Here is a 53,998-nt window from a genome sequence, read left to right as displayed (position 1 = left end):
ATAGTCGGCCGTCGCATCGACGACATTCTGGATCACCCGCGCGGTCTGCAGAGCGCCGTCGAAGCTGCCGCGACGGCGGATCGTGCCGCGACGAAGGCGCGTCCAGCCGGCGAGGAAAAAGAAGATGACGAGTACGGCGAAAAAGAGCTGAATCGCCGCTGCTGGCGCAGCCGATATGAAATAGTCGATGACCGATGACGGCGCCTGTGCGGCAACAGCCTGGGCCGTTGCCTCGGTACCGGTCGCGACCGAGGTCAGGGTGCGATCGACAAATTTCTGCAAACTCGAGTAAAAATCGATGAGCGGGGCAAGGTTGCTCTGGATCCGCGGGATCGATTCGGGGATTCTTGCAAACCAGCCGGTTGCAGGAAGCACGATGATCGCCAGCGCCGCGTTGACGATCGCAACGAAACCCGCAAGCGATAGGAACGCCGCAAGCCCCGAAGGCACGCGCCGCCGTTCGAGCCATTCAAGCGGCGGCACCAGAGCGATGGAGATGACGATCGCCGCGGTCAGCGGCAGGAAGAACTCGGCCCCCGCCTTCAACGCGAAGGGTAGCGCAAGGCAGAAACTCGCCCCGACGATGAGCGAAAGCGCCGCCAGCAACCGGTCGCGCCGAAAATCATCGATTTCGATCTGGCGCAGGGGATCGACGGGCGCCTGATGTGCGTCCTTTCTTCCCCTGTCTTCGGCCACGTGGCGTCCCTCCCCGGTTAACCTCTTCGTCTTACGCGACCTTTACCTGTCGCGCCAGCCCGCGGGATTTGCGGCGAACCGAGCGAGGGACATGTCTCCATTTGGAGCAAAACCCCGTTTTCAATCGGTATTTTAACCAGAAATTACCCTTTTTCTCCGATGACGGCGGCAACAGACCAGCATTTGGAGTCAAAAACATGATGAAAGCGCCTGTGGGGGGCGCGAAGCATCATAAGCTTCTATTTCCCTCTGCCATTGCCCTTGCGCTCGCCACGACGCTCACGTCGCCAACGCCGGCCTTTGCCGCCGGTACCCGCGCAGGCACCACGATCAGCAACACCGCCACCGCGAGCTTCGACAATGGTTCGGGCACGCAGACCATCGATTCGAACCGCGTCGACCTGCGGGTGGACGAGCGGCTTGACGTCACGGTGGCGTCCGGCAACCCGTCCGACGTGCCGACCGTACCGGGCGCAACGGGCCAGGTGCTGACCTTTTCGGTGACCAATACCGGAAACGGGCAGGAAGCGTTCGGCCTCAGCACGATCGCCAATGTCGGCGGCGACAACTACGATCCCGTCGTCACGCAGATCTATATCGACAACGGCGACGGCATTTTCGATTCCAGCACCGACACGCTGTATGCACCGGGCACGAACGATCCGGTGCTGAATCCCGACCAAAGCGTCCGCGTCTTCGTGATCGCAACGACCCCGGGCGCCGTCGTCGACGGCAATCGCGGTATCGTGACCCTGGTCGCGGCCGCGAAAACAGGCACCGGGGCACCGGGAACGAGCTTTGCCGGCCAGGGCGAAGGCGGCGGCGATGCGATCGTCGGCTCGACCGGCGCCGACGGCCAGGACAATGGCGCATTCCGCGTCGCGGCCGCGACCGTGACGCTCGTCAAGTCGGCAACCGTCGTCGATCCGTTCGGCGGCAGCGAGCCGCTTCCCGGCGCAACGATCACCTACACCATCACCGCGACAGTCGCCGGATCGGGTTCGGTGAACGGGCTCGCGATCACCGACAATATCCCGGCGAACACCGCTTACGTCGCCGGGTCCATCACACTGGGCGGCAGCGGCCTGACCGACGCCGCCGACACCGATGCCGGTGATTACAATGGCACGCGCATCCGTGTCGGCCTTGGCACCGTTGCCGGTGGCCAAACCCGCGCCGTCACCTTCCAGACGAGGATAAACTGATGAATATCAAGGCATTCCTGATATTTCTGGCCGCCGTTGTTCCCGCCCCGGCCTATGCCGCCAACCAGGTCGCGCTCGACAACAGCGTGTTCGTGGAGCGCGTGACCACCGATGCCGCCGGCAAGGAGCGGGTTCTGCTCGAAGAGCCGAAGATCGTCGTTCCCGGCGACCGGCTCGTCTTCGTACTCAATTATCGCAACGCGGGTGCACAGCCTGCCGACCGGTTCGTGATCACGAACCCGATGCCGTCGGCCGTACGCTTTGCTGGCGCCGGCAATAACAGCCCGCTCGTCTCGGTCGATGGCGGCAAGGCGTGGGGTACGCTCGAAACGCTGAGCGTCATGCAGCCCGACGGAACCCGACGCGCGGCACAGCCGGCCGATGTCACGCACATCCGCTGGGCCTTTCAAAAGCCGATCCCGGCGGGCGCGACCGGCAAACTGATGTTTCGGGGGGTTGTCAAATAAGTGTTTGAATAAAGCCGCTTAACGGTTGCCAGCGGTGGGGATCAGGCAGCCGACCCAAGCCTAGGAGATCAGCTATGACCAGCAAGCTGACTTACTGGGGCTCCATCGGTCTGGCAGCGGCGTCCGTCGTCGTTGCCAACCCGGCATTCGCAGCCGGGACGACCGCAGGCGCCTCGATTACAAATACCGCCACCGTCACCTATCAGGTCGGTGGCGTCGCGCAGGGTTCGCAGACGGCGTCCGATACCTTTACGGTCGACCGCAAGATCAACCTGCTTGTCGAAGAAGTGGGTACGGTCACGACCAATGTCGTGCCGGGACAGACCAACGCCGTCACGACGTTCCAGCTCACCAACAGCTCGAACGAAGTGCTCGACTTTGAACTTGCCGCGACCCAGATCGCCGGCGGAACCGCCGCGCATGGGGGTACCGACACGTTCAATGTCGGCAGCGTCCGGATTTATCGCGACAATACCTCGTCCGGCACTGTCGGAAGCTGGGATACGGGCGATACGCTCGTGACCTATATCGACGAACTGGCGGTCGATACGCCGATCCGCCTGTTCATCGTCGCCGATATTCCGGCCGGCCTTGCCAACAACGCCGTCGCCGGGGTCCAGTTGCGTGCTACTGCCCGCGAAGGCGGCACGGTGGGTAGCCAGGGCGCCGCGATCACCGAAACGACCAGCGCCAACACCGCCGGCAAGGATACGGTATTCGCCGATACCATCGCCGGGGTGAACGACGCGGTGCGCGATGCCGCGCACAGCGCGGCGGACGACTATACGGTGCAGACGGCAACGCTGGCGGTCGCCAAGAGCAGCCGCGTCATTTCGGACCCGATCAACGGAACGACGAATCCAAAGCTGATCCCGGGTGCGGTCGTCGAATATTGCATCGCAGTGTCCAACAGCGGCAGCGTGCCGGCTACATCGGTGCTGATCACCGACCCGGTCCCGAGCCAGCTCACCTTCGTGACAAGCTCGATCCTGCTCGGCGGCACCCTGACCGGCACCACCTGCAACTTCAATGGGAGTGCAGGCGGCAGTTACACCGCGCCGAACGTGTCGGGCACGATCGCATCGGTCGCGGCCGGCGCGGCGAGCACGCTCGTTTTCCGCGCGACGGTCAACTGACCTGACGGAAGGACGGGACAGCGGGAGTGGCGCCGGAAAGCGCGCTCCCGCTGCCCTCTTCGGGACCAGCGATGACATTCCACCGGAAATATCTGTCCTTCGTGACCGCGCTGATCGCGGCAGCTTCGCTGCCCGTGACGCCGGCTGCGTATGCCCAGGTCATTTCCAACACCGCGTCGGCGCAGTGGACCGACAATAGCCAGATTGGCGGCCAGCCCGGCCAGACGCTGTCGAACCGCGTCGATGTGACGGTGACGTCGCGTCCGCCCGACCAGCCCGTCATCAAGACGTACCGCATCCTGAACGAAGGTGGGAACAAGTCAGTTCCGCTTCGCCCGACCCTGTGCGGCGGATCGATCATCGCCGCGCAAAGCCTTGCCGCATCGAATGGCGGCGGCGAATTGATTCAACTGACCGGCGTCTACGCGGGCATGTCGACCTCACCCGCTTCCCTTCAGAGCAGCGATGCGTTTCGCGCCGGAGAAGTGCTGGTGGTCGGCGTCACGCTTGCCTCGGCGAACGTCAACCCGAACGCGATCGATACGCTCCCGGTCATTCTCGATCTTGCCAATGGCGACAGCGAACGAATCACGCTCACCGAAACCGCCGCGAACAGCGGCGAGTTTGTCGGATTTATCAATACGATCGGCGTTCCGCCCGCGGTCGTTCCGGGCGATTGCCGCCTGTCGGTCAATCCGGGAACGCCGATCCAACTGCGCGTCACCGACCAGGCGAATGCCAGTCTTGTCGCGATCGCGACGATCGACTTCCTCGTCGATCCCTTCGGCATCGTTTTCGACAGCGGCGACGGCGCGGCCGTTCCGGGCAGCCGTGTCACGCTGATCAACACCGCGACCGGCCAGCCCGCGCAGGTATTCGGCGATGATGGCGTCAGCGCCTATCCCTCGACGGTCATCACGGGGCAGAATGTCACCGATGCAGGCGGAAAGGTCTATACCTTTCCCCCCGGCGACTATCGCTTCCCCTTCGTCGCGCCCGGCTCCTACCGATTGGTGGTCGAGCCGCCCGCGCCTTATACCGCGCCCTCGAAGTCGAGCGCTGCGGATCTTGCGGGTCTCCGCCGACCCGATGACGGCCTGCCGTTCACCATTACCGACGCAAGCTATGCGCTGGAATTCACGCTCGACAGCCCGGCGCCCGTCCGCGTCGATATCCCTGTCGATCAGCCCGGCCTGCCGCTGACGCTGCGCAAGACAACGTCGACACAGACAGCCGTCCCGGGCGATGTCGTGCAATACCGCATCGAGGTAGCAAACCGCGACGCGCGACGCTCGACGGGCTCGGTGACGGTCAGCGATACCCTGCCCGCCGGGATGCGCCTTCGCGCCGATACCGTGCGCGCGAACGGCTTGCGCATCGACGCCAATGTCGATGCCAACGGCCGCGACTTCACCGTCCTTCTGCCTCCGGTTGCGCCGTCAGGCACCGTGCTGCTGACCTATGTCGCCGAAGTCATCGTCTCGGCACAGCCGGGCAATGCCCTGAACCGCGCGTCGGCGGCCGACAATCGCGGGACCGAAAGCAATATCGCCGAAGCGACGATCTCGATCAAACGCGACCAGCTTGGCGACCGCATGACGATCATCGGCCGTGTGACCGACGGCGGCTGCGCCGTCGACCCGGGCAAGGCACCCGGTATCGCGGGTGTGCGCGTCATGTTGCAGGACGGCAGCTATACCGTCACCGACGAAGACGGCCGCTATCATTTCGAAGGCGTCCGTCCCGGCCTCCATGTCGTCCAGATCGACCCGTCAACGATGCCGCTCGATCGGGAGCCGATCGACTGCGCCCGCTCCACCGCGAGCGCGGGCAGCCCCATCTCGCGCTTTGTCGAGGGGCGCGGCGGCTCGCTGAAGCGCGCCGACTTCCGGGCCGCCGTCGCCGCCCCGCGCGCGGCGCCGAACAGCCACAGCTTCATGGCACCCACGCCGATCAGCGATCCCGATGCCGCCGGCGCGAACCGCGACTGGCTCGCCGGGCAAACGCCGGGCATCGGCTGGCTCTTCCCGGAAATCGACCATAACCCGCGCACCAAGGCGATCCGCGCCGCGATCAAGCATGCGCCCAGCCAGAAGGTCGCGCTGACGGTCAACGGCAAGCCTGCCGACGACCTGACGTTTGAAGGAACCACGAAGTCGGGCGATGGTCTCCTCGCGGTCAGCCTGTGGCGCGGCCTCGAAATCCGCGAAGGCGAAAACAGGCTCGTTGCTGTGGTGAAGGACGAAAATGGCGGCGTGATCGAAACGATCGAGCGCAGCGTCCATTATTCGATCACCCCGATGCGCGCGACGCTGATCCGCGAAAAGTCGGTGTTGATCGCCGACGGCGTGACGCGGCCGGTGATCGCGGTTCGCCTGACCGATCGCGACGGCAAGCCGATCCGTGCCGGCCTCACCGGTGATTTCAGCGTTCCCGCGCCTTATTATCCCGCTGTGGAGGCCGACGCGCAGCAGGCCCTCCAGCTTGCCGGGCTCGAACGCGCGCAACCGGTATGGCGCATCGATGGCGACGACGGCATCGCCTATATCGAACTGGAACCGACGACCGCATCCGGCACGCTGTCGATGGATTTCAACTTCCGCGACGACAAGATCGAACGCCGACAGACGATCGAAACCTGGCTCGATCCGGGCGATCGTCCGTGGACCGTGGTCGGTTTCGCGGCCGGAACGCTCGGCTACAACACCCTCGACGACCGCATGGAGCCGGTCGCCGACACGCTCGACGATCTGAACGCCGATGCACGCCTCGCCCTCTATGCGAAGGGCCGCGTACAGGGCAAATGGCTGATGACGCTGGCGTACGACAGCGACAAGGACAAGGACGACGCCCGTTTCGGCGGCGTGATCGATCCGCGCGCCTATTACACCATCTATGCCGACCGCAACGAAACGCGCTATGACGCCGCTTCGGTCCGCAAGCTCTATCTCCGCCTCGAGCGGCCGCAATTCTATGCGATGTTCGGCGATATCGAGACGGGAATCTCGGAACCGCAGCTTGCTCGCTATCAGCGTGCGCTGAACGGCGGCAAGGCCGAGTATCGTGGCCGCAATCTTGCCGCGACGGCTTTCGTCGCCGACACGCCATATCGGTTCCGTCGCGACGAGATCCAGGGGAACGGCCTGACCGGTCCGTACCAGCTTGGCGCGCGCGACATTCTGCCGAACAGCGAACGGATCGTCATCGAAACGCGCGACCGGCTGCATAGCGAGCGGATCGTCGAAAGCGTCAGCCTGACGCGGAACATCGACTATGACATCGACTATCTGGCAGGCACGATCCGCTTCCGCTCGCCCGTTCTCAGCCGCTCGTCCAGTCTCGATCCGCAGTTCATCGTCGCCGAATATGAGGTCGACGGGATCGGCGAGCGCGTGCTGAACGCCGGCGGCCGCGTCAGCTACCAGTCGAACGACGAAAAGCTTCGCGTCGGTGCGACTTTTATTCACGACGAGGACAACGACGCGAAAACCAATCTTGGCGGTGTCGACGCCCGCTATCGGCCCAGCATCGATACCGAAGTGCGCGCCGAATATGCGGTCAGCGATGCCAAGGCCAGGAATGGCGGTGTTGCCGCTGGCACCGCCAAAGCGTGGCTGGTCGAGGCGGAGCATCACAGCAGCAACGCCGATTTCCTGGCCTATGTCCGCGAACGCGAGGCGGGCTTCGGCACCGGTCAGCTCAATCGCGGCGAGGACGGCACGCGCAAGTTCGGGTTCGATGCCCGCCTGAAGGCAAGCCGGGCGTTGTCGATCACCGGCAGCGCCTGGCAGGAGGATTATCTCGATATCGACGCCCGCCGCCGCGCCGCCCGTGCACTGGTCGAATATGACAACGGAACGACGGTGTTCCGCGCGGGCTTGACGCATGCCGACGACCGGCTGTCCGACAGCTCGCGCAACACGTCGAACATCGTTCAGCTTGGCGCGACGCAGCGGATGTTCGACAAGAAACTCGAACTCGACGCCCAGACCGAATTCGCGCTCGGCGGCAAGGATGGCAGCGTCGATTTCCCGACCCGTCACCGCATCGGCGCGCGTTATGCCGTGACCCGCGATGTCAATCTGGTCGGCAGCTATGAAATCGCGGACGGCGATACGGTCCGCGCGCGCACAGCGCGGATCGGCTTCGACCTCGCCCCGTGGGCGGGCGCACGCCTTCTCGCCACCGCGAACCAACAGGACATTGGCGAATATGGCCCCCGCGCCTTCGCCGCCTACGGCCTGTCGCAGTCGCTGAAGCTCGACGAGCATTGGTCGATCGACCTGTCGCTCGACGGCAACCGCACACTCGGCGGCATCCGCGCCCAGGACGTCCTCAATGTTGATCAACCGGTCGCATCGGGTGGCTTCCTGGGCAGCAACGGCACGTTGACCGAAGATTTCACCGCGATCAGCGCCGGCGCGACCTATCGCAGCGACCGGTGGACGCTGACCGGGCGCGCCGAATATCGTGATGGCGAACTCGCCAATCGCTATGGTCTGACGCTCGGCGGCCTCCGCCAGCTTGGCGAGGGACAGGCGGTTGGCGCACTATTCACTTATGCAAAGGCAAGCGGCGCCGGTGCGACGCCGACGACCGAAGTCATCACCTTCGAGGCAAGCTGGGCGCACCGTCCCGCCGACTCACGGGTCGCCTGGCTCAACAAGAGCGAGTTCCGTTCGGACAAGGTTCGCGACGCCATCGCGGGTCAAGCCGGTCCCGTTGGCGACATAGCGCTGACGATCGATGGTGACGCAACAAGCCGCCGCCTGCTCAATAGCCTGTCGATCAACTGGACGCCGCTCGGCGACCGCGGGATCGGCGGGGGCGACAATTGGTACGAACGCGCCGAGATCGGCTTTTTCTGGGGCACCCGGTACAATTTCGATCGCTTTGGCGCGGATGATGTGAAGGGCTGGTCGAACCTGCTCGGCGCCGACTTCCGCTTCAACCTGAGCGAAAATGTCGATGTCGGCGCCTCGGGCACCGCGCGGATCGGCACCGGCGGCGATACGGTTGCGTGGGCCGGCGGCCCGACCGTGACGCTGGCGCCGATGAAGAACGCCAACATCACGTTCGGCTATAATTTCGCGGGCTTCCACGACCGCGACTTCGAGGACGCGCGCTTCTCGCGGTCGGGTGCCTACGTCACCTTCAAGCTGAAGTTCGACCAGACGAGCTTCGCGGGGTTGGGGCTGTAAGCCAATCCGTCATTGCGAGCGAAGCGAAGCGATCTCCAGCTAGCGTCCAGACAGACCGCCCTCTGGAGATTGCTTCGTCGCTTCGCTCCTCGCAACGACGAGGTCAGTCAGTCCGCGAACAGCAGGACCGGCGTTTCGATCAGCTTCTTGAGCGCCTGCACATAGCTTGCGGCATCCCATCCGTCGACGACACGGTGATCGCAACTGATCGACAGGTTCATCAGCTTCGCACGGCGGATATCATCCCCATCGAAGACAGGACGTTCGACAATCTTGTTCGGACCGATGATCGCAACCTCAGGCCGGTTGATCACCGGTGTCGTCGCAATGCCGCCGAGCGGGCCGAGCGATGTTACGGTCAGCGTACCGCCCGTCAGTTCCTCGACCTTGGCCTTTCCGGTGCGCGCAGCCTCCGCCAAACGGCTGATTTCACTCGCGAGTTGCCAGACATTCATGTCCTGTGCATCGCGGATGACGGGAACCATAAGGCCCGCGTCGGTCTGCGTCGCCATGCCCAGGTGCACGGCTCCATGGCGCGTCACAACTCCGCCCTCGTCATCATAGCGCGCATTGATCATTGGAAATTGCGGGATGGTCCGGCAGATCGCCACAATCAGAAAGGGCAACATCGTCAGCTTGGGACGACTGCCGCGATTGGCATTGAGGTCGGCACGCATGTCTTCAAGCGCGGTGACGTCCATTTCCTCGACATAGGTGAAATGCGGGATTGCGCGCTTCGACGCCGCCATATTCTCGGCGATCTTGCGGCGCATGCCGATGACCTTGATCGGCTCGTCGGCTCGCGCACGGGACGCACCGGGCGCGTGATAGCCCTGCCCGCCGCTATAGCGCAGGAATGCATCGAGGTCCGAATGGCGAACGCGATCGCCCTCGGCATGAACCTGACCGAGATCGACGCCAAGATCCTTGGCGCGGGCGCGGACGGCGGGTGAGGCAAGAACGGCGCGGCTGTGCGCGGCGGATGCCACTGGCGCCGGAACGGGCTCGGGCGCTGCGGCAGGTGCCGGCACCGGAGCGGGTTCGGCAACCGAAATTTCCTCGACACCTGGCGTTTCCGCGACAATTTCCTGTTCGACCGGCGTATCGACGGGCGGTGCGTCGCCGGTCTCCTCGCCTTCAGTCTCGATCACCGCGAGGGTTGCACCGATCGAAACCATGTCGCCGACATCGCCGGCCAGTTCGACAACGACGCCCGTCACCGGCGACTCCATTTCCACGGTCGCCTTGTCGGTCATCATATCGGCAAGCTGCGCATCTTCCTCGATGCGATCGCCGATCTTCACATGCCAGGCGACGATCTCGGCCTCGGCGATACCTTCGCCGATGTCGGGCAGGCGGAACGAATAGCGAGCCATGGCGATCAGTCCTTCAAGATCTTTTCGAGCGCGGTCGTGATGCGCACCGGTCCAGGAAAATAGGCCCATTCGAGGCTGTGCGGATAGGGCGTGTCAAAGCCTGTTACGCGCTCTACGGGCGCCTCGAGGTGATAGAAACAGCGTTCCTGCACGAGCGCGGCCAGTTCGGCACCGAAGCCCGAAGTGCGGGTCGCTTCGTGGATGATCAGGCATCGGCCGGTCTTCTTCACCGACGTTTCGATCGCATCGATATCGAGCGGCAGGAGCGTCCGCAGATCGAGGATTTCGGCGTCGATCCCGCGTTCCTCGACGATCGTCTTCGCGACATGAACCATCGTGCCGTAGGCAAGCACCGTCACCGCTTCGCCCTCGCGAACTCTTGCCGCCTTACCGAGATCGATGCGATAATAACCTTCGGGAACCGCGCTTGCGTCATGCTTCGACCAGGGTTCGACCGGTCGGTCATAATAGCCGCTGAACGGGCCATTGTAGATGCGCTTGGGTTCGAGGAAGACGACCGGGTCATTATCCTCAATCGCCGCGATCAAAAGACCCTTTGCATCATAGGGGTTCGACGGAATCACCGTCTTCACGCCGCAAATGTGCGTCATGATACTTTCGGGCGACTGGCTGTGCGTTTGCCCGCCGAAGATCCCCCCGCCGAAGGGCGTGCGCACCGTCATCGGGCAGATGAAATCATTTGCCGAGCGATAGCGCAGGCGCGCCGCCTCGCTGACGAGCTGATCGAGGCCCGGGTAAATATAGTCGGCGAACTGGATTTCGGGGACCGGGCGAAGGCCATAAGCCCCCATGCCGACCGCGACGCCGATGATGCCGCATTCGTTGATCGGTGTGTCGAAGACGCGCGTCTTGCCATGCTTTTTCTGCAGGCCGGCGGTGGCGCGAAAGACCCCGCCGAAATAGCCGACGTCCTCGCCCATCACGACAGTGTTCGGATCGCGGCCGAGCATGATGTCCATGGCGCTGTTGATCGCCTCGATCATGTTCATGGTTTTCGTGTCGGCGCTAGGAGATTCGGGCATTATTCGGGCTTCCAGTTCGGGCCGAACTTCGCTTCCTGTTCGGCAAGCATCTGATCGCATTGTTCCTTGAGATGCCAGGGCATCTCCTCAAACACGTCCTGAAACATGGTTTCGAACGGCTGGTGCATGCCGTGGCCCAAGATACCCAGCTTTTCCGATTGTTTCTGGGTCGTCTTGATCAATTCTTCGAGCTCGATCGCCTGCGCGTCATGGCGATCGGCATCCCATTCGCCGAGCGTTTCGAGGTGCTGGCGAAGCCGCGCGATCGGGTCGCCGAACGGCCAGGCGGTCGCTTCATCGGCGGGGCGATAGGCGCTGGGATCGTCGGACGTGCTGTGTCCCTCGCTGCGATAGGTGAAATGCTCGATCAGCGTCGGGCCATTGTTCGTCCGGGCGCGGTCCGCCGCCCACTGCGTCGCTGCATAGACCGCAAGCGGGTCGTTGCCATCGACGCGAAGCCCCGCGATCCCGTAACCGACCGCCCGCGCCGCAAAGGTCGTACGTTCGCCACCGGCAAATCCCGAGAAGCTGGAAATCGCCCACTGGTTGTTGACGACGTTGAAGATGACCGGCGCGTTATAGACGGTCGCAAAGGTAAGCGCCGAATGGAAGTCGCCCTCGGCCGACGACCCTTCCCCGCACCACACCGTCGCGATGCGGCTATCGCCCTTCGAAGCCGAAGCCATGGCCCAGCCCACCGCCTGCGGGTATTGCGTCGCCAGATTGCCCGAAACGCTGAAAAAACCATGCTCCGGCGCCGAATACATGATCGGCAACTGGCGGCCGAGCAGATGATCGCCGCGGTTCGAATAGATCTGGTTCATCATCTGAATCAGCGGATAGTCGCGCGTGATCAGGATGCCCTGCTGGCGATAGCTCGGGAAGCACATGTCGCCACGATCGAGCGCCATCGTCGAGGCGACCGAAGTCGCTTCCTCGCCGGTGCACTTCATGTAGAAACTCGTCTTGCCCTGTCGCTGGGCGCGGAACATTCGGCCGTCGAACGCGCGCACGAGCATCATGTAGCGCAGCATCGCACGCAGCCGCTCGGCCGAAAGTTTCGGATCCCAAGGCCCCTTCGCGATGCCGTCGAAGTCCAGCACACGAACCAGTCCATAGCACAGGTCGCGCATTGCATCGGGCTTGGTCGCTTCGCTTGGGCGGGGGGTCGCATCAACCGCCGGCACCGCGACGTCGCCGAAATCGGGCGTGTCGCCGGGGCGGTAGCGGGGTTCGGGAATATGGAGCGACAACGGCGGCAAATTGCTCGCCGGTCGCCGATGCGACTCAGGCATATCTTCTTCCCTTCGAGCGCGAATCAGCGCCTAGTTATATTTCAACTTGGCGACATATTATTACGGACGCCATGAGAATGCAACGGCAGCGATCACACCGCGACCGGGGCGGAAATATGCGCTTGCGGCGCATAGGCCTCGACCGCGAAATCATCGAACCGATAGTCGAAAATGCTTGAGGGCCGGCGAAGGATGCGAAGTTTCGGAGCTCCTTCGGGAATGCGCCGCATCTGCTGTTCGACGAGTTCGGCGTGGTTCAGATACAAATGAACGTCTCCGCCGGTCCAGACGACTTCATGCGCGTGCAGGCCGCATTGATCGGCGATCATTCGCGTCAGCAGCGCCGCCTCGAAAATGTTGAAGGCAAAGCCCAAACCCAGATCGCACGAACGCTGGAAGAGCAGACAGGACAGACCGCCATCACTGCGCACATGGAATTGATAGGTCATGTGGCAAGGCGGAAGCGCCATGCGATCGATGTCGGCGACATTCCATCCGGTGAAGATATGTCGCCGCGACCCCGGATTGTTACGCAGCGAGTCGATCAGCGTCGCGATCTGGTTGTGTCCCTGCTCCGCTCGGCGAAAAAGCCCGTCACCCGCCTGTTCGTAGCGCGGCCAGTTCACCCATTGATGGCCGTAAACCGGGCCAAGGTCGCCCCACTGTGCTGCGAAATCATCATCGGCGACGATGCGCGCCTCGAAATCCGATGCGCTGATCTGATCGCCCGTCGCGCGACGATATTTGTCGAGCGGCCAGTCGGTCCAGATCTTCACGCCCTGGGCGACGAGCGTCCGGATGTTGGTGTCGCCCGTCAGGAACCATAAAAGCTCGCGCAAGGCGGTCTTCCAATAGACGCGCTTTGTCGTCAGCAACGGAATGGCATCGTCCTTCAGCGAAAACCGCATCGTCTCGCCGAACAGCGAGCGCGTTCCGACGCCGGTACGATCGATACGCTCATCGCCCTCGACCCAGATACGGCGCATCAGGTCAAGATATTGCAGTTCATAATGGATGGAATCGGACAAGACTCGCTCCTGGCTGGGACACTCTTTGCTAGGCTTCGCGCCGCGGCGCGACAAGAGGTGCGGCTGCATAGGCAGATGGCACCGGGCGGCAATCGTCCGATATGGGTCGGTCCCCGCTTTTGCCCGCGCCTCAATGGGCGCATCATCGATGCGATGACTGTCTTCGAGCCCATCGACACGCTGCCCTCTCTTGCCGCGAGCGCCGGTTTCGTGCCGCGCGAAGCCGAAGATTCGATCGCGCAGCATTTGCTGCGACCGCTGCTTTTCGACGACCACGAAATCATGCTGCTGGCCGGGTTCGACGCCTATTCGCGGCTTGTCGGCCTCGAATGCGCAGAGGGTGATGCGGCGGGGCGTTCGATCATCACGCCGCAGTGCTGGAACCGCCTGCTCGGGCGCCGCGTCGCAACCGTGATTATGGCGCACAACCATCCCTCGGGAATCGCGCGCGCCAGCGACGCCGACATCTCTTGCACCCGCGACGCCGGTCAGTTCCTGCGGCTGGTCGGCATCGATTTGTCGGATCATCTGATTTTCGTCGAAAGTGGGCATTTCAGCTTTCGCAATGCAGGCCTGATCTAGTCGGGACAATCGTCTCCGCTATGCCGATTGGCGCTTGATGTTCGCAAATTGCCCGTCTAGAGGACCGCCCTGCCTACGCACCGGTCCGCCGGTGCTGGATCGGTCGGGGAGTAGCTCAGCCTGGTAGAGCACTGTCTTCGGGAGGCAGGGGCCGGAGGTTCGAATCCTCTCTCCCCGACCATTTTATCAATGACTTAGCTTTCATAGAGACATTTCCCCTAGGTTCTCATTGAACCTCATCCCTTGCTTCTTGCTCGATACTCGGCCCGCGTTGGCGCTTCGGCAGGCAAGCCGCGACTAGTTCGCCATCGTTTCCAATACTCGGTTTTAGATGCGCTGATCTTCGCGCGTGCGCGCTTGTCGCCCTCTTCCGACAAATTGTTACGCTGCGTCTTGGCATCGGCCCAGCGGCAGTTGCCAGGTTCGTAATTTCCGGTCGGATCGATGCGGTCCAACGTAAGGCCCTTGGGGCGCTCGCCCATGTCCGCCAAGAAGTTTTGGAAGTTTGCGCGCCATCTTTCGCAGACGGAAATTCCGACCGCACCATAGCGAGCGAACGAACTGTTTTTGTTGTCATGGCATCGGAGAATCATTTGCTGCCAAGTAGGATAGAGTTCGTGCTTCGAATGAAGATGAGCTTTCGAATCCCATCCGCGCCCCGCATCGATTCGCCCATGACGAAGCAGACGCTGATAGTGGGTGGGGCACAGCCCCTTCGTCAGCTTGGCGATTTTATCGCAGTCCGGAGCGGAGCATTTAGCCGCTGGCATAGGCTTTCCCCTCGATAGCGTCGGCTACCTTTTTAAGGTATCCGGGGCTGTATCTTGCATAAAATTGCTGCGTCGTGCGGTCGTCGTCATGGCCCAGCATTTGGGCCAATTCGGGCATCGGGACGCCAGCCTCGGCCGCCCAGACGGCGCCGGTGTGGCGCAGCGTATAGGGCGTCGCATGGACATTGCTCCTTTCACTGGCCGCCTGGAACGCTTTCTTGATATTTCCGACCTGCTTGCCGGCGCGCTCGACCACGAACACCGACGTGCGGGCGGCGTATGCGTCTTGCATCGCTTCCATGAGCCGGTTGCCGATCGGCACGACTGGCCGGCGCTTAGATGTCTGGGCCCGGCCTGCGGGATTGAGGTCGAGTTGCCCGCGCATGAAATCGACGCGGTCCCACGTCAAATCGAGAATCGCGCCAGGTCGCGCGCAGGTATAGAGGCCGATCAGCGCATACAGCCGCGCGTGCGGCGCGACCATGCCGGCGAGGAAGCGGTCGAACTCGGGCCGGGTCAGGTGCCGGGTTTTGCGCTCGCCTTTCGCCGGCAGCCAGACATTGCCGCGGACGGTGATCTTCGTCGCCTTCATCGCCCAATTCAGCGCGGTCGACAGTTTCATCAGCTCGAGGCGGGCGGTCGCATCTTCGACCTTTCGTGTCGCGCGATACGAGCGGCACATCGTCTCATCGATCGCCGCAGGGTCGATCGACCGCCAGAATGTCTTCATCGCCTTCCAAGCGTCCTGCGTTCGGCCGTGCGAAGGCTTGTGCGCGATCGACGCCATATAGGCTGTCATGACCCGTTCCACGGTCCACGGACTATCGTCTCCGCTTTCCCAGCGTTTGCGGGCTTCCGCCTCGGCGCTCGCCCGATCTTTCGCGGAGAGCTGTGTACGATGGCGCTTCGGCTTGTCGTCCCCTTCCTCTTGGACCCAATGGACGATGGCGAATCCGCCTCGGAATCGCTGGACTGTATAGGGACCGGGTTCACTGGACATTTCTCATACCTCTCCACTTCGGCTGCACTGACGCGAATAAGCGCACCGATGCGAAATGTTTGCAACTGGCCCTGATTGATCAGCTTGCGGATCATGCTGTCGCTGCAACCCCAGCGGTCGGCAAGCTGAGCGATGGAATAGGGCCGGACGTCATGCTCGGGCAGAATGTGGCTGTGAAACGTCATCCCCGCCCCCCGTCCCGCTCACCGGGCGCGTCATCAGCTTTGTCCTCTTCGTGAAGCTGTGCCCGGATACTGCTCGCCAGGATCTCGTATTGGCGAGCGGCCCATCGCGACACCGGCCTGATCTTCTCCGCCCGCGCATCGAGCCACGCCGGGAGGTTGAGCAGCGCCGCGATCCGGCTTGCCCAAGCGTTCGAGACGACATCGGCAACGTGCTCGGTCGTTTCTCCGTTGCAGCGGAGGATTTGCTTGCCGTTGGCGTGGAAGGTGCTCATGAGCGCCACCCCCGCCAGATGGCGATCAGGTTGCCCGCCAGAAACAGCGCACTCCCGATGGCGAAAAGGATCGGGACCAAGTTTTCTTTCAGGTTCGCGATCATGCGGCCCTCCACAGGATCGGTTCAGCGAGCGGGTCGATGCGATGCTTGCCGCGCGCCATCGGATGCGTCGGCGCACCGCTCTTCGTCTTTCCCCAGCACCAAATGTCCGGATAAGGCGCTTCGCCCGACTGGATTTCCTCGACGACGTGATCGACCCAATCCCAATCGGTGGCGATGTTGCCCCAGCAAGCGAATAGCTGATGCGCGCCCTTCGCCTCCTTGACCAAGATCGGGAGGTTCACGAACAGGAGGGAGTCGCGCGCGCTCCAATCGTTGGTGGCGACCCAATCGGCCTTCCGGCGGCACTCGACAGGGCTGGAGGTGACGAACGGATAGAGGTTGAGCGCGCGGAAACCGCCGAAGCCGTAATGCTGAAACCAGCGGATCCACCATTTGACGGTCGGATCATCCTTCTCTGCATCGCCCACTGAGGGGTTGTGGCCGACAACGATCGCTATGGGACCGTCCGACCAGCGACGTGAAAGGACGATGCGCTCGTCGGGGGACGCGAAATGGGCGCTCCGCTGCATTACCGGCTGGCCAAGAAGATCGAGCGCTTCGGTCACTGCCCCTCCTCCGCCAGCGCAATCAGGCGATCGACATTGAGGCTGGCCCACATGGCGACCGCGAGTGCGCTGACCTGAACGTCCTTGCCTTCAATGCGGTCGATCAGGCGCTTCCAGTCCATCTTGAGGACCGCGATTTCAGCCTTCCTGCTCATGCCGCCCTCGCCAGCGTATCGTCGTACCGCGCGGCAGGCTCGACGTCTGGCAACGCAGCCTCGATCTCCGCAATCCGCCCCAGCACGCGCAAAATCGCCTCGCGCTGCTGGATCATCCCTTCCGCCGGGTTCGCGTGGAAGTCAGCGACCAGTTTCTTCCCGATGTCTTTCAGGGCGGCATCGAGGGCCTGCCGTTCGGTCGCGAAAAGCTGGCCGGCGTGCTCGTAGGCTTCGACTTTCTTGATGCACATCGCTCAGCCCTCCCCTTCCTCGGCGACCTGGGCTTCCGGCTCGGCGCCATAGTCCTCGACCTTCACCCCATCGGCTACCAGCTTGGCGACCTCGCGGGGCTTCGGGATCGTCACGGCGAACTCGTCACCGGCGACATGGCGAAGGGCTGCGGAATTGGTCGGCGCATCGACGAGACGGATCTTGTCGGTCGTCTTATTGCGGACTGCATAGAGTGCCATCAGATCGAGACCTTTCCGTAATTGTCGGGCAGTGCCGGAATTGCTTCCGGGCTGTCGAAGCCGAAGAATGGGAGGAAGTAGAACGGCTTTCCTTGCTCGCGCAGAAGGTGGGCGCCTTGGATCTCGGAGCAGGCATATTCTGCTGCCGACCGTGCTGCCGACCCTGCTGCCGACCGTGCTGCCGACACTGCTGCCGACCGTGCTGCCGACCCTGCTGCCGACCGTGCTGCCGACCGTGCTGCCGACACTGCTGCCGACCGTGCTGCCGACCCTGCTGCCGACCGTGCTGCCGACACTGCTGCCGACCGTGCTGCCGACCCTGCTGCCGACACTGCTGCCGACCGTGCTGCCGACACTGCTGCCGACCGTGCTGCCGACACTGCTGCCGACCGTGCTGCCGACCGTGCTGCCGACCATTCTTCATCGGTCATACGGTCCATGTGCAGCCAGAAGGCCAGAACGATCTTCGCTTGATCGCCGAGAACCTTTTCTGGGTTGGTCAGGACGATCGACGGCGCACCATCAATGCTGTCGTTGATGTTGCGGAGCAGGATGGCGTGGCCGACGCTGATATTGAGAAGTTTGGCCACCTCGCGATCAGCCCTGTCCTGTTCGACACGGAGCTGCTTTGGTGTCCATCCGCCGATGAGGTGCAGCACCTGACCCTGTGCGCACATGCACCCCATATCTTCGGGCGGCTCCGATCCGTCGCCGTCATAGGCGTCCCAATCTATCAGCGATCCCTTGTACGGTTTGCCGTCGCCGGAATCCCAGCGGGCGAGAAGGTCTTCGAGGGTCGCGGTCACTTTCCCACCCCCTTCTTCGCCGTCACCTTCGCCTTCGTTGCGGTCGGCAAAGCGGGTTTCTTGCCTTCCTTCTTTGCGGCCTGCTGTTCCCGGTCGCGCTTTCGCTTGGCGCGCATGGCTTCGGCGTCGGGCTTGAGGGCGGCGATCACCTGTTCCGCCGCTTCGAGTTGGGCGCGGAGACCGGAAATGGTCCGGTCTCGCTGTTCGACATCTGCTTCGAGGGCGAAGATCGTCTTGCCCTTCTCGATATTTTCAACGTCGGCCGCGTTCAACTGATCGGTCGCCGCCCGCAGCTTGAGGTTGAGCTTCGCATGCTCTTCGGCCGACACGAGGCCTATCATCCGTAAAAATCCCATGTTCATGCTCCTTCAGGCGGCAAAATGCCGAGTTCGATGCTTTCGAGTTGGAGGCGGGAGGCCTCGGCAGGGGTGTCCTTCCCGTTGCGCTCGCACCAGGTCGCCTCGCAGCCGATGCCGTGGATGCCATTCGGCCCACGGTGGCAGTCGGCGCAGACGGGGACTTGGAAGCGGTGATCGCGGCGCCAGCGCTTGCCGGGTGCGCCAAGCAGAATGTGATGCGATTCCGACCGGCCCCGCTTGCCGCATCCGTAGCAGGGCAGCGTCCGGATGCGGTCACGGTGCCGGCGCTCGCCCGCGTTCGGGATGGGATTATACTTCGGCTTGATGCGGCCGTGGCGGATCGGGAAGCCCATCAGAGACGCGCCCGCCGTTCGGCCATCATAGCGTCGGCCAGCTTGTAAGCATGCCCGGCGACGTTCATCGCCCAAGTGTCGCCAAAGCCGTTGAGTTTCAGGTAGCGCTCGGCAATGGCGGGGAGCACGACGGCGGCATAGTGATCGCGCAGCGGCAGATTTGCCGTCGTGGTCGACAGATGCCGGGTGTCGATCACCGGCGGCTCACCGATGCGAGGATGCGAGGGGGCGGAAACACTCATATCAGCCCGCCCCTGCCGTCGAGAACTTCATCAGACGATTGTGCTCGGCGTCATCGACCTCTTGGCGAAGGTGATCCGGCAGCGCTTCCTTGTTCGCCGAGAAGTCGCTGATCGCGAGGTCGACATCAGCCTTGAGTTCGGCGTTCATGATGCGCTTCAGGTGGGCGTCGACTGCGGCTTGGGCGGGATGCGGCTCGTCGTTGTGATCCTCGCCCCGATCTAAGTCGGACAGGCCTTCTGCGGCGGTCGGGTTGTCATCCGTCACCGTATCGACGCGCTTCTGCGCTTCCGCGATCTTCTTGAGGTCGCTGGTAACATCGTCGGTGCCCGGCTTCGGGAAGGCTTCGTCGGCCGTCGTCTCCCCCTGCCGGATCGACTGATAGGTGATCTGTAGGTTCGCCAGCTCGACCGGCGTCCAGCGACTGTTCGGCCCATGCTTGGCCTCGATGCGATCAAGACTGATGCCGATCTTCGAGAAGCGCTCGATTGCCGTCGCGATGCGTGCGGGAAGCGGCTGGTCGCCCTCGCCCTTTTCCAGCACCTCGCGGCACCGCTGCGCTGCCGCCACCTTGAGATAGGGCGGCAGAACCCGGAAGATGCATTCGCGGAGGCGGCGCGCGCCATTGTTCGCGTTGTTCTCGTAAATGTCGCGCATGTCGGTCAGCGGCTTTTTGCCCTGCCGGGTGTCGCGCACGTGGGGGACGATAAAGGTCTGGCGCGACTTCGCGTTCGTTTCGAGATCCCATGCGAAAGCGAGCATCTCGGTGTGGCCGGCGACATCATCGCGCGCCAATTCCATGATGCCGTAGTCGATGTTGCCCCAGCATCGCGCGAGTTCGGTTGCGAGGTGGATCGATTCGCCGTTCACGCTCGATCCGCCGCGCGAGAAGCTGAAGAACGCCCTGTCAGCAACCGCTCGCTGGCCGCAGGACGACATAGCCTGCGACATCGCCCGCGCTTCGTCGCGCGGTGCGCGCTGGGCGACAAGCACCATTGCCTGAACTTCGGCGATCGCGCGTGACTGTTCGATATTGGTAGCCTGGCTGGCGCCGGGTACCCGGTTCGCCTGCTGGCGAATCTGGTCGGGGGTGACGACGTCGTTCACGCGGCTGCCTCCGCCTTGAACATCGGGACGCCCTTTTCACGGACGAGATGCCAGAAGATGCGCATCGAGGCTTCGACGTCGGCTACGGCATCGTGCGCGCCGTCGAATCCCTCACCGAAGAAATGCTGATGCGCTTCCATCAGGCTCGGCACCTTGAAGCCGAAGCGGCCTGACGCGCGCATCGCCTCGGTCGCCGGGATGCGAGTGAAGCCGGTAGACTTGTACATGGTGCAGAAGGTCGGTGCGGGCTTATCCCACTTGAACCCGAGGTGCCTCGCGGCGTGAATGCGCTTGATGCGAACGTCGAACGAGACATTGTGGCCGACGATCAGCGTTGCCTGTCGCGCCATCTCGATGAAGTCGCGGGCGACCTGCACCGGATCGGCACCTTCGGCATGCGCGCGTTCGAGGGTGATCCCGTGTGCTTCCAGGGCCTTCGGATGAATGACGCAACCTTCACCGGGCTTGACGATCGTCGAGAGGCGGTGAACCTCCCGCCCCGCAAGGTCGTAGAGGGCGGCTGCGATCTGCAGCAAGTGAGGCTGCCCCGGATCATCCGAAGGCTCGTGAAAATTCGGCAAGCCGCTGGTTTCGGTGTCAAAGCCGAGGATCATGTCAATTCTCCCAAGAAAGCTCGCCGGAATCGACGCGCTGGTTGATCTGAGCGTGTTTCCAGCGGCTCATGTGAAGGTGAAGGACGGGGTTTTCGGGCCGCGAATAGGCAGGCCAGACGCCGGATTTCAGGCACTCGGCGAAGGTGTTGAGCGCCCGACGGTTGAGCATCCGCCCCATCTGGATCGCCTCGTCGTCGAGCTGGTAAATCTGGACCAGATGCGGCGGCTCTTTCTCGACCGCGATCAGGACAAACCGGCGCTTCTTTGCGGGCTCGCCGAAAACGAGGTCGACGCAATCGATGTAATGGGCGGCCGACATGAAATAGCCGAGGTTCGTTGCCTGCTTCTCGAAGGCCATCGGATGCGCCGACAGCGTGGTCTTGATGTCAGGCAGAATATCCATCGTCTCGGGCAGCACGTCGGGCCGCGCGCGCATGAAAACGCCGGTCGCCGGGTCTTTCGCGATCACGGTCATTTCGGGCGTGCCGCTGATAAGCAGCGCCTTTGCCAGTTCGTTCTTCTCGACCTGTTCGGCCATCGCCTCGACCATGCGATATTGCGGGAAGGTCAGGACGGGGACGCCACTGGCTTCGGCTTCAGCCTTCTCGTCCTTGGCGTCGGCCCACTTTTTCAGCCGCCCGTCGAAGCCTTCGGGCAGGATGAAATAGTTTTTCGGGAACAGGCCCTGCAGCAGCAGAAGGTCGTGGACCCCCTTGCCGATGTTGAAATGCGGCTTCTGCTCGCGCTGCGGCCGATCCGGGTTGAGCGGCGACTGATACCAGTAGTGGAAGGGCGTTTCGTTCTCGATCGTCTTGAGGCCCGTCGAGCTGATCGACGGCGAAGCACAAATTTCCACGGCGTGATAGAGGTCGCCGTCGATGTCGGGATAGGCGCCTGGTTCGGTGATGAGCGTTTCATCCGCCTTCGGCTTGCTGGCCGGAGCGTCCGATGCGCCCTCGCCGGGCGGCGGGCCGGAATAGCCGACTGAGAAGGGATTAGCGTCCATCGTCAGAACGCGATCGTCACGGCGGGAACCAGTCCGGCCTTGATGGCGAGAACGACCTTCTTCGCGGTCTCCTCATCGACGCCGCACGACATGATGGCAGTTTTTGCCGCGCCCATGACCTTGGCAAGGTGCGCCTGATTGGCCTCGCGCTTCGCCTTTTCTTCGGCCTCGCGAGCTTCCGCATCTTTGCGGGCTTGCTCTTCGGCAGCGACGCGATCGCGCTCGGCCTGAGCGACCCGCTCGGATTCCTCGGCGCGCGCACGTTCGGCGGCCAAGGCTTCTTCATGCTCGCGCTGGACGCGCTGGCGCTCGGCTTCGGCCGCTTCTTCGGCTTCACGGCGTGCGCGATCCTCTGCTTCGCGAGCAGCGGCTTCCACGCGCTCCTTCTCGGCCTGCTCGGCGGCGACGCGGCGCTCTTCGGCCAGACGATCTTCCTCGGCTCGGCGCGCCTCAGCTTCTTCAGCTTCCCGCTTTTCCTGTTCGGCGCGCTCGCGCTCTGCCGCTTCGGCCTTCAAGCGTTCGAGTTCAGCACGGTCGGCTTCACCCTTCTCCGCCGCCTGCAACGCGGTGAAGAGATGTGCTACGGTGTCCTTCTTCTCGCGCTCGGCTTCCTCGAAGCGATCCTGGAACTGCTCGCGCGTGATTTCGACCTCATGCGCCGCGGTGCCGCGAGCGCGGATGGTCTCGGAGATTTCGCCCATCGGGACAAAGCGGGCTGACCGGAGCGCGGTGATGATGCGGTCAACTTCCGCCTCGCGCGCCTTCTCCGCCTCCTCCCATTCGGTCAGAGGCTTGCGAACGTCGATCGCAAGCTGTTCGAGGCGTTCGTTGATGACCTTGCCCGCCTCGTTGGCTTGCTTGGTCATATCCCGCCAGCCGGCAGTCAGGTTGAGCCTCGCCTTGTCGATGGCCGCCTTCTCGCGGCGGACTTCGGCTGCGAACGACCGGAGCTTGTCACGGCCCGCGCCAGTCGACGCATCGACATCGCTCGGCGCCTTGGCCTTCAGCCGCTCGTAGAACTCGTCAAATTTGACGCTGTCGAGCAGCACAAGACCCGGCTGCGCCGAAACCGCTTCGATGATATCCGTCCCCGGCTCCACCAGCATAACTTCACCGTGGATCACTTCGGCAGCGGCGTCAGACATTGATATTCTCCAAGATGGGGGCCAGAAACGAGGGGACGGGCATGCCGGCGTGCACCCACAGGGGATGCGCGCCGACAAGGGCGATGGTCACGACCCAGAGCGCCCAGATGAGGGGATGGCGCGAGGCGGGCGCCGGGCTTTCATCGGCTTGCAGAGTTTCAGCCGGGATGATGATCGGGGGCGTCATCAAAATCCCCCCGTGACAAGACCAGCGGCAATGCCGAACAGGATGGCTGCGGCACCACCGATCGCGAACCAGACAAGGGTGCGCTTCATGCGGCAACCCTCTCGACTGCAACCGCCGCCGCATAATCCCGTGCAAACCGCGCACGCACGACCGCCCTCGCCTCTTCCGGCGTCCTGCCATTGAGCGCTGCGGAAACCTGATAATGCTCGATTGCCGTCATCCATCCGCGTGCACGGATGCGCTCGGCCTCGTTGATTGCCCTCAGCGCATCTTCACGCGCATTGATCGCGCGGACCGTCGGGCTTGGGATTTCCTGCGATGCGAGCTGTTCGAGGCGCTCTTCGCGCTCCCGGTGGCTGCGGTCTTGGGGGAAGTAGGGCATAAAGGCTCCGTCGTGGTGACGGGGCCGCTTGTAGCACGATTGCTAATTCGTGCAACTATAAATTTGCATTAATGCTAATTATCGAGCTTTCGACAGCCGAAGCCCAAAAGCCTTGCCATTGATGTCTCGCAAATAGAGGCAGGATGGTGACAAGGTCAGGGCGTAACTCTCCGTTGTACGGCGCGTCGGAGAATCCATTGTGGGCAGGTCCAAATCGTATCTGCGCTGAAGGAAGGGCTCGGCGATTGATCCAACGATTACCATCTCAGCATTCTGCTTCAGAATGCGGGCGTCATCCGACGAAACGTGCAAATCAACTTTGACACCGTACGAAGGAAGGCCAGGCCATGCTATGACAAACTCGGAGTCGGAGCGCTCTTCGACTTCAATTTCAGCGCCATAGCTGTTTTGCGCCGCATAGCGCCCCGTAACGCGAGACGAACTCTCGATCTCCGTTACCGACAGGCCGCTACGTTTTACGGCGTAGTCTGACCTCGCCATTTCGAGCGTCAGAGTCCCAGCGTCCGCATTATAGGAAATCTTGTAAGGTGACACCTTCACCGCCACGCTCACGGTTGAACCGGGAAACTCGCGATCAGCCTGTTGCCGGATCCTAGCCTGAAATTGAGCGGTAGTTTCGAACTCGTCCTTTTTTTGATCGGACAGTGTGCTCCGCTTCAACTTGGCAGCCAAGGCCGAACCCGGAACGGGTTCGGGCGTGCCTGGACATATCTGAGCATGAGCCATCATAGCCGACTGCCCGAAAGCTGGCGCGACTATCCCGACTGCAGCCCCGCAGAAAACCAGATATCTCATTGCCACTCCCCCGCTTAACAGCGCCTACCAAACCAAACCGGCCTCCCGATTATACGCGTTTCGTCGTGCTGAATTTCCGTGGGAGAATATTTTGGGTTCGAAGAGAACATCCGCACCCGACCGCCCTCGATTCGCTCCACGTTCTTGATGACGTATTCCCCCCATTCTCCATCCCATATTGCGAAAGGTCCTGGCTGCGCCGGCGATCGATCCCGCTTGTCGCACAGAACTTGGTCGCCTTGGAAAAAGTCCGGTTCCATGCTGTCTCCACGGATCGGTACGAGCACAAAATCGCCAGCATGGCCGCGCAACTCCCCCTCGACTAACGCCCGCGAAACGAGCGCAGTTTTCCGGTCATCATCCCCGGTTCCGCCACCGCCGGCGCCAGCGTAAGTTGGAAGGACTTCGACAGCCACGTAAGCCAGCGCGGGTTCGGGATCGGGAATGTCCGCTTCTTGGTTCTTCCATCCTGGAAAGTCTGGAAAACGTGCTTTCAACTTGTTTAGCGTCGGCTTCGAAAGTGCAAAGCTCACATCATGATTGAGCGGCCTCGTGAGGGTCGAGACAGCAAGGCGCGCCTCGACGGCTAGCTTCGAGGCCGACATGCCGCTCCAGTCCACAAGTGCTTGGATCAGCGCCCTGTCTTCGTTTTCATCTGACATAGATTCGGAATTAGCAAAAATACGATTAGCAATCCCGTAGCAAGATTGCTCTTTACGATTAGCAATGATGCTATTATGCATTGCAGCCCATGGAACAAGATGAACTCTTCGCCGACTGGGAGGCTCGCGCAAAGGCGATCGGGCTGACCCTTGCAGACGTTCGTGCCGAGGCTGGCGTCCACGCTCCAAACTTCTCGAATTGGAAGCAGGGAAAGGGTGGCATGACCCTCGCAAGCATCAAAAAGGTGGAAACTGCCGTCCGGGCATTAGAAGCGCGCCTCACCCCTGCCAAGGACGACGCAGCATGAACGCCGTCGCTCACATCGAGCCGGAAGCGACTTTGGAGCGCGTGCCACCGGTCGGCGTGAAATGGCATCCCTATGCTGATGTCTTCCCTTGGATGGAGGGCGAAGCTTATGAGGCGCTGAAAGCGGACATCGCCAAGAACGGCGTGATCGAGCCGATCGTCTTTCACGACGGCTACATCCTTGATGGCCGCAACCGCTATTCCGCCGCGCGCGAACTCGGCATTGAATATCCGCGAGTTGAGTATGAGGGGCATGACCCTCTCGGTTATGTTATCAGCCTCAACCTTCGCAGGCGGCATTTGACCGAAAGCCAGCGGGCGATGGCCGCTTCCAAGCTGGCAAATCAGACCCAAGGCCGCCCATCCGAAAAAGGGGCAAATTTGCCCCTTTTGCCGGAAGCGCCTGATAATCCTCCCGCGATAGTCAGCAATGCCGACGCGGCGAAGATGCTCAACGTCTCTGAGCGCAGTGTCAAAGCGGCGCGGAAGGTACGCGAGATCGCCGTCCCTGCATTGGTCGCCGCTGTCGAAACGGGCGTTGTGTCCGTGTCCGCCGCAGCCGAAGTCGCGAAGCTGCCGGTCGAAGAGGTTCAAGCCCTCGTCGATAAAGGCCCCGTTGCTGTGAAACAGGCCGCCCGCGAAGTCCGGGAGCATGGCGTCACGCCGCGCCCGGTGATCGACCACAAAGACCGAGACCCGCTCGATTTCAACCGCGCCATGCACTTCACCGGCATGCTCCGCGATTACGCCCGCGAACTTGCTGGATGGGACATCGACGACCTCTTGCCTCGACTGATCGACGATGACCGCGCCGTGGTGCGGGAACTGATCTCCAAGCTCGACGCGGCGCACTCTTCCATCCTCGAAAGGCTCTGACCGATGAGCGACATCACGAAACAGGTTCGCAAGGAAATCCACGACACGCTCGATAAAGGGCTGATCGTCGATCAGGACGAAATCGCTGCAGCGATTATCAGTGCGCGCCCCGATATCCGCGGCAACGACGCGGAATTTTATCGCCTCTTCGCATTCGAACATGCCCGCGACGTTGCGCGTTCCTGCATCAAGAAAGCAAAGGTGGCTGACCTCGATCCCGATTTGCAGCTTACGCTTCCCGGTTTCGACCATCTGCAAAAGGCGTATTTCGTCCGTCGCGGCCGACGCAACCTGCTCGTTCCGGTTGACCAGTGTACCGACATCGAATTGCTCGCGCGCGCCAGCGAGTACGAAGAAATGGCCAAGGGCTGTCGCGCTCATGCTCGCGAAATCCGTGAGTATGTCGCCGCCCGCGCCGGACAGGCCGCATGAACCCGCCCAGCACCCCGATCGCGGTCATTCCGTCTCGTCGCTTCTCCGCGAGAGTTCTCGAATCTGCCTTTGGCGCACCCGCTCGGAAACGGATTTCCAAAAATCCTCCTCGTGATGGAGGATGCCTTGAAGGGTGATGTGCAACTCTTCGCGGTGTGTGACGACCGAGCTGGAGTAAATCCGCTCGATGTCTTGAAGCATCTGCTCGCCGATGACGTCTGCCGCCTCAACCGGCGTGTCGGATCGGTCCCAAATGTAGTTGGCCCAGAGATGTTCCAGCACGTGCCGGAGCATGAGGTTTTCCGTCTGCAAGTCGGTGATCGGGTCCATCCCCATTCCTTTCGTGCTTGTCTGAACAACTGCACGAATAAGCCGTCGCCGGGAGCGAGTCTATGACTGGCCCCGGCGGCGCAAATCCCACCCCCCCGCTCGCCTCTGGGTCGCCCAGCGAGCAGCCCTCGTCGGTCGTGCCCCACACGATCGGCGGGGGTGTAGCGGCTTCGATCGCCCGCGCCCTCAACCAGGCCGTCCGTGTCATCCCGATCGACGAAGAAGAAGGCTGCGCGCTGCTCGTCGAGCCGCTGCATTTCCATCGCGTCTACCGCGCTGCCGGTGGCGTGAAGGTCTCTCGTGTCCATGCATCCCTCAATACAGCCGGAGCCAAACATGATCCCGAATGACGAATCCACGATCGTGGAAGTGATCCGCGACCGGCAGAGGGCAATCCGGCGGGAACTCGACCGGCGTCTAATTTCGATGAAGGTCGTCAGCCAAGACAGCAAGATCGGCTATTCGACCTTGCTCACCTATTTCCCGGCAGACGAAGCGAAGACCTCGGCTCAAATACCCGGCTCCGCGGTTTTCGCCCTCGCTGGCGCGATCCCCGACGACCTCATGTCGCTCCTGTTGCCGACCGGATTCCTTGTCGTTCGCGCCCCCGAAGAGGTCGACCACGACGAGATGGCCGACCTTGTGAGCGACTATCTGCAGGCGAAGCATGCTGCCCACCGTGCCGACAGCCCCGGCGGCGTTAAGATTGTTGCCGAAGAGGATGCTCTTCTCGACGAGAAGATTGCCAAGATCCAGTCGGCGGGCCGCTGACGATGTCGGAGGGGTGGCCATTCGGCACACTGATGCCCTTCCGCTATGGTGCGATCTATGCCGATCCGCCGTGGCGGATGAAGATGTACAGCGAGAAGGGCATGGGCCGCTGCCCTGACGGCCCGATGACCCGCGCTCAATCCCGCACAAACAACCCCGCCCGCCATTACGAGACGATGTCGATCGATGACATCCGCGCGCTGCCAGTCAACCATCTGGCCGCCGAAGATTGCGTTCTCTTCATGTGGGCGATCGATCCGCTGCTTCCTGAGGCAATCGAAATCGGCCGCCATTGGGGATTCGAGTACAAGACGGTCGCCTTCTACTGGGCGAAGATGCGTCGCGAGACGTCAAATCGCGCCAAGGACATGGACGATCCGATGCACAAGCTCTTCCCGATGGGGACGGGCTATTGGACGCGGGCCAATCCGGAACTCTGCCTACTCTTCACGCGAGGCAATCCGAAGCGCCTTTCCGCTTCCGTCCGCAAGTTGGTGACGGAACCTCGCCGCGAACACAGCCGCAAGCCTGACCGCATCCGCTCGGACATCGAGGCCCTTTGCGACGGCCCCTATTGCGAACTCTTCGCGCGCTCACCGGCCCCAAGCTGGGAATCGTGGGGCAACGAAACCACGAAATTCGATGCGGAGGCAGCATGACGACGACGGCCTATCTCATGTCGCTATCCGCTCTTTGGTGCGGAGCTGGCGCCGCCGCAGCATGGAAGCTGACCGCCCTCCACTTCCGGTCCCGTCTGAACGAGGCGACAGCATCGGAGGCTCGCTACAGGGCACTGTGGGAACGGGACAGCGGGAAGATGCTGATCGCGCAGGCCCAGCTTGACCTCATCCATCAACAGCACGTCGACGCCGGTCGCAAGTCTCATGAAACATGGTTCGCCGCTCGTGATCGCCGGACCGAACTCCTGCGCGAGGCCAATGCAGCGCGCCAACTGAATACCCTGCCCGCCGCTTTCCCAGAACCGGCGACGGGCTTTCCTGCCGACCTTTCAGCGGGTCGGAAAGAGAGCAGGAGGCGGCAGGTTGCGCCTCATTCCGGACAGGACGCGGGCGCGGGCATCCTCCCCGACGTGACGCCGCGGGCAAGCGACAGGAATGCGCCTGTCGATACCTGCCGCCGAAACCGTGCCGGACATCCTGCTCCCGCTGAAACCACCATGAAAGGAGTATGAGCATGGCAAAAGCTGCCACCAAGCCCGTCTCCCATGAAGTCCCCCAGAAGGATTTCACGGGAGCCGTGCGCGCCTACCGAAATGATGTGAAGCCGGCGATCTCAAAAGTCGGCGAATACAGCCAGGAAGTCTCGACGGCGTACAAACACATCAAAAAGAACTGCCATATCCAGCCGGGCGCCGCGAAGCTCGCGTTCAAGCTGGACGGCATGGAAGAGGCGAAGCGCGACGACTTCCTGCGCTGCTTCAACGGGCTCTGCAAAGAGCTGAACATCGTCATGCCGCGCGACATGGTCGACATCGCGGAAGGCAAGCCGGCGGAATCGATCGTCCCCGAAGCGGAACGCCCGAAGCCGCAGCTCGTCGCGGTCGGCCAGAAGGCGGACCCGGAAGACGAGGATCAGGAAGACGCTGATCCCGATGCTCATCGGGAAGCCGCCGAATAATGGCGATCCTTGGGCTCGATCTGTCCAAGCGGTCAACCGGCTGGGCGCTGTGGGAGAAAAGCTCCGACAGCGCCCGGTTCGGGACTTGGGTGCTCGGTAGCGAGTTCACCTCGCGCGGCCGCACATACAAAAAGCTGCGCCAATGCGTTGCCGACCTCTCGTCACTCGTGACGATCGACTACATTTTCTTCGAAGAGCCACTGCGCCCCGAAGTCCTGCAGGGCCATACGAACATCGAAACGCTCAAGATACTCGCTGGTCTCGCGGCCACCGCTGAATGCCTTGGTGACGAACTGGGGTGCCGAATTGTCCGGGGTGTACCCCCGTCGACGTGGCGCGTCTCCTTTATCGGCAGCCAGAAGCGGGGAACGAAGCGCGAGACGCTGAAAGACCTCACGATGGAACGCTGCCGCCAGCTCGGCATGAAGCCCGGCAACGACGACGAAGCCGACGCGATCGGCCTTCTCACCCATGGCGCGGAATCGATTGGGATGCCGCCGCCGTGGACCGCCAACGAGATCCTCCGCCCTCCTCTTGGAATGCACGCATGACCGACCTCAAACAATGGAAGCGCGACACCGCCGTCCGCCGCTTCCGCGAAATCAAGCAGAACTCCGAACGAGCAGGCGACCGGATGTCCGACCAGCGCATTGCCGCGGCGGTCGGTGGGTACGTCGATGCTCCGGCGGCTGATGTCCTCAAGTGGTGGAAGGGAGCGGGAAATGTCTGATTGGCAGGTTGGGGATCGCGCGATTTGCGTGACGGAATATCTTCCCGGTTTCGGGTCCACGACGCGGGTTTCGGTCGGCCGCATCTATCAGGTCGAAGGCCTCTATATCAGCAGAGCCGAGGGCAAATACAAAGGCGTCCTTGCGCTGGTTCTGGTCGGTGTCCGGGGCGTAAAGTTCGACGGCTTCCATCACGGCCTTTTCCGCAAGATCGACGATCACGTCCCTGACGAGTTCGACCGCGAAGTCATCGAGCAGATGAAGAGTGCTCCCGTCGTGGAGCCTGTCTGATGGCCAGTCCGATACCTCGGCCAGTCCCTGACAACTTCGACCCTTCGCTGCCGCTGCGCGTGATGGTCGATCGCTATCACACGTCCAAGACCACGGCTCACCGCTGGCGACGGGAAGTTGGTTATGCCGGACCCGGTGGCACCGTTAGCGCGTGGAGCGACCGCGACGTCTACATCCTGCGCACCAACTTCAATTCCATGACCTACGGCCAGCTTTGCGAGCTGCTTGGCCGAACGGCTCCGGCCATCAAGGCCAAGGCGAACAGTATGGGCCTCCGCAAGGCTCAGGGAAATTTCGCGCGGGACAGCCGAACATCGTTCCACGGCCAGCGCGCAAAGGGCGTTGCCGACATGGCCGCGCAGCACCTTCGCCGGGATGCGCCGGTCTTTCGCTGCGATGTGAATGGCGCCGCGAACCCCAAGGGCAAGTGCTGGCGGTACGGGAATGCCGTGCTTACCGAGGCCGAACTGATCGCGAAGGCGGAGCGGAAGGGTTGGTCTGCGGATTCGTGGCGGGAACTGGTCGGATGATGTTCCCCCGCTGGTATACGCCGCCCGCACTGACGCGCTACACCGGGCGCGAGATCATCGCCCGCGTGGCGAAGCTGCACGACATTGAACCAGAGGACATCACTGGTTCTTCGCGTGCCCGACTGCACTGCGAGGCCCGCTGGCAGGTAATGCGCGAACTGCGCGCCAAAGGCCTCTCCAACCCGCGCATCGGGCGCCTGCTCAATCGAGATCACTCTTCTGTGATGCACGGACTGCGGAGGGCTGGGTGAGCTTTCGGCTGATGAGCGCAGTCTGGGACATGGAGATTCCGAGCACGGAGAAAATGGTCTTAATGTGCCTGTCGGATCACGCCGACGAGGATGGTAAGTGCTGGCCGTCTGTGTCGCTGATTTGCCGGAAGACGAGCAAGTCCGAGCGCACCGTGCAATCCGCTCTCAAATGGCTGAAAGATAACGAATATTTCGACGATCAACAGCGTCCCGGCACCAGCCCTATCTATACCCTAAACCTCCGCAAGTTCTGCACCCCCGCAGATATTGCCCCCCCGCAGAAATTGCGGGGCCCCCCCGCAGAATCTGCGCCTACCCCCGCAAATCTCGCACCCAAACCTATCAAGAAACAACCAAGAACCGATCAACCCAAAAAAACGCAGGCGCGAGATCACGAACTTCCTCACGGCTGGGTGCCCGCCGAGTTCGGACCCAAGTCTCAATGTCGGAAGATCATCGACGGATGGCCACCCGGAGAACTCGAAATCCAGATCGAGCACTTCACCGCTCACCATCGATCGCGCGGCAACAAATTCAAGGACTGGCAGGATGCTTGGAAAACATGGGTCATCAATGGACGAAAGTTCGGCGGGTCAAATCGGGGCAACGGTTCCGGCAATTATCGCGAACGTGACAACCGAAGCGGATTCGAGCGAGCTATCGACCGCCGACGAGAGGCGCGCATTGCGGATGAGCGACCAGCAGATGACGGAGATGGAGGCGGTCGCCAACTCGTCGCCGCCCAACATTCCTTGCTGTGATGATGACCATTTCGAGAAGTCCATGCGGGCGCTGGCCATTCTGCCGAGCCGAGCCGAGGATGATATCCGGGGCGAGCTTCGCTTCGCCATTTACAGAAAACTGCTTGGGAAATACTCGAAGGCAGCGATCAGCAATCTCGTGGAAACAGCGCTTACGACGCTCGACTGGTTCCCTACGCCGAAGCAGTGCCTCGCCATCCTCGCGGATTGGAGCGAGCGCGATCTTGTCGAGCACAAGCATCGGACGGTGTTTGCCGCCAGCGCTGTCCGGCAGGAGCGACAGGCACGGCTGAACGACATCATGGACGCCCTCGATCGCCGGTTGCTCAACCAAGACGCCATCGACGCCCTGCCCCAGAGGGTCCGCGAGATCGGCGCCGAACGCGGGTTCCTCCGCCTCCACGATGACGGCGCCTATCGCGCCCGCCCCATTCGGGGTGAAGCCGATGCATGACGACGCAAAGGCACTGGCGGCCAAGTACAACGCCAAGCGCGCGGCCGAAGGTAAGACCGGCATGAAATGGATCGTCGACGATGCTGGGAACCTTCGCCCGGTGCGCACCGGACGCAATGAATCTCCCGTGGAGACGAAACAGGAAGGCCTGCCGCTATGAGCCGCAATCACGACCGCCCCGCCGGCTTCCGCTCACCCTTGGAAGCCTATGCGCCGCAGATGCGGGAAGCGGACCCGACCCTCGGCCGACAGGCCTGCCGGGAAGTCTGGCTGGCGCATGGGCTCATCGTCTTCAACCCCGCTCATTTTGGATGGGCGTCGGCCGAGCGGATGAAGCAATTGGCCGAAGAGCATTACGGCAAGCGTCGGGAGGACGAAGCGTGACGAAGATCGTTGGCTTTCGAGAGATTTTCGACGCTGTCGTTGATGATGAACTGACCGGCGAACGGTTCGCTTTGGCGTTCGCGGGTCGTCGGGGTGCATGGGAGTTTTTCGTGAGCTGGCTCGACAACATGATGAGAATAGGCGCGCAAAAAGATGCTCAACAGGCGCGTGTGGACGAGATTATCGCGCGCGACAAAGCGGACCGCATTGCCGAAGCTGATCGCCAGGCCGCTATCCTTGAGATCGATGACCGAACCTACGTCAACGTCGGAGACGCCGTGGTGCCGCCAACGCCTGAATGGTTGTCCAAAGGCGACGTCATCACCGTGACGGTTCAAGCCGATGGTGAGGGGCATCATGTCCGTTCAGTCAGGACCGCACGACGCGTGGTAACTAGCCACGCCAAGCGCGCCTACCGAGCCGGAAAAATCACGGACGAGCAGAAGGTCGCATGCGAATGGTACCGCGACCAGTACGACGCTGCCGGCCTAGAAGGACGAGTTAAGACCGCCAATCTTGCTCAGAGAGTTTCGGGCGGCCTGCCGGGCGGGATCATGTTCACCGAAGATCAGGTCGCTGCTCAGTGGCATTTTCGCAACGCGCGCGAGCGGATGGATGCGAGCATGCTCAAGTTCTTTGATCTGGTGATGATCGACGAGATTCCTGTCGATCGGGCTTGTCGCGTGGCACGCTGTGGGCGTCACCCCTACGTCACCCTTCGGCAATGCGCGGACGCCATCTCAGGCTACATGGACGAAGTGGGCATCGAAAAATGACCCACTTATCCGAAATTCTTGACAACTTGGCGCAGTTTATTCATTACGTCGCCACTCGGGGTCGCGCGCCTGACGCACAAACCTCTTTCCAAAAAGCGAAAATCTGATGGCGCAGCCGATTTCTTATTCGGCGCGCATCCGTGGCCTTGAAGCAGCCAAACTGCGGATCGACGAGCTTCCGCAAGGCACGAAGCTTTCATCGAATCCCATGTCCGATGCCCTGTCGGTCAGGTGGCCGACACTACGCGGATGGTGCGACCTTGAAGAGCTTAGCGGTGCTTTCGTCCGCGGCGACAATGGCATCAAATGGGAATTTGACCCACGGAAAACAGTCGATGCCTTGCTTCGACATTTCCGTGGCTTGGTCGCCAGCGAAGCTGAACGCAACGCGCCGTCCCTGAAGGCCCAAGGGATCGAGACGCCATCGACCAGCCTGGTCGAGGTGGAACGGCTGGTTCGTCTGACAAACACGATGGAAGATTCCCGACTGCGCGCGGGTCGCACCACCGACACCGCACTCGCCATCGACGCGATCGACCGAACCGCAGCCACGGGGCGACGGATTTTCGCAACGTTCATGACCCGCCTTGACCCGACCGGACAGCTTGATCCGGACCTGCGCAGCCGAGCTGACAAGCTCTGCGAAGAGATGCAGTGGGAATGGGCTGAAGCGGTCGAAAAGGTCGCGGAGGAATTGAGTGCGGGTACTAACGCCGGATGAGATCAGAACCCAGTGCGATCTGATCGGTTCGGGGCACTATCGCGCAAATGCAGGCGAAATTCTTCGGTCTCGTATCCATAATTTCTACCCGCCAAAGAATATCTCCACGCTCGATTACAGCGTTAAATATCGCAAAATTCGCCAGAGCGACGGCAGCAAGACTAAGTGGACGCTGTCGCTCACACCGTATCTCGCCCCGATCATGACGGCGATCGACACGGCCGGCATCCACGAGATTGTGGTCCCAAAGCCAGCGCGCTCCGGCGGGACCGTGGTCGCAGAGAATTACGCGCTCAAGACCATGGAGCACGGCCCATCCGGCGACATCATGTGGTACCTCAAGGGCCCGAAGGAAGTTGGCAGCTACGCCAACCGCGTCTTCAAGCCCCTTTTCGAGGACCATGAAGGCGTCGCGTCGAAGATAGGTAAGAGCGCGAGCGACAACACGCTGACCCTGAAACGGATCGGCGGCTTCACGATTGAGTTGCTGGAAATGTCGGCCGCGACCACGACGAACCGGCAAGGCCGCCTGATCGTCTTCGACGAGCCGGACACCTACAATAAGAAGTTCGCGTCCAACTTCTTGGAGCAGGGTCGCCAGCGCCAGCGCATGGTCGGCTCGCTTCGAAAGATTTACGCCTGCGCCCACCCCGATATCGGATGGTCGGGCGGTATCGCGCAGGCTTGGCTTCAGTCGAGCCAAGGCATTTTCATCATGGCGTGCTCGGATTGCGGTGGACATGGCTCCCCCTATCCGACGAAGCACTGGCCGGACGTTCCGCGCTTCCGCCTCCACTACGAAAGGTCGCCTGAGCGCACCCCGATTGGCGCCCGCCTGAAGCGGGCAGAAGGGACAGCGTCCATGCTCTGCCCCCATTGTGGTTCGATGCTGAACGAAGATCAGCGCGAGGAAATGGTGGCGGCCGGCGAGTATATGCACGCCGGTCAGACGCTCGATGTCGATCAGGGTATCCAAGGCGAGGCTGACCCGACAATCACTTGGGGCTTCTGGATCCACGCCCTGATGGTCAGCCAGGTTTCTTTGGCCGAGCTGGCGAAGGAACTCGAAGGCGCGCTCGAACATCAGGAGCGGACCGGCAAGGCGGAAAAAGTCCGTCAGGTCATGGTCCGCACCTTCGGCGAGGTGTTCGAAGGGGTTGCTGGCTCGGAGAGCGTCGACGCCGCCGGCCTTAGGGATCGCGTCAAGTCGATGGCGACCAGCGACGAGCCGGTCAGCTACCGCATGGGCGAGATTCCCGATGGCGTCCTATTCTGCACCGCGGCGATCGACACGGGCGGCAACCGCTTCGACGTCGTCATTCGCGGATGGGACCTTCAGCGTCGGTCATGGCTGATCGACCGCTTCACGATCCGGCAGCGGATGCACCCTGACGGAGTCATGCGCGACATCCGGCCAACGCGGGTCGCAGACGACTGGATGGTTCTCGAAAGCCAGGTCATTGACCGGCTGATCCCGTTCCAGAACGATCCGTCGAAAGCGATGCCGATCGCGGTCACGATGATCGATACCGGCGACGGAAACGCGACGTGGTTGGCCTATGAATTTGCTCGCAGAATGGATCGCAAGCGCTGGGGCGACTGGCGCAAGGTCCGCTGTATCAAGGGCGCAGGCGGGAAGCGCGAGCGCGTCACCTCACCGACGAAGATCAGCAAGGACAGCGAGGGCAAAATCGTCTCGCCGGTCATCACGCTTCATACGCTGGGGGTCGATGACCTGAAGCGCGACACGGTCTCTGACCTCGCAATTTCGGACGGCTCGCCGGGGCAGTGCTACTTCGCGCTCAACACCCCGCGCGATGCCTATGACGAGTTCTTCGGCGAGACCGAGCAGGAAGGAAAATGGGTCCGCAGCGGGCCGAACGAGAGCCTGGACTGCTACGCCTATGCAGAAGCTGGGCGCATCCTGCTCGAACCTGACCGCAAGAACCGAGTGTGGGACGATCCGGCGAAGCGCCCCGCGTGGGCGCGGCCGATCGACCTGTCACCGCCTGAAGAGGACAGCGAAGCGACTGCCCGCCCTGCCCAACCCGCCAAGCGATCGATCTTCGACCGCTTCGACAACCTGAACCAAGGAGGACGACAGTAAATGGCCGAAACCGCCGCCGACATTGCTGCCGACCTCGTTTTGCTCCGCGCTGCGCGGACGAAACTGGCCGTGGGCGAGCGGATCGAGGACGTTTGGCGTTCGGGCCGTCGTCTCGTCTATGCGACCGTGTCGCTCGACGACCTCAAGGCTCTGATCAAAGAGCGGGAGAACGACCTAGTGGCCGCCACCGCCGCCGAAGCGGGCAAGCCACGCCGTCGTGCGATTCCGTTGGGCTGGCCCACCTAAATGACCGTTATAACCCGCATGGGCGCTGCGTTCACCGCGGCGCGCTCCGCCCTGCTCGGAACGAACAAGCGCGATGCCGCGCGTCGTGACATTTCGGAGATGCGCGGTTGGAATCGCCGTCCCGGCTTTGCGGGCAATGTGTCGGAAGCAGACCTCGACCTGATCCTTGGTCGTGCCCGTGACCTCGACGAAAACAATGGCTGGATCAATGGTGGCCTTGATCGCCGCGTTGAGGCGGTCATCGGCGGTCGTATCCAACTCAGCGCGCAACCTGTGTACTCGATCCTCAGCCGCGACATCAACTGGCGGATGGACTGGTCGCGCAAGGTGCAGGCTCGCTTCAAGGTATGGGGCAACGATATCGAACGGCGCTGCGATACGCGGCAACGCCTCACCTTCGGGGCGCTGACCAAACTCGCTTACCTGACATATGTGCGTGACGGCGAGGCGTGCGCTGAAGTTCGCGACGACGACCGCGGTCTTGCCAACCCGACCAACGTCCTTCTGGTCGAGCCTGAACGCATCTCGACCCCGCCGGAGATGGTCCATCTCGAAGGGCCCCTGCTCCGCAACGGGATCGTCTTCAACGCGGGCAAGGCGGCAATCGGCGCGTGGGTGCGCTCAGGGCATCCTGACGATCCGCACGCTGGCCTAAGCGCCGTCCGTTGGGACTACATCCCCTTTCGTTCCTCAACCGGGCGAGCGAAGTTCATCCACGTCTTTGCGCCTCGCCGCGCCGAACAATTGCGCGGCATCTCGCGGCTGGCCGAGGCGATGGTTCCGTCGAAGATGGTCGACCGGATTGACCGGGCCGAACTAGCGGCCGCTCTTAAGTCCGCGATCTTCAGCTTCTTCATCAAGTCTCCGGGCACGACTGACGAAGTCGCCGAGGCCCTCGCCCCCGGAAGTGGCACTGAGAGCAACGACGCATGGATTGCCGATTACCTCGACTACCGGGAGAAATCCCCGGTCTGGGTGGAGAATGCTTCGGTTCACCATCTCTTCCCTGGCGAAGATGTGGTCCAGCCGAACCGCAACAGCCCAAACAGCAACTACCCCGACTTCGTCCGCTTCGTCCTGCAGAAGATCGCCAGCTCGCTGGGCATCAGTTACCAGCAGCTTTCAGGCGATTGGGCATCGATCAACTACTCGTCGGCGCGCGCTCTGCTCAACGAGATTTGGCGCTCTATCCTCGAAGACCGCCATTATTTCACGCAAGCCTTCTGCACGCCGATCTACGCAGCCTGGTTGGAATGGGAGGTCGCGAACGGCGACGTCAAGATTCCTGGTGGCCCGGTGAACTTCTACCGCAACAAGACGGCCATCTGCATGTCGGAATGGATCGGCCCCGGACGTGGTTCGGTGGACCCGAACAAGGAAAGCGATGCCGCGAACAAGGACACGGCGGCCGGTCGCACATCGACGATTGAACATATTCTTGAGCGGGGACGTGACCCTGACGATGTCCTCGCAGAGGAAGCGTTCTACCAGGCCGCGCGCGCAGCGATGGATCTCGGCCCCGTCAATCACAACGTCAAAGCCGGCGGTATGGGCACCGATGGAGAGGGCGCCGGCACCGAGGACGACCGGGACGGCGATGGCGAACCCAATGAACAGGACAAGTCTCGCCGCCGGCAGAAGGATCAGACCTGATGGCTAAAATCCGCAAAGACTGCGTGCCGATTGGCCTGCTTCGTGAACTGATCGCTTATGACCCAGCAACGGGCGTTCTCGTTTGGCTGCCGCGCCGTTTGGAGCATTTCGCATCCGATCGAGTTCGGGCGTGCGGGCGTTGGAACGCGAGGTATGCCAACAAGCCCGCTCTCACTGCGGTAGAGCAGTCCGGCTATTTGCACGGCGACATGATGGGCAAGCGATATAAGGCCCATCGAGTTGCCTGGGCGCTCCATCACGGCGAGTGGCCCTCGTTGCAGATCGACCACATCAACGGCGACCCCGCTGATAACCGGATCGAAAATCTTCGGTCGGTGACGGCCCAGATCAATATGCAGAATCAGCGTCTGTCGAGCGCCAGCACGAGCGGTGTTACGGGTGTTTCATGGGCCTCGCACCGCAATAAATGGTCCGCACAAATCAAGGTGAATGGCGTCAAGCATCACCTAGGTCTGTTCGATAGTATCGGAGACGCCGCCGCCGCCCGGAAGGCCGCCGACCGCCGGTTTGGCTTCCATTCGAATCACGGGCGGGCCGCGGCGTGAGGCCGATCGGCGGGGGCCCACAGCCCTTCACAAATGTCGCGCGCCAGTTGCTCGACCGCCCGCTCGCGATTCTGCCGCATCAGCTCGAGGCCATGCTCCTCGCATTGCAGAGCAAGCTCGGCATCACCCAGATTTCGCATATCGACGCAACGGCGATGGAGGCGAAGGCCATCCTTGAACGCTCTGCGCTCGGTGGTGACGCAAGGCGCGAATGGGACAGCGGCAAGAGTTTCCATAGCGACGGACCGATTGCCGTCATTCCGATCACGGGCACGCTGGTTCATAAGTTCGGCTGGCTTGACCCGATGTGCGGAATGACCGGCTATGACGGCCTGACCCGCAAGGTACGCGACGCGATCCGCGACCCCGAGATTGACGGTATCTGGTTCGATATCGACAGCCCAGGCGGCGCAGTTGCCGGTCTTGAGCAGTTTGTTCTTGAGCTGGCCCAGTTCGCGGACACCGGCGGCAAGCCGATCTACGGCTGGATTAACGAGCAGGCATGCAGCGCGGCCTACGCCATCGCGTCGGTCTGCCACAAGGCCTATGGCCCGGAGACTGCGATGAGCGGTTCAATCGGCTGCTGCATGGCGCACACCGATATAACCGGCGCCCTTGATGAAGCAGGGGTCAAAGTCACCATCATTCGCTCCGGCGAACGCAAGTATCGCGGCTCCAGCGTCGAATCGCTCGACGATGTCACCCTCGCGAAGTTCCAGAAGAGCTGTGACGCAGTGCGCGACCGCTTTGCCAAGATCGTCTCCATGGGCCGGGGCATCAGCGTCGACGCTGCGATGAAAACCGAAGCCGACTGGTTCGAAGGCGAAGAAGCCGTCCAGCTCGGCCTAATGGATGCCGTCGCCAACGAACGCGAAGCATGGGCCCGCCTCGAAGAAGAGATCGATTCCAGCAAGCGAAAAAGGAGATCGGCACAATGAGCCGTTTTGCCGGACTTCCCGCTGCCCTCAAAGCGACGACCGCCGCGGCGAAGGAAGCGCTCGAAGATGTTGAAACCGACGACGAAGGCGACGGTGCAGTGCCGCCCGCCAAGTCGAAGAAAAAGGAGCCTGAAATGGCTGACGAAAACCAGAATGCGGCGGTTGATACCGCGAAGAAGGAAGATCACGACGCCGGCTTCAAGGCCGCGACCGATCGCTTCAATGCTGTGATGGCGAGTGAGCACTACGCTGGCCGTGAAGCTGCCGCTGGCAAGCTTCTCACCAACGCCTCGATGTTCAATGCATCCGCCGACGACATCACCGGCATCCTTGCCGACATGCCGAAGATCGAAAAGACCGAACTTTCGGAAGAAGAGCAGCGCGAGGCTGCGGAAACCGGCGGGCGCAAGGAGATGCAGGAGCAGCTCCAGAAGGGCGCCAATTCGAGCATCGAGGCCGATGCCGGCAACGGCGGCGCCAAGAACACGGCGGCCGAAGCCGCGGGCATCTGGGACCGGGCCACCGCCCGCGTCTTCCCCGAAGCCCGCAAGTAATTCCAGATCGAAAGGAACCTGAGTTATGACGACTCTCACCGAAGGCAAGCATGAGGGCGAGTTCATCGGCCAACTCGCTATGGGTCCCGGCTATCATATCGATGTTGTGACCCTTCTGAGCGGCCAGAACCTCGTCGCTGGGACCGTGGTTGGCAAGCAGACCACGGGCGGCAAATATGTCGCCTATGATAACGCCGGCACCGACGATGGCCGCCGCACCGTTGCGGGCTTCCTCGTTGGCGCGGTCAACGCATCCGGCGGCGATGTCACGACCGCCCGCGTCCTGCGCCGCGGCCCCGCGCTGATCAACAAGAACGACCTGACCTGGGCTGCCGGCATCGACGCCAGCGAACAGGCAGCGGCGCTCGCCGAAGCCCTCTCGCTTCTCGGCATCAAGGCCGCCTGAACCACACCACATCGCTGAGCCAGCCACCCGGCAGCACTCGCTGACCGGCAATGGCTCCGCATACCTGAAAGGAATCCACCCATGGTCGCCATGGACATTTTCAACAGCGACGCATTCAGCCTGTTCAACATGACGGCGGCCATCGAGAAGATGCCGACCGTTCCCACCTTTCTCGGCGGTCTCGGCTTGTTCGACGAAGGCGAAGGCGTCGACACGAACATCGTCGGAATCGAGCAGAAGGGCATGACCCTGTCGCTCATCCCGACGTCGGGTCGCGGCACGCAGATCCCGATGGGCGCCACCGACAAGCGCACGCTGCGCAACTTCAACCTTCCGCGTGTGGCGAAGGGCGATCAGCTCTTTGCAGCGGAAATCCAGGGCATCCGCGCATTTGGCACCGAAAGCGAACTGGAAACGGTCGTCCAGAAGGTCGTCCAGAAGCAGAAGAAGCTGCTCACCGAACATGCCTTGACGATGGAATACCATCGCTTGGGCGCGATCCAGGGCATCCTGCTCGATAGCGACGGCTCGACGCTGTACAACTACTTCACCGAGTTCAGCATCGCCGCGCCGACCGAAATCGACTTCGACCTCGACAACGCCTCGCCGGCATCGGGTGCGCTCTCGCTCAAGATCGCTGCCGCCAAGCGTGCCGCGATCCGCGCTCTGGGTGCGTCCTATGTGCCGGGCGTCACGCGCTTCCTCTGGCTCTGCGGCGATACCTTCTCTGACCAGTTCACGACCCATCCCGAGGTTCGTGAAACCTACAAGAACTGGGAAGCCGCAGCCGCCCTCCGCGACGCGAAGGTCTTCTCGACCTTCCGCTTCGGCGAGATGGATTGGCACAACTATCAGGGCACCGACGACAACTCGACGGTGGCCATCGGCGCGACGAAGGCGAAGCTGGTCGTCCAGGGCGTGCCCGGCCTCTATCGCCGCTACAACGGCCCCGGCGAAACGATGGAAACGGTCAATACGATCGGCAAGCCCATCTACTCGATGCTGGTTCAGGACCGCGACCGTCAGATGTGGGTCCAGCCGGAAATCTACAGCTACCCGCTACATATCTGCACCCGACCCGAAGTGCTGCTGAGCGGCCGCAACACCTGATGGTAACGGGCGGCGCTCCGGTGCCGCCCGCTGCCCAGCCCAAGGAATCCGCTGATGGAAACCACAAAGCGTAAGGTCGCTTCCGCATTCATCCAGTTCGTGCCGGATCATGGCATCGTGGTGGGCAATGACGGCGAAAGCGTTGAAGTGCCCCTTCACCTGACCGAAGAATGGGAAGGTCTCGGCTATATCAAAAAGAAGGGCGAAGCATCGAAGACTGCCAGCGACGGCAAAGCCGACGATGCCGCGAAGGAAGCTGCTTCGAAAGAACCCGCCCCCGCTGCCGAGGACAAGGCCCCCTGATGCCCTCCCCGCTCGAATCCGCGACCGATAGCCTGTTGGACCCGGCCACGGTCGAGCATCTGGGCGACACCTTCACCTACACTCCGGCTGGCGGTTCGCCCGTCACCGGAGTGAACGGCTTCGTCGAATATGAAGAGGACATCGCCAATCCGCAGGCCCCCGGCGCTGGGGCTATTGCGCAGGTGATCGCGGTTGAACTCTTCGCGCAGCTTTTCCCGACGCGCCCTGATGCGACGTGCCGCATCTCCGACATTGCCCGCAGGCCCGGCGAGCTATTCCAGCCCGTTGGTGTGATGGCCGTCGATCGAGGCTTCTGGCGCTTCGGTCTCAAGAAGGTCCCTGTCTGATGGCCGCCACCGACACGGCAGGCACAAAGGTAGCCGCCAAGATCAAGCAGGTTTTGGTGGCCGCCACGACGGCGCAGAGCCGCACCTTCAAGTGGTTCACCTCGCAGGACCGCACCGACATGGACCCGCTTGCCGAAGGCGAGATTCCCGGCGGCATCATCGGCGTGGCCAAGGTCGACTTCGCATTCTCCGAGATGCAGGGCCAGATGCGCCACGAGGCCCAAATCATCATCTCGTGCCAGAGCGGCATAGAGACGGGCCTGAGCATCGATCCCGGCAATCAGGACATGATGGCCTTCGCCGTCGAAACCCTTGCCACCAGCAACGACTTGGGCGGTATGGTCGAGGACCTTATTCCCGTTTCCGCAGACGCATCCGAGCAGAGCGCCCCCGACGTCGGCGAGGCCCTGCTTATCCTTGCCTGCACCTTCTACACGCCGACCAACGACTTCCGCACGATCATCGGCGGGGGCGGCGCGACCTTCTGAAAACCCTGAAACCGAAAGGATTCCAACATGGCCCGCAAGCCTGATCCCACCGGCGCGCCCGAAGTTCTGGCCGTCGCTCCTGCGCTTCCGCCGATCAGCGTCGACTTCAATGCACTTCATGACGCGATCACCGCCGGGAAGACTTCCGAGGAGGCCATCGCCGCGGCAAGCCTCGCTTCGTCGGCGCCCGCCGAGGAAGCCGTCGAAGCTGGCGTGACCCACGCAGACGAGACCGCCGAACCCGATGGCGCGCCTGAAGATCCGGCGCCCTCCCCCGAACCGCCCGTCGTCGAAGACGAAGCCTGAGGAGACTGACCAATGGCACTGATGCCCACTCGCAAGACCCGCAACACGGCTCTCGCGCTTATCCCGCAGGTTTCGCGCGGTACGTTCGTCGACCCCGCCGCGAACCTGATGCCGATCTCAAACCTGACCGACAACATCGAGTCCGTCACGGTTCAGAACTCCGAATACACCGGTTCGATCGACCAGAACGGTGACGAAGTCGTCGGCAAGCAAGTGACGATCAGTTTCGACGTCAATTTGCGCGGCCCCGGCGGCGCTGATGTCCCCAGTGCTGGTGCGTATCTACCCGGTATTCTGCTCGTAAACGCGAAGATGACCGAGGTTATCACCGCCACCGCAATTCCGGCAGCGCCCGAGGCCCTTTCCGCAGGGTCGACCACCGGCTTTACCGGCGGCGCAGGCATGACCGGTACGCTGGACCTCTACAAAGGCATGCTCGTGCGCCTTCTCGGCGTGAGCACCAGTCTGGCCGGCGTTTCAGCTATCCGCACGAACAGCGCCAGCAAGGTCGTGGAGCTTTGCGAAACCTTCGGGTCGACGCTGACGGGCAATTATCAAATCCCCAAGCAGCTTGCTTACGTGAACAGCATCAGCAGCACGGACCCGTTGCCGCTGTCGCTGAAGGTCTGGATCGGCGGCAAGCGTTACGATCTCGTGGACTGCCAGGTTACCTCGGCAATCGTGGCGGTTCAGACGTCGACCAGCAAGCAGGGCAGCATCCCTGTGCTGCGGTTCTCGCTGGCGGCGATCATCTACAACACCGCCGACGAAGACACGCCTGCCATCCCCTCGCTCGGGACGACGCCGAAGTTCAAGAACGGCAAGCAATTTGTCGCGAAGAAGGCGCTTGGCGGCTCGGGCTTCGAACTCAACTTCGGTCTTCAGACCGATGCGGCGCCGAACCCGAACCAAACGACCGGCGACGAAGGCGACGAGCTGGTGGGCAAGCAGATCACGCTCACGCCGAACCTTCTGTCCTATCGCAAGGCAGACTTCGATCAGATGGCGTTGGCCGATGCGCAGAGCCAGCATCCCTACTTCGCGCTGTGGGGCGAAACGCCGGGTCAGATCGTCAGCGTCATCGTGCCTGATGGCCGGTTCAAGCATGCCGGCGACGACATGGGCGGAACGCACGTCACGCAGGCGCCGCAGATGCTCATCGACGTGAAAACCAAGGGCGTGGTCATCGCCTTCCCGTACTATTGAGCGAAAGGCTGTCCCCCATGGCCATGCAGAGAGTACCCGTCCACGCGGACGAGAAGAAGATTTTCATCCCGGTTGCTTTCTCCGAGATGGAGAAGCCGCCGACATTCACCCTCAAAACGCCGTCCCGCAAGCAGCGCGAGGAAATGCAGTACGCGCTGCACGAGGCCGGCCTTCGCCGTCACGATGACGAGGCCATCCGAGAAGCAACCGTTGAGGAGCTTTGCCGCCTCTGGGCGTGCGATGGCGACGATGAGAACGTCCAGCGGTTGAAGCGCTTCTGGGACGCGGTCGACGAGTACAACGGCGAAGCAGAGAAATATCTGCTCGAGGTTGCTGCAGCGCTCGATGCCGAAGAAGACGCACCTGCCCCGTTCCCCGATTTCGCGCATCCCGATCACGTCATCGTCGACGAACTGCTTGCTCGTCTCACGAAGTCGTCGCAGCGCCTACGCTCTCTCGCGACCGACAATGTCCGGTTCTCGAAAGAATTTCCCCGCCACGCGATCGCGCACGCGCTCACCGGCTGGACCGAACTCTACGCCACGCCTCGCTTCGAGGAAGGCATCATGCAGTTCGATGCCGTCTGCGAGATGCAGGAGGAACTGGAAAGCCGTTTCAAGGAACTCGGGGAAGCGGCGTTCACCGAATTGGCAGCGGCGGCGGTCAACCGCTTCTTTCTGAACAAGGAAGCGGAAAAAAACTCATCATCGGGGCCTGCGTCTCAGCAGACCCCGCAACCTACGAAGGAAACTGGATCGGCCTCGACCGATGGGAAATCCCCGGTCTCGGCACCTTCCGAAGAAACCCCCGCCGCCTAGTCGATCCGCAGAGCTTCAAGCTGCTGCGGATTTATCACCAGTGTGATCGGGGAATGATGGGCCACGTCTGGCCTGATGGCGGCGGGTTGCTCGATCAGCCGAACCTGCTGGTCGAAGCTTGGGGCGTCATGGCGAACGCGCTGCATAAGGCGAAGGAGGGGGAGGAGCAGTGACCCGCGTCAAGGCCGGTATCACGATGCCTCCCCGCTCAGCTTTCACAGCTTTCCAGCGCGACACTGAATCCCGCCTGCAAGCGGCGGCCTTGAATGCGACGCTCATCGCGGCCCAGCGCGCCAAGGCCAAGGTCCGCACGAGCATGTCGGGCGCAGGCCTTGGGCGCCTTGGGAACGGGATTGATGCCGGCGGTGACGCCACCAAGGGCGGTGCGGTGCATCGCACGGGAACGGGATGGAGCGCATCGGGCTGGATCTTCATCCGCAGCAAGTCCGAGCGCACGCGCGGTGCGATCGAAGCCTACACTGAGGGCGCCGAGATCCTGCCGCGCAAATCGCCGTGGCTCTGGATTCCAACCGACGATATCCCGATCCGCGCCGGTCGCTACAAGATGACCCCGACGCTCTATAGGCGAATGGGCTTCGAGACGAAGATCGGGCCTCTGGTGCAGGTCCCCGGCGCAAACGGGACCATGCTGCTGATCGTTCATAAGGTCGGCGTGAACGCCGCGGGCAAGTCTCGCTCGGCGCGGTCGCTCACCAAGCGCGGTCGGGCTCGCAAGGGCCAAGTCGAGCAGGCGTTCATCGTCGCGTTCGTCGGCATCCCCCGCACATCACGGCAGGCGCGTGTTGATATCGTTGCGATCGTGAACGAGGCTCAGGCGGCGCTGCCGGCGCTTATCGAGCAGCAGCTTCAGCGGCGCTAGCGACAGGCGTTGAAGGCCTTGATCTGCCATTCCGAATATTTGTTTTCATTCTGCTTTTCACGCCATTCGTCGCGAGCCTTTCGAGCCGCAGCGCAAAGTTCTGATTGGGACGATTGACCGCTGCTTTCGAGAAATTCGTATTGGTCCTCTGCCTTCTCGGCGGCGCGGTCACATGCAGCGAGCGCGAATGCGGCAATGATTAGAATCGTCGTCCTCATGCCGACGACATAGCCCCAGCGGCTGACTTCGACAACCTGGCCCCCTGAGCCGCCCCGAAACGGGCGGCTTTTCTGTAGCGAAAGGAATCAGACACGATGGCGACCGTCCTGCCTGCTTTCATTCGTGCCGAATACGATCAGAGTTCGCAGGGCTTCCGCGATTTCGAACGCAACGCGGCGCTCGCTGCTGACAAGGCCAAGGACAAGTTCGAGCAGAGCTTTGGCGAAATCCAGTCGGTCGTTCAAAAGGCGCTGTCGGTGCCTCGCAATGCCGCTGGCGCGCTGGACTTCGACACCGGCAACCTGCGGCGTGCGGCGGACGACGCTCAGGCCCTGGCCACCGCTACCCGAGAAGTGGCGCGCGCCGCAGAGATCGCCGCCAAGTCCACGCAAGACACGTCAGAATCGACCAGACTCTATGTGCAGGCTGCCCGAGCGGCCGCGACCAGCGCCGAGCAAAACTCCCGCGAACTCGTGGCCCAGGCGCTCACGTATGAGCGGCTGCAGAAAGAAATCGACCAGACCGCGTCGGCCACCCAGCGGCTTGTCGCGGAGTCGAGTTCTTATCGTATCGCTCAGCGCGGGGTCACCGAGTCGACCCGCGCGGTGCGCCAAGCCACCGTCCAAGCCGGCCAGCAGCTTCAGGACATCGTCATCTCGTTGCAGGGTGGCCAACGCGCCAGCACCGTCCTTGCCCAGCAGTTGCCCCAGCTGGCATTTGCGTTCCAAGGCGTGGGCGGCAAGGTCGGCGCAGTAGCCACGGTCTTGAGTGGCCCATGGGGTGTTGCCGTCGCGTTGGCCGCCGGCGCGCTCGGCGGGCTGATCGACAATCTTTTCGCGACCGAAAGTGCCAGTGGCAAGCTTGTCCTCGCTCTCGACGTGCAGGCAAACAGCTACACGGTCCTGAAGCGCGCGGTCGATGAATATAACGAAAGCCAGCGCCAGACCGAGGAACTGTCTTATCAGGCTATCAAACGCTCGAAGGAACTTGCCGAACAGAACTTGCGGCTCGCCGAGACCCAGCTCGCCGTGGCGCGTGCTCGTTTTGAGAACCAAGACGTCGGCTCAAAGGGCGGCCTTGAACTGCGATCGGCATACGGATTTCAAGTCAGCCAGGTCGAAGCTGAAATCGCTCGACTTCGGGGCGTGCTCGGCAACGCATCGGACGCTCTCGGATCGAAAGAAATCGAAGCTCAGATTGATCCCGTCATCGCGATTACGCGAAAATGGGACGAGCAGGTGCGCAAGGTCCGTCAGGCTTACCTCGAACTAGCCGCCACGCGGAAACTGACGGCCCAGGAAGAGGCCACCCGCGACGCGGCCATTCTTGCCGTCGAGAAGCGCAAGAAGGCCGCGATCGACGAGCAGCGTAAGGCCGAACGCGCGGCGAAATCCACCGCCCTGCCCCCGGTTACGCTCCGCGAGGTCACCGACCTCATCAGCAGTCAACTTGGCGGCCGTATCACGAGCACGACCGGCGGGAAGCACGTCAAGGGCAGCTACCACTATTCGGGGCAGGCCGTCGACTTCGTGCCGAAGGGCGGCATGGGCGCGCTTTCGAAGGCAGATATTCGCGAAGCCTTCGGTGCGGCCGGCATCCAGCTCAAGGAATTGCTCGGCCCCGGCGACAAGGGCCATGACGATCATTTCCATGCCGCATTTGCCAAACGTCGGCAGAGTGTCGAGCAGGTCAATGATGCCATCAAGCGGGCGGAAGACGCTGCGAAGCGCGCGGCCGACCAGCTTCAGAACGGCATTGATCGCGCGGCCGACAGCGTTGAACGCCTTCGCGGCCGCTTCGATGAGGCCCCGCGCGATATCGACGTTGCGACTGCCGCTATCACCGACCTGAACCGCGCGATCGACGAAGCGGATGCCAAACTGAAGGCTGGCGGCCTCACCGATGCGCAGAAGGCGGTGATCCAGCAGACCCGCGACACGGCGCTACAGACGCGCGACCAGCTTATCCCTGCCTTCCTGAAGCGCCCGGTCGAAGATCGAATCACCTCGGGCGAGCGCGAGCTTCAATTGCAGCGCCTGGTGCTGGCTGGACGCGAGGACGAGGCCGACGTCCTGTCGCTTCAGTTCGACGTCATGCGGCAGCTTCGCGTCGAGAACGAAGCGGACCTACGCACCGAACTCGAAAAGCGCGGCATCACCTTCGAGCGCTACCAGATACTCCTTCAGCAGCGCGAAGAGATGATCGCCATGTCGCGCGCGCAGGACCGCCTCGACCGCGCCGTCCTCTCGACCCAATCGAAGCTGCGCGAACTCGACCGCGCTTATGAGACGATCGCTCAGGGAGTTGCGGGCCTCCCCGATGACGTGCTCGGCTCAATCAAGGACATCGCTGGCAATCTGCGGAAGCAGGTGAACGAGATCATCGCGCGCCGGATCACAGACAGCCTGTTCGGCAACCTGTTCGCCCGCCTCGAAGGCGAGATCCGCGGCAAGCGCCCGATCGACATGGCAACTGGAAATTACGTCGACAGCACCGTGCGAGCGTCAGGCGCGCTGAACCAACTGACCGACAGCTTCCTCTATGCCTCGTCGATCATGCGGGGGACCGCGGCCAACGACAATATCGCCTCGAAACTCCTGAACTCTGGCAAGATGGTCGACGGCATCCCCACCGCAGGCAGGCTCTTCGGAAAGGCCGCAGGCGCATCTTACAATCCCACCGATATCGTGGTGACCGGCGAGCGGCATACCAGCGAAGTCGTCGATCAGTTAAAGCGCCTGAACAAGGTAACGCGCGAAGGTCTGGGCACGGATTCCCCGCTCACCAAGAAGCTCGGCGGCTTCCTGAAGAACGCGGCCGAGGGCGCCTTCATCGGTCAAACTGCTTCCAGTCTCGTGTTCGGCAACAAGGGCAGCGCAGCGGGGTCCGCTATCGGCGGCGCTTTGGGCAAGATCGCCGGCGAAGCGATCGGCAAGACGCTCGGCGGGCTCGGCGGGAAGATCGCTGGTCCGCTCGGCAGCATTGCGGGCGGCCTGATCGGCAGCGCGCTCGGCAGCGCAATCATGGGGACGAAGAAGGGCACCGCGACGATCGGCGGCAGCGGTGGTGATCTCGCCATCGCCAGCTACGGCGGCAACTCCAAGAAGTTCCAGCAAGCCGCGGGCACTGGCGCCGACAGCGCGATCTCGACCATCAACCGCATCGCCGAAATGCTGGGCGCCAACGTCAATGCGAGCGCAGGCAGCGTCAGCATCGGCATCAGGGACGGGAAGTATCGCGTCGACACGTCGGGCAAGGGTATCACGAAGACGAAGAAGGGGGCGATCGACTTCGGCGAGGATGCCGAAGCCGCCATTCGCGCCGCCACTATGGACCTCATCAAAGATGGCGTGCTCACCGGCCTGAAGGCATCGACCCAGCGGATCCTGCAGCAGGGCAAGGATCTCGACGCCGCCGTTCAGAAAGCGCTCGATTTTGAGTCCGTGTTCTCGCGCCTGAAGGAATTTAATGATCCGGTCGGCGCGGCTCTGGACGCTCTCAACAAAGAGTTCACGCGGCTGAAGAAGATTTTCGCGGAAGCCGGCGCGTCGACGTCCGAATATGCCGACCTCGAAAAGCTCTACGGAATCGAGCGCGAGAAGGCGATCAAGGAAGCGGCCGCCCGCGTCACCGCGAGCCTGCAATCGCTCTATGACGACCTGACTATCGGCGAGAACGGCCGCAGCGTGCGCGATCGCCTCTCGGCTGCTCAGTCGGCCTATGACCCGCTAAAGGCGCGCGTGCTGGCCGGTGACAAGACCGCCTATGACGATTTCGCAAACGCCGCGAAGTCCCTGCTCGACATCCAGCGCCAGTTCTCGGGTAGCCAGACGCCCTATTTCAACCTGCTCGACGAAATAACGAAGATCACCAAGGACCGCATCGACTTCGAGAAAAATATCGTTTCGATCTCGGAAGGCCGCGACAGCCCGTTCACGTCGACCGGCGCATCGAACGACAATTATGCCCCCGTCGTCTCGGCGATCGGCGAGATGAACCAGACGCTCATCAACGGCTTCCGCGCCCTGCTTCTGGCCGGCGGGGGCGGCGGTGAGCGCGGCTTCTACACCAACGCCTTCCTATGATCGTATTCCTCGAGGTCACCCCGCGGTGGCCGATTGCGTCTGATCCGATCTGCGCTTGCTCGGCGGCTGATCGGCGCGCGCAGACTTGGGACGGCGCAAAGTGGGCCGCTGCGGTCCATGATCCCGGCTCGCTTCAGGTCTCGCTGTTCAATGGCGACATCGGTTCCGAGATCGATAGCCAAACTGCGCCGGTCATTTTGACCGAAAAGCATCTGCTCAAGCTCTATCCCGACGCGCGGACGGTGCGGTGGGAAGGCGCCACCTTCCGCATGTGGGCGGGCGACTTCACGACGCCGGCGGGCATCGGTGCCTATCCCTACGCGAACACGGTAGAACTCGTCGCCAAGGGAAAGGTCTCGCGGTTTGAGCAGGAAGGCGGGGCTATCAAGCTGTCGCTCGATCCTGCCGGCGAAGCGGGACAGACGAACGTCCTGTCGCTGGAATATGCCGGAACCGGTGCTGTTGAAGGCGGTGCGGACCTCAAGGGCAAGCTGAAGCCGTGGGTGTTCGGCCACGCGAAAAACGTCGAGCCGGTGCTGATCAACGAAGACTACAGCGTCTATCAGTTCAGCGCCTATGGCCCGATCCAAGCGGTCGACGCGCTGTATGAACGCGGATCGGACTTCGGCGCGCCGACTGCCGATTATGCGAGCTATGCTCTCCTGATCGCGGCGACGATCCCCGCCGGTCGATGGGCTACCTGCCTCGCGGAAGGTCTCATCCGGCTGGGCGCGCCGCAATACGGTGTCATCACCGGCGACGTGAGGGGCGACTATGCCGGGTCGGTGCAGCGGCGCCACCCCGGCGCCATCCTGCAGCGCATCGCGACGTACCGGAGCATTTCATCCGACGCGATCAACAGCGACAGCCTCGATGCGCTCGACGCCTTCGCGGCGACACTGCCGGCGGGCGGTTACATCAACGAGGTGCTGACCGAGCAGACGACGTTCCTCGACCTCGCACGGCGACTGGCGAGCGGTTTCAACGCTCAGGCGGGCTTCACGCTGCTTGGCGAATTGATCGTCACACGGGTCAGCATCGGGACGCCCGACTTCACGATCCATTCGCAGGGCAAGTTCCTGCCGGTGGTCGGATCGTTCGTCGAAAGCGATACGCCGCCGCCGTTCAAGCGCATCATCATGGCGGGGGATCGGTCGTGGCGGGTCCATGACCTCGCAAACGACATCGCCTTTTACGCCACGCCCCTCGAACTCGGCGTCTATGATCCGGTCGAGACTTATCGCGAGGGCAACATCGTCAGCCTGCCTGATGGCTCGCGGTGGATCTATTCGAACCCGGTGCCGACGTCCGGCAATCTACCGAGCGATGCGAGCCTCTATTGGTCGCGCCTCAGTGAAGCGGTCAGCGGGTCGCCTGGTCCGGACGGGGTCAGTAACGCTGTCGTCTACCTCTATCGCCGAGGCGCGACGTCTCCCGCAGTGCCGACCGGGACGTTCACATATACCTTCGCGACGGGGGTCCTCTCCGGAGGCACGCTGAATAGCTGGACCCAGGCCATTCCCGCCGCCGATGGAAACCCGCTGTGGGTCATAGCTGCGACAGCATCGGCTGCGGCAGCGACCGACACGATTGCCGCAGCCGAGTTTGCCTCGCCCGTCCTGAAGGATGGCGCCGGGCTCAATACGGCCCCGGTCGTTCTATACCAGCGCGCGGCCTCGGCACCTTCAGTGCCAGCCGGAACGCTGACCTATACATTCTCGACCGCGACGCTCTCCGGAACGCTGGGAAGCTGGACGCAGAGCGTCCCGGCGAATGACGGCAATCCGGTCTATGTCATAACGGCAACCGCGCTGAGTACGGCCGCCACCGATACGATCCCGACGGGGGAATGGTCGGCGCCGCAAATCCTTGCCGAGAATGGCGCTCCCGGTGCCCCCGGCACGGACGGCGTCACGTTGTACACTTGGTACGCCTATGCCGACGCGCCGGACGGGTCGTTCAACTTCACGACGGGGGCGCCCGGTTCGCGAACCTATCAGGGGATCGCGACGGGCAAGACGACGGCGACGGAAAGCACGGACCCCGCCGACTATGTCTGGTCGCCCTATGTCGGCCCGCCGAATTTCGGGCTGGCGAATTTCAACAGCAACACGGTGCTGGCAGGGAACAAGCTGATCAAGGTTGCGGGTGGCGAGTCATGGAACGCATCGGTTCATTCGACCGAGAGCTACACGGGCGGCGCATCGGTCAGCTTTGTCGTAGACGATGTGACGAAGAGTTTCATGGTGGGGCTGAGCAGCGACCCGACGACCGATGCTAGCTACACTAGCATTGATTTCGCAATCCAGTTCTTCCCAGATTTAGGCTCTGACATCGGTGTCTACGAGGATGGCAATTTTGTTACGAGCATGGGCACCCCTTATACTGCTGGCGACGTTTTTTCGGCCACATATAACGACAAATCAGTTGTTTACTCAAAGAACGGCATACCCTTTCACATAAATTCCGGCGTGCCGTCAGGGCTGACGCTTTTTTTCGACAGCTCATTAAACACGCCGGGTCAAAGCGGCCGCATCCTTTCCTTCACCGCGGCGGGAACAGCGGGCACCGATGGCAACGACGGCATCAGTCCGGTCAGCGCCGTGGCGATCCCGCTGAACAAGCAATTCACGGCCGACAGCGACGGCACGGTGAAAGCCGGGCAGTTGCCGTTCAACGTTGCGATTTCGGGGACGAAGGCGGGAGCGTCGATCGGCGGGACCGTGTCGATCGGCACGCCTTCGGGATGCACCGCAACCGCCATTTCTGGCGGCTTCACGATCGATACCGTGTCCGCCGATTCGGGCTTCGTGCCGTGGACGTTCACCGCGACCGACGGGCAGGTTGTCGACGGCAAGGTCAGCTTTTCGCGCCAGCGCGACCCCGCGTCGGGCGGGCAGGTGTCGGTCAATTTCAGTTCGACGTCATGGTGGGGCAGCGGCAGCTATGGGTCATCCGGCCCCAGCACGGTGCTTCCCGCCTCGTCGACCGGCAAACTGGCCATTTCCGGCTTCGCCAGCTTCTATTGCTCGGGCAACGGCGAAGCGCGGCTCACCGCGAAGCTGCAATATCGTGCCGTCGGCAGTGGGACATGGATCGATGCCGGTTTCAGTTCCGGGCCGGGCATCGCGATCAAGACAGCGGACATGCCGGGCGAACCCGGCGAAAACACGCCGGGCGAAGTCAATCCGACCGGGACGCTGACCGGACTGACGGCCAACGGCTCCTATGAGGTGCAAATGGTCGGATCGCGCAATGCGTCGTACAACGCGATAGCGGCGGCGACGG

General features: G+C 62.4%; 66 protein-coding genes, 1 tRNA gene and 2 pseudogenes (1 of these 69 cut by a window edge). 42 read left to right on the top strand and 27 right to left on the bottom strand.

Annotated elements, in window-relative coordinates; translation table 11 throughout:
* Window positions 1-696: the 5' portion of an AI-2E family transporter gene (locus JNM03_RS10855; protein WP_294036536.1), read on the bottom strand. Its footprint begins 504 nt before the window's first position; the window shows 696 of its 1,200 coding nt (coding positions 1-696); its start codon is at window positions 694-696; its stop codon lies beyond the left edge, outside the window.
* A 197-nt stretch (window positions 697-893) separates the two neighbouring features.
* Here JNM03_RS10855 and JNM03_RS10850 point away from each other — a divergent pair, with 197 nt between their 5' ends.
* From JNM03_RS10850 to JNM03_RS10835, 4 genes are all read left to right on the top strand, one after another.
* The gene (locus JNM03_RS10850) at window positions 894-1,901 is read left to right on the top strand and encodes a hypothetical protein (protein ID WP_294036534.1); all 1,008 of its coding nucleotides are present in this window, start codon (window positions 894-896) and stop codon (window positions 1,899-1,901) included.
* Window positions 1,901-2,368, top strand: a complete 468-nt coding sequence (locus JNM03_RS10845) for a hypothetical protein (protein ID WP_294036532.1) — start codon at window positions 1,901-1,903, stop codon at window positions 2,366-2,368. Before JNM03_RS10850 ends, JNM03_RS10845 begins: the two co-directional genes overlap by 1 nt.
* A 74-nt stretch (window positions 2,369-2,442) precedes the next feature.
* On the top strand, window positions 2,443-3,504 hold the full coding sequence (locus JNM03_RS10840; RefSeq protein WP_294036530.1) for a hypothetical protein: 1,062 nt from the start codon (window positions 2,443-2,445) through the stop codon (window positions 3,502-3,504).
* A 71-nt stretch (window positions 3,505-3,575) separates the two neighbouring features.
* Window positions 3,576-8,705: a hypothetical protein gene (locus tag JNM03_RS10835; protein WP_294036529.1), complete on the top strand. Its 5,130-nt coding sequence runs from the start codon at window positions 3,576-3,578 to the stop codon at window positions 8,703-8,705.
* 107 nt (window positions 8,706-8,812) lie between these two features.
* Here JNM03_RS10835 and JNM03_RS10830 read toward each other — a convergent pair whose 3' ends face one another.
* The 4 genes from JNM03_RS10830 to thyA form a co-directional block, all read right to left on the bottom strand.
* Window positions 8,813-10,081, bottom strand: coding sequence for a dihydrolipoamide acetyltransferase family protein (locus JNM03_RS10830; RefSeq protein ID WP_294036527.1), 1,269 nt, complete (start codon window positions 10,079-10,081; stop codon window positions 8,813-8,815).
* A 5-nt stretch (window positions 10,082-10,086) separates the two neighbouring features.
* Window positions 10,087-11,124 carry an alpha-ketoacid dehydrogenase subunit beta gene (locus JNM03_RS10825; RefSeq protein ID WP_294036526.1) on the bottom strand — a complete coding sequence of 346 codons (1,038 nt, stop codon included), beginning with the start codon at window positions 11,122-11,124 and terminating at the stop codon, window positions 10,087-10,089.
* Window positions 11,124-12,419 carry a thiamine pyrophosphate-dependent enzyme gene (locus JNM03_RS10820; RefSeq protein WP_294036524.1) on the bottom strand — a complete coding sequence of 432 codons (1,296 nt, stop codon included), beginning with the start codon at window positions 12,417-12,419 and terminating at the stop codon, window positions 11,124-11,126. Before JNM03_RS10820 ends, JNM03_RS10825 begins: the two co-directional genes overlap by 1 nt.
* Window positions 12,420-12,511: 92 nt before the next feature.
* Complete coding sequence (gene thyA / locus JNM03_RS10815) at window positions 12,512-13,447, bottom strand: thymidylate synthase (protein WP_294036522.1); 936 nt, start codon at window positions 13,445-13,447, stop codon at window positions 12,512-12,514.
* Between the two features lie 153 nt (window positions 13,448-13,600).
* On the opposite strand from thyA, the gene JNM03_RS10810 reads away from it, so the two are divergent.
* A complete protein-coding gene (locus tag JNM03_RS10810) occupies window positions 13,601-14,029 on the top strand; it encodes a JAB domain-containing protein (RefSeq protein ID WP_294036520.1) in 429 nt (142 codons plus the stop codon).
* Between the two features lie 104 nt (window positions 14,030-14,133).
* A tRNA-Pro gene (locus JNM03_RS10805) sits at window positions 14,134-14,210 on the top strand.
* A 55-nt stretch (window positions 14,211-14,265) separates the two neighbouring features.
* Here JNM03_RS10805 and JNM03_RS10800 read toward each other — a convergent pair.
* The 20 genes and pseudogenes from JNM03_RS10800 to JNM03_RS10710 all read right to left on the bottom strand — a co-directional run bounded on the left by JNM03_RS10800 (window position 14,266) and on the right by JNM03_RS10710 (window position 25,309).
* Window positions 14,266-14,799 (bottom strand): hypothetical protein, encoded by a 534-nt coding sequence (locus JNM03_RS10800; RefSeq protein WP_294036518.1) that lies wholly within the window; start codon window positions 14,797-14,799, stop codon window positions 14,266-14,268.
* Window positions 14,786-15,799 carry a site-specific integrase gene (locus JNM03_RS10795; RefSeq protein ID WP_294036516.1) on the bottom strand — a complete coding sequence of 338 codons (1,014 nt, stop codon included), beginning with the start codon at window positions 15,797-15,799 and terminating at the stop codon, window positions 14,786-14,788. Before JNM03_RS10795 ends, JNM03_RS10800 begins: the two co-directional genes overlap by 14 nt.
* Window positions 15,800-15,816: 17 nt before the next feature.
* A pseudogene (locus tag JNM03_RS18960) lies at window positions 15,817-15,984 on the bottom strand (helix-turn-helix domain-containing protein); the annotation flags it as partial.
* Window positions 15,981-16,256, bottom strand: coding sequence for a hypothetical protein (locus tag JNM03_RS10790; protein WP_294036514.1), 276 nt, complete (start codon window positions 16,254-16,256; stop codon window positions 15,981-15,983). The gene JNM03_RS10790 and the pseudogene JNM03_RS18960, both read right to left, overlap by 4 nt.
* A 100-nt stretch (window positions 16,257-16,356) precedes the next feature.
* Entirely contained in the window at window positions 16,357-16,926 is a 570-nt protein-coding gene (locus tag JNM03_RS10785; protein WP_294036513.1) for a DUF1643 domain-containing protein, read from the bottom strand.
* Complete coding sequence (locus tag JNM03_RS10780) at window positions 16,923-17,081, bottom strand: hypothetical protein (protein ID WP_294036511.1); 159 nt, start codon at window positions 17,079-17,081, stop codon at window positions 16,923-16,925. The genes JNM03_RS10785 and JNM03_RS10780 overlap by 4 nt, the downstream gene beginning before the upstream one ends.
* Window positions 17,078-17,332: a hypothetical protein gene (locus JNM03_RS10775; RefSeq protein WP_294036509.1), complete on the bottom strand. Its 255-nt coding sequence runs from the start codon at window positions 17,330-17,332 to the stop codon at window positions 17,078-17,080. Before JNM03_RS10775 ends, JNM03_RS10780 begins: the two co-directional genes overlap by 4 nt.
* Window positions 17,333-17,335: 3 nt before the next feature.
* Window positions 17,336-17,551, bottom strand: a complete 216-nt coding sequence (locus tag JNM03_RS10770; protein ID WP_294036507.1) for a hypothetical protein — start codon at window positions 17,549-17,551, stop codon at window positions 17,336-17,338.
* Window positions 17,551-18,357, bottom strand: a complete 807-nt coding sequence (locus JNM03_RS10765; protein WP_294036505.1) for a hypothetical protein — start codon at window positions 18,355-18,357, stop codon at window positions 17,551-17,553. The genes JNM03_RS10770 and JNM03_RS10765 overlap by 1 nt, the downstream gene beginning before the upstream one ends.
* Entirely contained in the window at window positions 18,354-18,713 is a 360-nt protein-coding gene (locus tag JNM03_RS10760; RefSeq protein ID WP_294036503.1) for a hypothetical protein, read from the bottom strand. Before JNM03_RS10760 ends, JNM03_RS10765 begins: the two co-directional genes overlap by 4 nt.
* Window positions 18,714-18,715: 2 nt before the next feature.
* Window positions 18,716-19,069, bottom strand: a complete 354-nt coding sequence (locus JNM03_RS10755; protein ID WP_294036501.1) for a hypothetical protein — start codon at window positions 19,067-19,069, stop codon at window positions 18,716-18,718.
* Window positions 19,069-19,311 (bottom strand): hypothetical protein, encoded by a 243-nt coding sequence (locus tag JNM03_RS10750; protein ID WP_294036500.1) that lies wholly within the window; start codon window positions 19,309-19,311, stop codon window positions 19,069-19,071. Before JNM03_RS10750 ends, JNM03_RS10755 begins: the two co-directional genes overlap by 1 nt.
* Before the next feature lies 1 nt (window position 19,312).
* Window positions 19,313-20,416, bottom strand: a complete 1,104-nt coding sequence (locus tag JNM03_RS10745) for a hypothetical protein (protein WP_294036499.1) — start codon at window positions 20,414-20,416, stop codon at window positions 19,313-19,315.
* Entirely contained in the window at window positions 20,413-21,030 is a 618-nt protein-coding gene (locus JNM03_RS10740) for a 3'-5' exonuclease (protein WP_294036498.1), read from the bottom strand. Before JNM03_RS10740 ends, JNM03_RS10745 begins: the two co-directional genes overlap by 4 nt.
* Before the next feature lies 1 nt (window position 21,031).
* Complete coding sequence (locus tag JNM03_RS10735; RefSeq protein ID WP_294036496.1) at window positions 21,032-22,036, bottom strand: PD-(D/E)XK nuclease-like domain-containing protein; 1,005 nt, start codon at window positions 22,034-22,036, stop codon at window positions 21,032-21,034.
* Between the two features lie 2 nt (window positions 22,037-22,038).
* Window positions 22,039-23,181, bottom strand: coding sequence for a hypothetical protein (locus JNM03_RS10730; protein WP_294036494.1), 1,143 nt, complete (start codon window positions 23,179-23,181; stop codon window positions 22,039-22,041).
* Complete coding sequence (locus tag JNM03_RS10725; RefSeq protein ID WP_294036493.1) at window positions 23,174-23,368, bottom strand: hypothetical protein; 195 nt, start codon at window positions 23,366-23,368, stop codon at window positions 23,174-23,176. Before JNM03_RS10725 ends, JNM03_RS10730 begins: the two co-directional genes overlap by 8 nt.
* 85 nt (window positions 23,369-23,453) lie before the next feature.
* Complete coding sequence (locus JNM03_RS10720) at window positions 23,454-23,750, bottom strand: hypothetical protein (RefSeq protein WP_294036492.1); 297 nt, start codon at window positions 23,748-23,750, stop codon at window positions 23,454-23,456.
* A 78-nt stretch (window positions 23,751-23,828) separates the two neighbouring features.
* Complete coding sequence (locus JNM03_RS10715) at window positions 23,829-24,566, bottom strand: hypothetical protein (protein ID WP_294036490.1); 738 nt, start codon at window positions 24,564-24,566, stop codon at window positions 23,829-23,831.
* Between the two features lie 14 nt (window positions 24,567-24,580).
* Window positions 24,581-25,309 carry a S24 family peptidase gene (locus tag JNM03_RS10710; RefSeq protein ID WP_294036488.1) on the bottom strand — a complete coding sequence of 243 codons (729 nt, stop codon included), beginning with the start codon at window positions 25,307-25,309 and terminating at the stop codon, window positions 24,581-24,583.
* An 8-nt stretch (window positions 25,310-25,317) separates the two neighbouring features.
* Here JNM03_RS10710 and JNM03_RS10705 point away from each other — a divergent pair, with 8 nt between their 5' ends.
* Genes JNM03_RS10705 through JNM03_RS10695 form a run of 3 tightly spaced genes read left to right on the top strand, consistent with a single transcriptional unit; the run spans window position 25,318 to window position 26,843 of the window.
* The gene (locus tag JNM03_RS10705) at window positions 25,318-25,536 is read left to right on the top strand and encodes a hypothetical protein (RefSeq protein WP_294036487.1); all 219 of its coding nucleotides are present in this window, start codon (window positions 25,318-25,320) and stop codon (window positions 25,534-25,536) included.
* Entirely contained in the window at window positions 25,533-26,411 is an 879-nt protein-coding gene (locus JNM03_RS10700; RefSeq protein WP_294036485.1) for a hypothetical protein, read from the top strand. The genes JNM03_RS10705 and JNM03_RS10700 overlap by 4 nt, the downstream gene beginning before the upstream one ends.
* Window positions 26,412-26,414: 3 nt before the next feature.
* On the top strand, window positions 26,415-26,843 hold the full coding sequence (locus tag JNM03_RS10695; protein WP_294036483.1) for a hypothetical protein: 429 nt from the start codon (window positions 26,415-26,417) through the stop codon (window positions 26,841-26,843).
* 24 nt (window positions 26,844-26,867) lie between these two features.
* Here the strand turns inward: JNM03_RS10695 and JNM03_RS10690 are convergent, their stop codons facing one another.
* Entirely contained in the window at window positions 26,868-27,173 is a 306-nt protein-coding gene (locus JNM03_RS10690; protein ID WP_294036481.1) for a hypothetical protein, read from the bottom strand.
* Window positions 27,174-27,235: 62 nt separating this feature from the next.
* Between JNM03_RS10690 and JNM03_RS10685 the strand changes: the two genes are divergently transcribed.
* From JNM03_RS10685 to JNM03_RS10535, 31 genes are all read left to right on the top strand, one after another.
* A complete protein-coding gene (locus JNM03_RS10685) occupies window positions 27,236-27,523 on the top strand; it encodes a hypothetical protein (protein WP_294036479.1) in 288 nt (95 codons plus the stop codon).
* A complete protein-coding gene (locus JNM03_RS10680) occupies window positions 27,510-27,944 on the top strand; it encodes a hypothetical protein (RefSeq protein ID WP_294036477.1) in 435 nt (144 codons plus the stop codon). The genes JNM03_RS10685 and JNM03_RS10680 overlap by 14 nt, the downstream gene beginning before the upstream one ends.
* 2 nt (window positions 27,945-27,946) lie before the next feature.
* A complete protein-coding gene (locus JNM03_RS10675) occupies window positions 27,947-28,603 on the top strand; it encodes an MT-A70 family methyltransferase (RefSeq protein ID WP_294036475.1) in 657 nt (218 codons plus the stop codon).
* A complete protein-coding gene (locus tag JNM03_RS10670; RefSeq protein WP_294036474.1) occupies window positions 28,600-29,136 on the top strand; it encodes a hypothetical protein in 537 nt (178 codons plus the stop codon). The genes JNM03_RS10675 and JNM03_RS10670 overlap by 4 nt, the downstream gene beginning before the upstream one ends.
* Window positions 29,137-29,138: 2 nt before the next feature.
* A complete protein-coding gene (locus tag JNM03_RS10665) occupies window positions 29,139-29,582 on the top strand; it encodes a hypothetical protein (protein ID WP_294036472.1) in 444 nt (147 codons plus the stop codon).
* Window positions 29,582-30,133, top strand: a complete 552-nt coding sequence (locus tag JNM03_RS10660) for a hypothetical protein (RefSeq protein ID WP_294036470.1) — start codon at window positions 29,582-29,584, stop codon at window positions 30,131-30,133. The genes JNM03_RS10665 and JNM03_RS10660 overlap by 1 nt, the downstream gene beginning before the upstream one ends.
* Window positions 30,130-30,312, top strand: coding sequence for a hypothetical protein (locus tag JNM03_RS10655; protein WP_294036469.1), 183 nt, complete (start codon window positions 30,130-30,132; stop codon window positions 30,310-30,312). The genes JNM03_RS10660 and JNM03_RS10655 overlap by 4 nt, the downstream gene beginning before the upstream one ends.
* The gene (locus JNM03_RS10650) at window positions 30,305-30,601 is read left to right on the top strand and encodes a hypothetical protein (protein ID WP_294036467.1); all 297 of its coding nucleotides are present in this window, start codon (window positions 30,305-30,307) and stop codon (window positions 30,599-30,601) included. The genes JNM03_RS10655 and JNM03_RS10650 overlap by 8 nt, the downstream gene beginning before the upstream one ends.
* Before the next feature lie 62 nt (window positions 30,602-30,663).
* Complete coding sequence (locus JNM03_RS10645) at window positions 30,664-31,131, top strand: hypothetical protein (RefSeq protein ID WP_294036466.1); 468 nt, start codon at window positions 30,664-30,666, stop codon at window positions 31,129-31,131.
* Entirely contained in the window at window positions 31,128-31,382 is a 255-nt protein-coding gene (locus JNM03_RS10640; RefSeq protein ID WP_294036464.1) for a helix-turn-helix domain-containing protein, read from the top strand. Before JNM03_RS10645 ends, JNM03_RS10640 begins: the two co-directional genes overlap by 4 nt.
* Window positions 31,379-32,143 (top strand): helix-turn-helix domain-containing protein, encoded by a 765-nt coding sequence (locus JNM03_RS10635; protein ID WP_294036462.1) that lies wholly within the window; start codon window positions 31,379-31,381, stop codon window positions 32,141-32,143. Before JNM03_RS10640 ends, JNM03_RS10635 begins: the two co-directional genes overlap by 4 nt.
* Window positions 32,073-32,597 (top strand): hypothetical protein, encoded by a 525-nt coding sequence (locus JNM03_RS10630; protein ID WP_294036460.1) that lies wholly within the window; start codon window positions 32,073-32,075, stop codon window positions 32,595-32,597. The genes JNM03_RS10635 and JNM03_RS10630 overlap by 71 nt, the downstream gene beginning before the upstream one ends.
* Window positions 32,590-32,757, top strand: coding sequence for a hypothetical protein (locus tag JNM03_RS10625; protein WP_294036458.1), 168 nt, complete (start codon window positions 32,590-32,592; stop codon window positions 32,755-32,757). The genes JNM03_RS10630 and JNM03_RS10625 overlap by 8 nt, the downstream gene beginning before the upstream one ends.
* On the top strand, window positions 32,754-32,981 hold the full coding sequence (locus JNM03_RS10620; protein WP_294036456.1) for a hypothetical protein: 228 nt from the start codon (window positions 32,754-32,756) through the stop codon (window positions 32,979-32,981). Before JNM03_RS10625 ends, JNM03_RS10620 begins: the two co-directional genes overlap by 4 nt.
* Window positions 32,978-33,757: a hypothetical protein gene (locus JNM03_RS10615; RefSeq protein ID WP_294036455.1), complete on the top strand. Its 780-nt coding sequence runs from the start codon at window positions 32,978-32,980 to the stop codon at window positions 33,755-33,757. Before JNM03_RS10620 ends, JNM03_RS10615 begins: the two co-directional genes overlap by 4 nt.
* Before the next feature lie 106 nt (window positions 33,758-33,863).
* Complete coding sequence (locus JNM03_RS10610) at window positions 33,864-34,478, top strand: hypothetical protein (protein WP_294036454.1); 615 nt, start codon at window positions 33,864-33,866, stop codon at window positions 34,476-34,478.
* Window positions 34,456-36,585 (top strand): terminase gpA endonuclease subunit, encoded by a 2,130-nt coding sequence (locus JNM03_RS10605; protein ID WP_294036453.1) that lies wholly within the window; start codon window positions 34,456-34,458, stop codon window positions 36,583-36,585. Before JNM03_RS10610 ends, JNM03_RS10605 begins: the two co-directional genes overlap by 23 nt.
* The gene (gene gpW, locus JNM03_RS10600) at window positions 36,586-36,831 is read left to right on the top strand and encodes a gpW family head-tail joining protein (RefSeq protein ID WP_294036452.1); all 246 of its coding nucleotides are present in this window, start codon (window positions 36,586-36,588) and stop codon (window positions 36,829-36,831) included.
* On the top strand, window positions 36,832-38,484 hold the full coding sequence (locus tag JNM03_RS10595; protein ID WP_294036451.1) for a phage portal protein: 1,653 nt from the start codon (window positions 36,832-36,834) through the stop codon (window positions 38,482-38,484).
* Window positions 38,484-39,050: an HNH endonuclease signature motif containing protein gene (locus JNM03_RS10590; protein ID WP_294036450.1), complete on the top strand. Its 567-nt coding sequence runs from the start codon at window positions 38,484-38,486 to the stop codon at window positions 39,048-39,050. The genes JNM03_RS10595 and JNM03_RS10590 overlap by 1 nt, the downstream gene beginning before the upstream one ends.
* A 47-nt stretch (window positions 39,051-39,097) precedes the next feature.
* Window positions 39,098-39,988 (top strand): S49 family peptidase, encoded by an 891-nt coding sequence (locus JNM03_RS10585; protein ID WP_294036448.1) that lies wholly within the window; start codon window positions 39,098-39,100, stop codon window positions 39,986-39,988.
* Window positions 39,985-40,542 carry a hypothetical protein gene (locus tag JNM03_RS10580; RefSeq protein WP_294036446.1) on the top strand — a complete coding sequence of 186 codons (558 nt, stop codon included), beginning with the start codon at window positions 39,985-39,987 and terminating at the stop codon, window positions 40,540-40,542. Before JNM03_RS10585 ends, JNM03_RS10580 begins: the two co-directional genes overlap by 4 nt.
* Before the next feature lie 25 nt (window positions 40,543-40,567).
* Window positions 40,568-40,948 (top strand): head decoration protein, encoded by a 381-nt coding sequence (locus tag JNM03_RS10575; RefSeq protein ID WP_294036444.1) that lies wholly within the window; start codon window positions 40,568-40,570, stop codon window positions 40,946-40,948.
* An 81-nt stretch (window positions 40,949-41,029) separates the two neighbouring features.
* Complete coding sequence (locus JNM03_RS10570; protein WP_294036442.1) at window positions 41,030-42,058, top strand: major capsid protein; 1,029 nt, start codon at window positions 41,030-41,032, stop codon at window positions 42,056-42,058.
* A 54-nt stretch (window positions 42,059-42,112) separates the two neighbouring features.
* Window positions 42,113-42,361 carry a hypothetical protein gene (locus JNM03_RS10565; RefSeq protein WP_294036440.1) on the top strand — a complete coding sequence of 83 codons (249 nt, stop codon included), beginning with the start codon at window positions 42,113-42,115 and terminating at the stop codon, window positions 42,359-42,361.
* Complete coding sequence (locus JNM03_RS10560) at window positions 42,361-42,708, top strand: hypothetical protein (RefSeq protein WP_294036438.1); 348 nt, start codon at window positions 42,361-42,363, stop codon at window positions 42,706-42,708. Before JNM03_RS10565 ends, JNM03_RS10560 begins: the two co-directional genes overlap by 1 nt.
* Window positions 42,708-43,196 carry a hypothetical protein gene (locus JNM03_RS10555; protein WP_294036436.1) on the top strand — a complete coding sequence of 163 codons (489 nt, stop codon included), beginning with the start codon at window positions 42,708-42,710 and terminating at the stop codon, window positions 43,194-43,196. The genes JNM03_RS10560 and JNM03_RS10555 overlap by 1 nt, the downstream gene beginning before the upstream one ends.
* A gap of 27 nt (window positions 43,197-43,223) precedes the next feature.
* Window positions 43,224-43,502, top strand: a complete 279-nt coding sequence (locus JNM03_RS10550) for a hypothetical protein (RefSeq protein ID WP_294036435.1) — start codon at window positions 43,224-43,226, stop codon at window positions 43,500-43,502.
* 12 nt (window positions 43,503-43,514) lie between these two features.
* Window positions 43,515-44,708: a hypothetical protein gene (locus JNM03_RS10545; protein ID WP_294036433.1), complete on the top strand. Its 1,194-nt coding sequence runs from the start codon at window positions 43,515-43,517 to the stop codon at window positions 44,706-44,708.
* A 17-nt stretch (window positions 44,709-44,725) separates the two neighbouring features.
* Window positions 44,726-45,526: a hypothetical protein gene (locus tag JNM03_RS10540; RefSeq protein WP_294036431.1), complete on the top strand. Its 801-nt coding sequence runs from the start codon at window positions 44,726-44,728 to the stop codon at window positions 45,524-45,526.
* 169 nt (window positions 45,527-45,695) lie between these two features.
* Window positions 45,696-46,406, top strand: coding sequence for a hypothetical protein (locus JNM03_RS10535; RefSeq protein ID WP_294036429.1), 711 nt, complete (start codon window positions 45,696-45,698; stop codon window positions 46,404-46,406).
* Here JNM03_RS10535 and JNM03_RS10530 read toward each other — a convergent pair.
* Window positions 46,403-46,624, bottom strand: a complete 222-nt coding sequence (locus JNM03_RS10530) for a hypothetical protein (protein ID WP_294036428.1) — start codon at window positions 46,622-46,624, stop codon at window positions 46,403-46,405. The two genes, JNM03_RS10535 and JNM03_RS10530, sit on opposite strands and share 4 nt — an antisense overlap.
* A 96-nt stretch (window positions 46,625-46,720) precedes the next feature.
* Between JNM03_RS10530 and JNM03_RS10525 the strand changes: the two genes are divergently transcribed.
* Window positions 46,721-50,710 (top strand): phage tail length tape measure family protein, encoded by a 3,990-nt coding sequence (locus JNM03_RS10525; protein WP_294036427.1) that lies wholly within the window; start codon window positions 46,721-46,723, stop codon window positions 50,708-50,710.
* Window positions 50,707-53,998, top strand: a pseudogene (locus JNM03_RS10520) (hypothetical protein); the annotation flags it as partial. The gene JNM03_RS10525 and the pseudogene JNM03_RS10520, both read left to right, overlap by 4 nt.

It is taken from the genome of Sphingopyxis sp. (assembly GCF_016793825.1).
GTDB lineage: Bacteria > Pseudomonadota > Alphaproteobacteria > Sphingomonadales > Sphingomonadaceae > Sphingopyxis.
The sequence above is the reverse complement of the archived record's forward strand: the minus strand, read 5'-3'. Positions and strand labels throughout refer to the sequence as shown.

Bases quoted from the DNA above. Each gene is read 5' to 3' on its own strand.
- JNM03_RS10670 (WP_294036474.1), top strand. From the start codon at position 28,600: ATGACGACGACGGCCTATCTCATGTCGCTATCCGCTCTTTGGTGCGGA.
- JNM03_RS10680 (WP_294036477.1), top strand. From the start codon at position 27,510: ATGATCCCGAATGACGAATCCACGATCGTGGAAGTGATCCGCGACCGG.
- JNM03_RS10795 (WP_294036516.1), bottom strand. From the start codon at position 15,799: ATGTCCAGTGAACCCGGTCCCTATACAGTCCAGCGATTCCGAGGCGGA.
- JNM03_RS10755 (WP_294036501.1), bottom strand. From the start codon at position 19,069: ATGGGCTTCCCGATCCGCCACGGCCGCATCAAGCCGAAGTATAATCCC.
- JNM03_RS10720 (WP_294036492.1), bottom strand. From the start codon at position 23,750: ATGCCCTACTTCCCCCAAGACCGCAGCCACCGGGAGCGCGAAGAGCGC.
- JNM03_RS10800 (WP_294036518.1), bottom strand. From the start codon at position 14,799: ATGCCAGCGGCTAAATGCTCCGCTCCGGACTGCGATAAAATCGCCAAG.
- JNM03_RS10675 (WP_294036475.1), top strand. From the start codon at position 27,947: ATGTCGGAGGGGTGGCCATTCGGCACACTGATGCCCTTCCGCTATGGT.
- JNM03_RS10710 (WP_294036488.1), bottom strand. From the start codon at position 25,309: ATGCATAATAGCATCATTGCTAATCGTAAAGAGCAATCTTGCTACGGG.
- JNM03_RS10570 (WP_294036442.1), top strand. From the start codon at position 41,030: ATGGTCGCCATGGACATTTTCAACAGCGACGCATTCAGCCTGTTCAAC.
- gpW (WP_294036452.1), top strand. From the start codon at position 36,586: ATGGCCGAAACCGCCGCCGACATTGCTGCCGACCTCGTTTTGCTCCGC.
- JNM03_RS10775 (WP_294036509.1), bottom strand. From the start codon at position 17,332: ATGTGCATCAAGAAAGTCGAAGCCTACGAGCACGCCGGCCAGCTTTTC.
- JNM03_RS10550 (WP_294036435.1), top strand. From the start codon at position 43,224: ATGGCCCGCAAGCCTGATCCCACCGGCGCGCCCGAAGTTCTGGCCGTC.
- JNM03_RS10700 (WP_294036485.1), top strand. From the start codon at position 25,533: ATGAACGCCGTCGCTCACATCGAGCCGGAAGCGACTTTGGAGCGCGTG.
- JNM03_RS10845 (WP_294036532.1), top strand. From the start codon at position 1,901: ATGAATATCAAGGCATTCCTGATATTTCTGGCCGCCGTTGTTCCCGCC.
- JNM03_RS10650 (WP_294036467.1), top strand. From the start codon at position 30,305: ATGTCTGATTGGCAGGTTGGGGATCGCGCGATTTGCGTGACGGAATAT.
- JNM03_RS10850 (WP_294036534.1), top strand. From the start codon at position 894: ATGATGAAAGCGCCTGTGGGGGGCGCGAAGCATCATAAGCTTCTATTT.
- JNM03_RS10690 (WP_294036481.1), bottom strand. From the start codon at position 27,173: ATGGACCCGATCACCGACTTGCAGACGGAAAACCTCATGCTCCGGCAC.
- JNM03_RS10555 (WP_294036436.1), top strand. From the start codon at position 42,708: ATGGCCGCCACCGACACGGCAGGCACAAAGGTAGCCGCCAAGATCAAG.
- JNM03_RS10835 (WP_294036529.1), top strand. From the start codon at position 3,576: ATGACATTCCACCGGAAATATCTGTCCTTCGTGACCGCGCTGATCGCG.
- JNM03_RS10610 (WP_294036454.1), top strand. From the start codon at position 33,864: ATGGCGCAGCCGATTTCTTATTCGGCGCGCATCCGTGGCCTTGAAGCA.
- JNM03_RS10705 (WP_294036487.1), top strand. From the start codon at position 25,318: ATGGAACAAGATGAACTCTTCGCCGACTGGGAGGCTCGCGCAAAGGCG.
- JNM03_RS10715 (WP_294036490.1), bottom strand. From the start codon at position 24,566: ATGAGATATCTGGTTTTCTGCGGGGCTGCAGTCGGGATAGTCGCGCCA.
- JNM03_RS10575 (WP_294036444.1), top strand. From the start codon at position 40,568: ATGACGACTCTCACCGAAGGCAAGCATGAGGGCGAGTTCATCGGCCAA.
- JNM03_RS10695 (WP_294036483.1), top strand. From the start codon at position 26,415: ATGAGCGACATCACGAAACAGGTTCGCAAGGAAATCCACGACACGCTC.
- JNM03_RS10760 (WP_294036503.1), bottom strand. From the start codon at position 18,713: ATGGGATTTTTACGGATGATAGGCCTCGTGTCGGCCGAAGAGCATGCG.
- JNM03_RS10580 (WP_294036446.1), top strand. From the start codon at position 39,985: ATGAGCCGTTTTGCCGGACTTCCCGCTGCCCTCAAAGCGACGACCGCC.
- JNM03_RS10560 (WP_294036438.1), top strand. From the start codon at position 42,361: ATGCCCTCCCCGCTCGAATCCGCGACCGATAGCCTGTTGGACCCGGCC.
- JNM03_RS10660 (WP_294036470.1), top strand. From the start codon at position 29,582: ATGGCGATCCTTGGGCTCGATCTGTCCAAGCGGTCAACCGGCTGGGCG.
- JNM03_RS10640 (WP_294036464.1), top strand. From the start codon at position 31,128: ATGATGTTCCCCCGCTGGTATACGCCGCCCGCACTGACGCGCTACACC.
- JNM03_RS10590 (WP_294036450.1), top strand. From the start codon at position 38,484: ATGGCTAAAATCCGCAAAGACTGCGTGCCGATTGGCCTGCTTCGTGAA.
- JNM03_RS10740 (WP_294036498.1), bottom strand. From the start codon at position 21,030: ATGATCCTCGGCTTTGACACCGAAACCAGCGGCTTGCCGAATTTTCAC.
- JNM03_RS10770 (WP_294036507.1), bottom strand. From the start codon at position 17,551: ATGGCACTCTATGCAGTCCGCAATAAGACGACCGACAAGATCCGTCTC.
- JNM03_RS10810 (WP_294036520.1), top strand. From the start codon at position 13,601: ATGACTGTCTTCGAGCCCATCGACACGCTGCCCTCTCTTGCCGCGAGC.
- JNM03_RS10665 (WP_294036472.1), top strand. From the start codon at position 29,139: ATGGCAAAAGCTGCCACCAAGCCCGTCTCCCATGAAGTCCCCCAGAAG.
- JNM03_RS10820 (WP_294036524.1), bottom strand. From the start codon at position 12,419: ATGCCTGAGTCGCATCGGCGACCGGCGAGCAATTTGCCGCCGTTGTCG.
- JNM03_RS10825 (WP_294036526.1), bottom strand. From the start codon at position 11,124: ATGCCCGAATCTCCTAGCGCCGACACGAAAACCATGAACATGATCGAG.
- JNM03_RS10780 (WP_294036511.1), bottom strand. From the start codon at position 17,081: ATGAGCAGGAAGGCTGAAATCGCGGTCCTCAAGATGGACTGGAAGCGC.
- JNM03_RS10595 (WP_294036451.1), top strand. From the start codon at position 36,832: ATGACCGTTATAACCCGCATGGGCGCTGCGTTCACCGCGGCGCGCTCC.
- JNM03_RS10685 (WP_294036479.1), top strand. From the start codon at position 27,236: ATGACTGGCCCCGGCGGCGCAAATCCCACCCCCCCGCTCGCCTCTGGG.
- JNM03_RS10620 (WP_294036456.1), top strand. From the start codon at position 32,754: ATGAGCCGCAATCACGACCGCCCCGCCGGCTTCCGCTCACCCTTGGAA.
- JNM03_RS10525 (WP_294036427.1), top strand. From the start codon at position 46,721: ATGGCGACCGTCCTGCCTGCTTTCATTCGTGCCGAATACGATCAGAGT.
- JNM03_RS10730 (WP_294036494.1), bottom strand. From the start codon at position 23,181: ATGTCTGACGCCGCTGCCGAAGTGATCCACGGTGAAGTTATGCTGGTG.
- JNM03_RS10630 (WP_294036460.1), top strand. From the start codon at position 32,073: ATGAGCGACCAGCAGATGACGGAGATGGAGGCGGTCGCCAACTCGTCG.
- JNM03_RS10530 (WP_294036428.1), bottom strand. From the start codon at position 46,624: ATGAGGACGACGATTCTAATCATTGCCGCATTCGCGCTCGCTGCATGT.
- JNM03_RS10735 (WP_294036496.1), bottom strand. From the start codon at position 22,036: ATGGACGCTAATCCCTTCTCAGTCGGCTATTCCGGCCCGCCGCCCGGC.
- JNM03_RS10655 (WP_294036469.1), top strand. From the start codon at position 30,130: ATGACCGACCTCAAACAATGGAAGCGCGACACCGCCGTCCGCCGCTTC.
- JNM03_RS10645 (WP_294036466.1), top strand. From the start codon at position 30,664: ATGGTCGATCGCTATCACACGTCCAAGACCACGGCTCACCGCTGGCGA.
- JNM03_RS10540 (WP_294036431.1), top strand. From the start codon at position 44,726: ATGGCCATGCAGAGAGTACCCGTCCACGCGGACGAGAAGAAGATTTTC.
- JNM03_RS10790 (WP_294036514.1), bottom strand. From the start codon at position 16,256: ATGAGCACCTTCCACGCCAACGGCAAGCAAATCCTCCGCTGCAACGGA.
- JNM03_RS10565 (WP_294036440.1), top strand. From the start codon at position 42,113: ATGGAAACCACAAAGCGTAAGGTCGCTTCCGCATTCATCCAGTTCGTG.
- JNM03_RS10625 (WP_294036458.1), top strand. From the start codon at position 32,590: ATGCATGACGACGCAAAGGCACTGGCGGCCAAGTACAACGCCAAGCGC.
- JNM03_RS10725 (WP_294036493.1), bottom strand. From the start codon at position 23,368: ATGACGCCCCCGATCATCATCCCGGCTGAAACTCTGCAAGCCGATGAA.
- JNM03_RS10545 (WP_294036433.1), top strand. From the start codon at position 43,515: ATGGCACTGATGCCCACTCGCAAGACCCGCAACACGGCTCTCGCGCTT.
- JNM03_RS10750 (WP_294036500.1), bottom strand. From the start codon at position 19,311: ATGAGTGTTTCCGCCCCCTCGCATCCTCGCATCGGTGAGCCGCCGGTG.
- JNM03_RS10830 (WP_294036527.1), bottom strand. From the start codon at position 10,081: ATGGCTCGCTATTCGTTCCGCCTGCCCGACATCGGCGAAGGTATCGCC.
- JNM03_RS10840 (WP_294036530.1), top strand. From the start codon at position 2,443: ATGACCAGCAAGCTGACTTACTGGGGCTCCATCGGTCTGGCAGCGGCG.